Consider the following 56,925-nt stretch of genomic DNA (forward strand, 5'->3'; position numbering starts at 1 on the left):
GTTCGTAGAAGACAGGGCGCGCGATTCGCGCCCACAGGTCTCGCCGCACATGGACGCGCGGCGCCGGTTCGCCCGTCGTCGGATCGGTCTCGACCACGATGGGATCGGCCTCGCTCGCCGCCACCTCGTCCCCGACATCGGTCGTGAACACCAAGTCGTCGCCATCGCGCGCCATCGCCACGGCCCGAAACGGCAGATCCTCGACCTGGATCTTCAGCTTCTCGACCGGCGTGACCAGGTGATAGCCGTCCGGGTCTTTGCGCAACACGGTCGAGAACAGCCGCACCAGCTCCTTACGCCCGATGGGCGAGCCTTCGTGCATCCAGACGCCATCTGCCCGGATGACGATGTCGATCTCGCCGCAATGCTCGGGATGCCACAGGTGAACCGGCGGCAGCCCTTTGCCGGGCGCCTGTTTCGCCGCCTCGGCGACGGCGTTCAGTCCTGACTTGGGATCATCCATCCCTCTGACTTAAGCCCCGCGAACCGTGCGGGAAAGGTCAGCCGATGCGAACCGGACCCGAAACCTGATCCACGCCCGTCGCCAGCCACAGGACGCGGCGGCGATCCACTGGTCCCGGCAGGATCGCCTCGGGCGCATGGGCAAAGCCGAACCGCTCGAAATAGGCGGCGTCGCCGACCAGCAGCACCCCGCCGACATCCAGCGTCCGCGCCTGGTCAAGACAGGCCTGCACCAATTCGGCGCCCAGACCGTCGCTGCGTCGGCCGGCGTCCACCGCGATGGGACCGAGGAACAGGGCCGCAGTTTCGCCGACCGTGACGGGCCAAAGCCGCACCGAGCCGATCACCCGCCCGTCCAGCCGCGCGACGAAGCCGACGGCGGCGTGCGAGCCTTCACGCAGGCGCTCGGCCGTCTTGGCGAACCGGCCCGGTCCGAAGGCCGCCATGACCAGCGCCTCCACGCCTTCGGCGTCGGCCGGCGTCTCGGCTTCGATACGGCTTACGGCCGGGGAAATGGCGAGGGCGTGCGACATCGGCGCTCCAGTAGGCGCGGGCACCTAGAAGCAAAGCTGCGCCAAATCAAGGCGCGGTTCGATGACCGTCAGCCTGCCTTTGAAAAGTCCGGCGCACGCTTTTGCGTAAAGGCCATGAAGGCCTCCATGGCTTCGGGGCTTTTCATCTGCGAGCCGAAGGCCTCGCCCTCGCGCTGCATCAGGGCCCACAGACCTTCCGTGTCACGCATCAGCCGCTTGGTCTTGCGGATGGAGTTGGGCGCACGGCCCGCCACCCTTGCGGCCAGGCCTGCCGCCGTCGCCTCGACCTGATCGGCCGGGACCGCGCGATTGGCGATGCCCCAGGCCAGGGCCGTGCGCCCGTCCAGAGGCTCGCCCAGCGCGAACAGTTCAAAGGCCCGCTGATGACCGATCACGGCCGGCAGCAGCAGGCTGGACGCCGCCTCGGGCGCCAGGGCCAGGTTGACGAAGGGCACGGACAGAAGCGCGTCTTCCGCCACCACGACCAGATCGCAGTGCAAAAGCATGGTCAGGCCGATCCCGACCGCACGGCCCTTCACCGCCGCCACAGCCGGCTTGTCCAGGTCCGCCAGCGCCTTCAGGAAGCGGAACACCGGCATCTCGCCCGGTTCTGCACCCTGCGACCCCAGGGCGATGAAGTCCTGAATGTCGTTGCCGGCCGAAAAGCTGTCGCCCTCGGCGCGCAGCAGCAGCACACGAACCGCATCGTCGGTCCGCGCCCGCTCGGTCGCCTCGGCCAGGGCCGAATACATGGCCTGGGTGATGGCGTTCTTCTTGTCGGCCCGGTCCAGGGTGACGCTCAGGACGCCGTCGATCAGTTCGCTGCGGATATGTTCGCTCACGTCGTTTCCTCGTCCTGTTCGACGGCGCTCCACCAGTCGACGCCGTTCTCGTCCCGCGTCCGCTGGGCGCGGCCGCGCTTTTCCAGATAGTTCAGATGCGCCTGGGCCTCACCCGTGGCCATGCCCAGCACCCCGTCCCCGACCACCCGACCGAAGACGGCGGGGAAGCCATCGACGACCCTAGACGGTTGACGCAACGTCCGCTCAAGCCGTTTCAGCGCCACCTCGTGTCCACGCTTCAAGGCGTCGAGCCGAGCATGAACGCCGTAGAAGGGCTCGCCATGCGCCGGCAGGACGAACAGCCCCTCCGGCAATAGTCCTCGCAACTTCTCCAGCGAGTCCATCCAGTCGCCCAGCGGATCGGCCTGTGGCTCCGTCGGCCAGACCGACACATTGGACGATATGCGCGGCAGGATCTGATCCCCGGCGATGAAAACATCGTCCGACCGCCGCCACAGACAGACGTGCTCCGGGCTGTGGCCCGACCCGACCACCACGGTCCAGTCGTCGCCGTCGATGTTCCGCGCGTCGCCATCCGACAGCCGGCGATAGCTGCGCGGCATGGGACTAACCCCCTTGGCGAACCCGCCATAGTCTGCGCGCCAGCGCTCGATCTGGGCCTCGTCCCAACCCGCCGCGCGATAGAAGACCTCGCCGTCGGCCGGCGCATCACCCGCCTGCTCGGCCATCAGCATCCGGCCCGTGATGTATTCGATCTGCGACATCAGCAGGGGCGCGCCCGTCCGTTCGCACAGCCAGCCGGCCAGGCCGATATGGTCGGGATGCATGTGGGTGCAGATCAGCCGCGTCACCGGCCGCCCCTCCAAGGCGCCCGCCAGCGCCGTTTCCCACGCCATAATCGTCGCGCCCGTCTTCAAGCCGGTGTCGACCACGACCCAGCCCTCGCCGTCGCGGATCACATAGACATTCACATGATCCAGTTGAAACGGCAGGGCGAAGCGTAGCCACAACACCCCGCGCGCAACCTCGATCGCCTCGCCGGGCATCGGCACGGCGTCGAACGGATAGATCAGACCCCGCGCGTCCTTCGCCCCCGTCGTTCGCGTGCTGCCGTCGGCCAAGTCAGTCTCCAATCGAAACGCGCAGACACTAGTCCGTTCTTGCCTTTGACGTCCACCGCCGCCTTGACCCCGCCCGATTAGATCGCCACGAAAGCCTTCAGCCGTTCCAATAGTTCGAGGTGTACCCATGAAAGCCCGCTTCGGCGCCGCCCTCGCGGCGCTTCTGTTCAGTGCAATCTCAATCGTCCCCGCCGCTGCGCAGACAACGCGCGAAACGGACGACAACGGTCGCCCGGTGGCGACCGAAGGCACCTCCCGCGCAGGCGCTGGCCGTTCACGCCGTGATCGACAACCCGCCGCGCCGGCGCCCGAACAGGTGCTGGCCGCCGCCCAGGAGCAGGCGACCCTCGGCAACACCGGTTGTCAGGTCACCGAAGCCAAGCTTCTGGGAACGACCGCCGAGAAGACCTCGGTCTACGAAATGGCCTGCGCCGCCGGCCCCGGCTACATCATCGAATCCAAGACCCCTCCGGTCGTGACCGATTGCGTCGTTCTGGCGGACTCGGCCGCGAAAATGCGCGCCGCCAACCCGGAAGCCGACGTCGGTCCGCAATGCACGATCGAGGCGAACACGGACACACAGAAGTTCCTTCGCGAATACGCCCGGCAAGCCGGCGTCGCCTGCACCGTGGACGAAGCAAAGGTTTTGGGGCGCGCCTCTGACGGCGGCATTACCTACGAAGTCGGCTGTTCCGACACGGCGGGTTTCTGGATCAAGAAGCTGAACAACGCCTGGTCCAAGACCCCATGCATTCAGGTTCTAGCCGAAAACGGAACCTGCGCCTTCACCACGCCGGCCGAAAACGCCGCGTTCGTGAAGACCCTTTTCGCCGGCTCCGAGGCGGCGTCCTGCGACGTGACCGAAGCCCGTCTGATGGGCCAGAACGCTAACGGGGTCTTCTATGAAGCCAAGTGCGCCGGCGCCGACGGCGTCATCGCCCGTCTGAACGCCGAAAACGCCGTCCAGCAGGTCTATCCGTGCGCCACCGCTCAAGCCATCGGCGGCGGCTGCAAGCTGACGACGGCTCCGGCCGCTGCGGCTGCGCCGGCCGGCGGTCGCCCGTAAGCGACGCTTCAGACTGAACGAAGGGCCGTCGGAGCGATCCGGCGGCCCTTTTGTTTTGCGCGCCCTCTTTTCCGAAAGGGAGACGCAGCCTAGCGTCGCCGTCATGCGCATCGCCACTTGGAACGTGAATTCCGTCAACGCCCGCCTGCCCACCGTGCTGGCGTGGCTGGAGCAGGCCGCCCCCGACGTCGCCTGTTTCCAGGAGATCAAATGCGTGGACGAGAAGTTCCCGCGCGAAGCCTTCGAGAGCCTGGGCTACAATGTCGAGACCCACGGGCAGAAGAGCTACAACGGCGTCGCCCTACTGTCGAAGTTTCCGCTGTCCGACATCCGGCGCGGCCTGCCCGGCGACGATACGGACGAACAGGCCCGCTATATCGAGGCCTTGGTCGAGGCGCCCCGGCCCATCCGTGTTGGGGCCATCTATTTGCCCAACGGCAATCCGATCGGAACCGAGAAGTTCGACTACAAGCTCGCTTGGTTCGAGCGTCTGAACCGCCACGCCCGCGAGCTAATGGCGTTCGAGGAGCCGTTGGCCCTTTGCGGCGACTACAATGTCATCCCCGAAGCCGAGGACGCCAAGAACCCCGCCGCCTGGACCGACGACGCTCTGTTCCAGCCCCAGACCCGCCAGGCCTTCCGCGCGCTCAAGAACCTGGGCCTGGCCGACGCGCACGAGATCGGCGGCGAACCGGCCGGGACCTATAGCTTCTGGGATTATCAGGCCGGCGCCTGGCAGCGCGACCACGGCATCCGCATCGACTTCGCCCTGCTGTCGCCTCAGGCCGCCGACCGGTTCCGGGGCATCGAAACCCACCGCGACGCCCGCGACATGGAAAAGCCCAGCGACCACGTCCCCGTGGTGGTCGATATCGATCTTGCCAAGGACGAGGAGGCCTGACGCCCATGGCCGACGCCTTGCGGGTGGTTCTGCTGATCGCCTTGGCGGCAGCCCTGCTGACGACGCTGGCCTTGGCCCTGTCGTGGTGGATGGAGCCGCCGCGTCGCCTGCACCGCGCCATGCTCAAGACCCTAGGCGCCGCACCCGAGGTCGAGGCCCTTTCGCCGGGCGAAGGCCGCGCCTGCGCGCTGAACTTCGACATCGAACAGGTGGTCGTGCTGTGGGCCAACGGCGCCCACGGCCTGGTTTATGCCTTCGACGAGGTCGAGGGCGGCGAGATCATCGTCGACGGTCATGTCGTCGCCCGCATACGCCGGGGTGAGGCGCGCAAGTCTCTGGACGTTCTGGCCCCCGACGCTGAACAGGTGGTGCTGCGCCTGATGTTCGCCGACGCTCGCCATCCCGAGTTCGAACTGGCCCTGTGGGACGCCGCCCTGCCCGCCCAGACCGGCTCGCCCGGCGAGGCGCTGCGCCTTGGTCGCCGCTGGCTATCGCATCTGGAAGCTCTGCTGAAGGGCTGATACGCGACAGGGCCTTTCGGTCGCCGCGATGGGGCGGTAGAAGCCCCGCTCATTCCTGAAGACAAGCCTTTATCAAGGAGGCCGCCTTGGCCCGCCTTTTCGACGCCTATATCGTCGCCGACTGGACCGCAGCCGAAACCAAGAAGCTCGGCGACACCTCGCTGTGGATCGGCGTGGCCAAGCGCGACGTGCGGTTCCGCCTCTATACCGAGACGCACAACGTCGCGACCCGCGCCGAGGGTGAAGCCCTGCTGGCCTCGATCCTGGCGGATCACAGAAAGCGTGGCGACCGGGTGCTGGTCGGGCTGGACTTCAACTTCGGCTATCCCGCCGGCACGGCCGCGCGGCTGAAGCTTGACGGAAATCCGTGGCAAGCGATGTGGAAGTTCATAGCGTCGAACGTCGTGGATAAGGCCGACAACACCAACAACCGCTACCAGGTCGCGGCCAAGATGAACCGGCTGATGACCGACGAGGCGTGGCCCCTGTGGGGCGCTCCGGCCAAACAGGCGCAGCGCTGGCTGACCACGACCAAGCCTCCCGCAGGCTCCGGCGCCGACATCCCCGAGTTCCGCGCCACCGAGAACGCCGTCCGCAAGGGCCGGCTTCAGCCCAAGAGCGTGTGGCAGATGCACGGCGCCGGCGCCGTCGGCGGCCAGACGCTGGTCGGCATTCCGGCCGTGCGCCGTCTGTTGGAAAGCCTCGGCCCGTCCGGCGCCGTCTGGCCTTTCGGCACCGGCTGGCGTGAACTGACGCCCGACGACGTCGAGCCCCTGTCGGCCCTGGTCGTCGAGGTCTGGCCCTCGATGCACGAGACCAAGCCCAACGAAGGCGAGTTTAAGGACCAGGCCCAGGTCCGTTCGACCGCCGAGGCCCTAGCCCAGATGGACGAAGCCGGCGACCTGGCCAAGGCCTTCGGTCCGCCCAAGGACGCTTCGCCCGAGCTGATCGCCCAGGTCGAGCAGGAAGAAGGCTGGATCCTAGGCGTCTGAGCCTAGGCTTCGTCGGCTAAATCAGGCGGCGACCGGCAGGGCCTGCATCGCGTCGGAGACGGCGCGGATCAGGGCCTCGGCCGCCACCGGCTTGGACACCGCGCCGCAGAAGCCCTGAGCCAAAAGCTCCGCCTCCATTCCCTCGCCTGCGTCCGCCGTATAGGCCAGGATCGGGGTCAGACGGTTGGGGCCGGAACTCGCTCTGATCTGGTTCAGGGCCTCGACCCCGCCCATCTTGGGCATCCGCATGTCCATCAGGATCACATCATAGGCGGTGCGTTCGGCGCGTTCGACCGCGTCAGCGCCGTCCACCGCATCCTCGACCGTCGCGCCCATGCCGTTCAGGAAGGCGCGAGCCAGTTCGCGGTTGGCGGGATGGTCGTCGGCGACCAGCACGCGCAAGCCGCCGACGTCGGCGCCGCCCATCGGCGTGGCGCCGACCGCGATCTCCTGTTCTGCAGCGGGCGCCGGGATTTCGAACCAGAAGACGCTGCCCTGGCCCTCGACGCTGTCGGCCCCTATGGTTCCGTCCATGGCTTCGACCAGCCCCTTGCAGATGGCCAGGCCCAGGCCGGTGCCGCCGTGCGAGCGCGTCTGCGACCCGTCCACCTGGGAGAAGCGGCGGAACAGCTGGTCCAGCTTGTCGGCGGCGATGCCGTCGCCGGTGTCATGGACCGCGACGTGCAGCCGTTCGTCGGCGGCGCTCCAGCGCACGGCCAGCCGCACTCCGCCACGGCTGGTGAACTTCACCGCATTGCCGATCAGGTTCAGCAGTATCTGACGCAGACGGTCGGGGTCGGCGACGACGGACGACCGATCCGTGGTCAGTTCGAGCTCCAGATCCAAATCCTTGGCGCCCGCCTGGGGTGTGAACAGCTCCAGGGTCGAACGGGCCAGGGTCTCGATGTCGGTCGGCTCGGGCCGGATGGCGACCTGACCGGCCTCCAGCTTTGAAAAGTCCAGAATGTCGTTGACCGTGCACAGCAAGGCACGACCGGCATTGTCCACCCGGCCGACATAGTTGCGCGCCAGGTCCGGCAAGGTCTGTTCCAGCGTCAGGCCGGTGAAGCCGATGATGCTGGTCAGGGGCGTGCGCAGCTCGTGGCTCATATTGGCCAGGAACTCGGCCTTCACGGCGGCGGCGGCCTCGGCCTCGGCGCGGGCCTGTTCCAGCTGGACCTCCAGCGCCTTGCGGCGCGAGATGTCGCGGATGACGACCACGGTCTCGACCGGACGGCCGGTCTCGTCGCGCACCAGCCGCATCCGCGTCTCGCCCCAGACGGCGCGGCCGTCGCGGTGCAGAAGGCGATGTTCCAGCGTAGCCGCACCTCGTCCGCGCGCCATTTGGGCGAAGGTCTGGGCCAGACGAACATGATCGTCGGGATGGACGAAGGATTCGGCCGTCCGTCCCGCCATCTCGTGCGGCTTCCAGCCCAGCAGACGCTCGACGGCCGGGGAGATATAGTTGGAATGCCCATCCAGCTGGATGCGGGCGATGACGTCGGCGGCGTTGTCGGCCAACAGCTTGAACCGATTATGGCTGCGCGCCAGCACTTCCATGGCCGCGCGCTGGTCGGTCACGTCCTGAAAGACGCCGAACATGGCCAGAGGCGTGCCGTCCGGCGAGAACTCCGCCGCGCCCTTGCTTACAACCTGACGGATGACACCGTCGTGGCGATGGATACGCAGGTCCAGTTCGAAAGGCCCCGCGCCCTCCAGCGTCCTGAGCCAGTGCGCGTTCAACTGCTCGCGTTCATCCTCGGGGTAGAAGGCCGACGCCTTCTCCATGTCGGGCTTGTAGGTATCGGGAGATACGCCGTGGATGGCATAGACCTCGTCCGACCAGAAGACAGTCTGATCGACCATGTCCACCCGCCAGTGACCGACACCGGACAGGCTCTCGATCATGCCCAGCATATGCTGCTGCTCGCCACGCTGACGTTCGGCACGCGCACGTTCCAACTCCGCCACCACCAGCCGGGCGAGGTCGCGCAACCTGTCCAGCGTCGCATCGTCTGGTCGGGGGCGGACTTGAGTGTCGATGACGCACAGGGTGCCGTAGTTTGCGCCGTCCGAGCCGGTCAGCAAGGCGCCGGCGTAGAAGCGGACGTGCTGTTCGCCGGTCACGAAAGGATTTTGGGCGAAGCGCACGTCCTTCGTCGCATCCTCCACCACCATCACGTCATTGGCGGGCAGATCGAGCGCATATGTGCAGAACGACACATCGCGCGACGTGGAACAGCCGTCCATGCCGATGCTGGCCTTGAACCACTGAATGTCGTCATCCAGCAGCGTCACCAGGGCGATGGGGCAGTCCAGCAGATTGGCGGCCAGGCGTGCGGCGGCGTCCGTCGTGGCATCGGGCGCCGCGCCGACGGCATGCAACGAACGAACACTGGAAAGACGCTGGCTTTCGTTCATCGACGCGGCACCCGGACACTGACTGGGTCCGAAAATGCGCGAACTTGCCTACTTTAACGTTACCCAGCGGTAGGTAAGTTTCCGGATCTCAGCCGATCAACGCCCGCGCCGCCGCGCGCGCCTCGTCAGTGATCTCGGCGCCGGACAGCATCCGGGCGATCTCCTCCTGGCGACGCTGGTCGTCCAGAGTGACGACGGTCGTGGTCGTCAGGCCGTCGCGGTCGGCCTTCATAACCTTCCAGTGGGCATGACCGCGCGAGGCGACCTGGGGGCTGTGGGTCACGACCAGAACCTGGGCGCCGCTCGACAGACGTTTCAGGCGCGAGCCGACGGCTTCCGCCACCGCGCCCCCCACGCCCTGATCGACCTCGTCGAAGATCATGACCGGCTGGCGCATGTCCTCGCGGCTGGCCAGGGCGGCCTTCATGGCCAGCGCAAACCGGGCCAGTTCGCCTCCTGACGCAATGGCGTCCAGCGGCCCGAAGTCGGTGCCGGCGTTGGTGGCGATCTGGAACCGCACGGTCTCGACCCCGTCCGGGCCGCGCCGGCCCTCGATCGGTTCCAGCGCCACGCGGAACCGCGCCCGCTCCAGCTTCAGCGGACCCAGTTCGCCCATGACGGCGGCGGTCAGGAGGTAGGCCGCCGCCTCGCGCGCCGAGGTCAGGAACTCGGCGGCCAGATCGTAGGATTCGGCCGCTTCCGCCGCCTCGCGCCCTGCATTGGTCAGGGCCTCCTCGCCATCCTCGATCAGCCGCAGTTGCTCGCGCAGACGGATGCGCAAGGTCGGCAGGGCGTCGACCGTGGTGTTCAGCTTGCGGGCGGCGGCGCGCAGGGCGAACAGGCGTTCCTCGGCCTTGTCCAGTCGGCCCGGCTCATAGTCGAAGGCGGCGGCGGCGGCGTCCACGGCGGCGACGGCTTCGGCCGCCTCGACCATGGTGCGGTCGATGGCGTCCACGGCGGCGGACAGTTTCAGGATGACGGGGTGATCGCCCTCGGCGCCCGCCTGCCCGGCCCGCTGGCGCGCATGTTCGACGGCGCGCAGGGCCGCGCCCAGTTTCTGGCTCAGCTTGTCGCCGCCCAGCTGGATGCGGGCGTCGGCCAGATCGGCGATCGCCTTTTCCGCCGCCCCCAGCAGCGCCCGCTCACCCGCCAGCTCCGTCTCCTCGTCGGCGCGCGGATCCAGCGCGTCCAGTTCGGACAGGTTCAGGCTGATCTCTTCCAGTCGTGCAGCAGCGTCGGCGGCCTGGACCTTCAGCTCGGCCAGCCTGGCCTCGGCGGCCTTCAGCTTGATCGAGGCCGCTGCGACCGCCAGCAGTTGCGGTTGCAAGCCGCCATAGGCGTCCAGCGAACCCCGATGGGTGCGCCAGTCCAGCAGGCCGACCGTCTCGTGCTGTCCATGCACCTCGACCAGGGCCGCGCCGATCTCGCGCAACGCCGTCACCCCGGCAGGCTGATCGTTGACATAGGCCCGGCTGCGGCCGTCGGCGCCCAGTACGCGGCGCAGGATCAGATCCTCGCCAGGCCTGACCTCGAACCCCTTCTCGGCGACCAGGGCCAGAAGATCGGGATCGTCGGGCGCGGAGAAGATGGCCGTCGCGACCGCCTGTTTGGCGCCATTCCTGACCAGACCCGCATCGCCCCGTCCGCCCAGCGCCAGGCCCAGGGCGTCCAGAATGATCGACTTGCCGGCCCCAGTCTCGCCGGTCAGCACAGTCAAGCCGCTTTCGACCTCAAGATCGAGCACGTCCACCAGGACGACATCGCGAATGGAAAGGGCGGTCAGCATTGGCGCACGCGATTCGACATCGACGCCACTCTAGCGCGCCTGATCAAGGAACAAATCAGGAATTACAGCCCGGACGCGCGACGCAGGGCCGCATTGATGCCGGACTGCCACCCCGGCCCCTGCGCGCGCCAGTGCTCGACAACGTCAGCATCCAACCGCAGGGTCACCTGCTGCTTGGGCGTTTCAGCCTTCGGTCTGCCGGGCGACCGCTTGAACTGATTAATGATGTCGTCGGGCAGTACCTCCCGAGCGGGACGCAGTTTGGCCGCGCGCTCTGCGGTCAGCTCCGGCGCATCGTCGTCGTCGAGAAAGGGTTCAGTCGGTGCTTCGGCCACGCCTTTGTTCTCGGACATATCTCTGCTCCCGATCATTGGCCTTGCGCAGGCTGATCGCCCGCACGTTTCTGTCTCGAAGGGTGAACGCCAAAACGTGCAGTCGCTCGTCCAGTTCGCCATAGGCGATCCATCGCGGTTCACCGTAATCGAATCGATCATCCACCTCGATCAAGGCTTCATACATTTGCAGGTCGTCGGCCCGCGAAAGCGAGACGCCATGCTTAGCGATATTGGCGGCGTTCTTGCCCGGGTCGAAGACGATCATTTATGTAGCTACACAAACTCAGATCGTCAAGATCGGCCTCAGCCCGGAATGATCCGTTGCAGCCAGCTCTCGCGCTTGCCCTCGGGCGCCTTCTCCGGCGCCTGGCCGTTCTCGGTCAGCAGGGCGTAGGCCTCGGCGTACCAGGGGCTGCCGGGGAAGTTGTAGCCCAGAACCGCGCCGTTGCGGGTCGCCTCTTCTTTCAGGCCCAGCTGCAGGTTCACCTCGACCAGACGATACAGGGCCTCAGGGGTGTGCGAGGTGCGCTGGAAGTCGGGATTGGCGATGACGGACTTGTAGCGGTTGACGGCCGCCAGCGGCTGGTTGGCGCGCTGATAGTAGCGGCCGATGTTCATTTCCTTGCCGGCCAGCTGGTCGTTGACCATATCGATCTTGACGGCGGCGTCCGAGGCGTAGGGCGTGCCGGGATAGCGGCGCGACACATCCTTCAAGCCGGCCAGGGCGGCGGTGGCGTAACCCTGGTCGCGGCCCACGTCCGTGATCTGCTCAAAGTTGCAAACCGCCTTCATGTAGAAGGCGTAGGACGCCGACGGATTGCCGGGAAACAGCTGGATGAACCGGTCGGCCGCCGCGATGGCGTCGGTGTAGGCGTTGTTCTGATAATATGCGTAGACCTGCATCAGGATCGCGCGACGCGCCCAGTCCGAATAGGGGTGCTGACGTTCGACTTCCTGGAAATAGTCGATGGCGTCGGACCAGCGGCGCTGCTGCAGACGCTCATAGCCGGTGTTGTACAAGGCCTCGACCGGACGTTCTTCGTAGGCGAGGCGCGGGCGCTCTTTGCCTGCGCAGCCTGAAATCGTCACTGCGGCGATCGCCGCGGCCATCAGCACCATGCCGGAACGGAACTTAGAAGCGGACAAGGACGACCCCATGACGTGTGAAGGACGGCCCTCAAGCCGTTCCCCCGGAAACCAACGCGGCGACCTCTAGCACCCGCGACCGAGCCGCGCCATGCCGAGGAAATCTCAGCATACGACTTGCCCTGCCCGGCTCCACTGGTAAAGAGCGCGCCAACCGACCGCCGTTCATGGGGGGCGGATGACGGCGAAAGGATGACCGGCCGATGAAGCTGCTCTCAGGCAACTCCAACCGCGCACTGTCCCAGGCGATCGCCGACCACCTGGATGCGCCCCTCACCAAGGCCCAGGTCAAGCGTTTCGCCGATAACGAGGTCTTCGCCATCATCGAGGAAAACGTGCGCGGCGAGGATGTCTTCATCCTGCAATCGACCTCCTACCCGGCGAACGACAATCTGATGGAGCTGCTGATCATCACCGACGCTCTGGTGCGGGCCTCGGCGCGGCGGATCACGGCCGTCATCCCCTATTTCGGCTATGCGCGTCAGGATCGTAAGACCGGCGGCCGCACGCCGATCTCGGCCAAGCTGGTCGCCAATCTGATCACGCGCGCCGGAGCCGACCGCGTCCTGACGATGGATCTGCACGCGGGTCAGATTCAGGGCTTCTTCGACATTCCGACCGACAATCTGGTGGCCACGCCCGTGCTGGCGCAGGACATCAAGGAACGATACGCCCGCGGCGACGACCTGATGATCGTCTCGCCCGACGTCGGCGGCGTGGTGCGCGCCCGCTCGCTGGCCAGTCGCCTGGACGCCGACCTGGCCATCGTCGACAAGCGCCGGCCCAAGGCGGGCGAGAGCGAAGTCATGAACATCATCGGCGACGTTCAGGGCCGCCGCTGCATCCTGTTCGACGACATCGTCGATTCGGGCGGCACCCTGGTCAACGCCGCCAAGGCCCTGATCGACCAGGGCGCGACCGAGGTTTCGGCCTATATCAGCCACGGCGTCCTGTCCGGCCCGGCCGTCCAGCGGATCACCGACGGCCCGCTGAAGGAGCTGGTGATCACCAACTCCATCGAGCAACCCCACGAAGTTTTGAACTGCCCGAAAATCCGAACGGTTTCCGTGGCTCCGCTCGTTGGTGAAGCTATCCGACGGATCGCGAACGAGGAATCGGTTTCAAAACTGTTCGATTAACCTTCGGATAACCATAAGGCCCGCCTTATAAGCGCCAACAGTGTTGGCGCTTTGTGCGCGCGTGATCGCCTGAGGAAGTCTTCATGAAATCGGCCCTACTGAGCCGCGGCCTCTCCGCCGCCGCCCTCGCCGTCGCCGTCCTGCTCGCCAGCTGCGAGAGCGGACCGTCGAAGGCTGAGCTGGAAGCGCAACGTCTCGCGGCCGAGCTGGCGGCTCGCCAGCCGCCGCCCATTTCGCTGAACAAGGACGTGGCGGACGCCGCCTCGATCTACGTCGCCTTCCTGCGCGAGGCCCGCACGATCCAGCCCGGCGGCTTCCCCGACGCCGAATCGATCCAGGCCGCCCTGCGCAAGGGTGCGTCCTATGATCCCAACCAGCTGTCGCGCGGCCTGATCGCCTATGGCTCGATCATCGCCCTGCAGTCGCCCGAGTTCGTCGCCGGCGTGCGCCAGTTCGCCATTGATCCAGTCCAGCGCCAGCAGATGGTGGCCCAGATCGTCGCCGACCCGGCCTATGCCGCCACCCTGCCCGGCGCCGACGCCGCGGCCGGCCTGATCTCCAGCACCATCGGCAAGGACGCCGTGGCCATGCGCGGCATCGCCGAGGCCATCGAGCAGGACGCCTATACCATCCAGGGCCGCAGCGACCCGCGTCGCAGCTGGGCCATCGTGCCGATCCCGCATCGCGAAGTTCGCCTGGAAAGCGCCAAGACCCTGTCGGACGTGGACATGCTGCCCTCCGCCGATGAAGCCAATCTGCTGTTCGCCGCCGCCAACAGCGGCACGGGCCTGGCCATCGAACCGTCGCGCAAGGCGCCGCCCTACACCCCCGCCGTGGTCCGCTCGTTGGCCATCGCCGCCCTTGCGGCCCTTGGATCAGGCGGCGATGAGGCGCGGGCCAATACGGAGGCACTGACGCACGAGCCGAACAGCGAGTTCTGCCTTAACATGTCCAAGCTGATGCTGTTCCAGTGCCTGGCCGCCTCGCGCCCCAGCTACGAGGACGTCTTCTGCCTGGGCCGCCACGTGACCCGCGACCTGGCCACCTGCACGACCGAAGCAACCCAGATCACCACCATCATCGTCGGTGATCCCCAGGAAACCGGTGCCGCTCCGGCGCGCACGCCCATCTCGGTCTCGGTTCCCCAGACGCCCGTTCCGGCCGCCGCCAGTACGGCGACACAGTCGCTGAACACGACGCCGTCCGGCCCGCGTTAAACCGCATCCGGCACGAAACAAGGCCCGCCCCGAGCGATCGGAGCGGGCCTTTTTCTTTGAGCGGACGACCTATTCGTAGCCGTGCGCCGCCTCGTTTATCACCTGGGACGGCATGGACGAGAAGTCCACGGCGACGGGCGTCGCTGTCTTGGATTGATAGGTCCGCAGGACGTGCGTCATGCGGCGACGCACCTCTCGCTCGGCCTCCGTGCCGGTGTCGAGCGCCAGGGGCGCCAGGCAGAAGTCGATGATGGCTTCGGTTCGGGTCAGCGGTTCCATTTGCGGGTTCCTTTCCGGGTTAAGCCGCGTGGGTGAACTGGGCGGTCTCGGTCGAGTCCTTCAGCGCCGTCGTCGACGACTGACCGTTGGAGATGACCGTGGCGACCTGGTCGAAATAGCCGGTGCCGACTTCGCGCTGGTGACGCGTGGCAGTGTAGCCGATGGCCTCGTTGGCGAACTCGCGCTGCTGCAGCTCCGAATAAGCCGCCATGCCGCGATCGCGGTAACCGTCCGCCAGCTCGAACATGGAGTTGTTCAGGCTGTGGAAGCCGGCCAGGGTCACGAACTGGAACTTGTAGCCCATGGCCCCCAACTCGCGCTGGAATTTGGCGATGGTGGCGTCGTCCAGCTTGGCCTTCCAGTTGAAGGAGGGCGAGCAGTTGTAGGCCATCAGCTTGCCCGGATGCTCTTTCTGCACGGCCTCAGCGAACTTCTTGGCGTCATCCAGATCGGGGTGCGAGGTTTCCCACCACAAGAGGTCGGCGATATTGGCGTAGGACAGGCCGCGCGCGATGCAGTGGTCCAGGCCCGTGCCCTCTTTCAGGCGGAAAAAGCCCTCGGGCGTGCGGTTGTCGCGGTCGATGAAGGGCTGATCGCGCTCGTCGATGTCCGAGGTGATCAGCTGGGCGCTCTCGGCGTCCGTCCGGGCGACCGTGATGGTCGGCGTGCCCATGACGTCGGCCGCCAAGCGCGCGGCGACCAGATTGCGCTCATGCGCCTGGGTCGGGATCAGCACCTTGCCGCCCAGGTGTCCACACTTCTTCTCCGACGCCAACTGGTCCTCGAAGTGAACGCCCGCAGCGCCCGCCTCGATGAAGGCCTTCATGATCTCGAAGCTGTTCAACGGCCCGCCGAAGCCGGCCTCGGCGTCGGCGACGATTGGAACGAACCAGTCGCGCTTGGCCCCGCCCTCCGCGTGCTCGATCTGATCGGCGCGTTGCAGGGTGCGGTTGATGCGGCGGCACAGTTCCGGCGCGGCGTTGGCCGGGTACAGCGACTGGTCGGGATACATGGCCCCGGCCGTATTGGCGTCCGCCGCGACCTGCCAGCCCGACAGATAGATGGCCTTCAGCCCCGCGCGCACCATCTGCATGGCCTGGTTGCCGGTGACGGCGCCCAAGGCGTTGATGAAGGGCTCGTCGTGCAGCAACTGCCACAGACGGTTGGCGCCGCGTTCGGCCAGGGTATGGGTCACCGGCACCGAACCGCGCAGGCGCAGGACGTCCTCGGGAGTGTAGGGGCGTTCGATGCCGTCGAAACGGCCGGAAGGGGAAGGCACCAGATCGGCGAAGGTGGTCATGGTCGAACTCGTCTCTGCGAAAGGCGCGGCCGCAGCCGCCGTCTCGGAGACAAGAACACGCCGAAGTCACGAATGACACAGCATCAGCACCGACATTGAAGTCACTTTGTCACAACATGACTTTGCATATCCGGTCATGTTGTGACATTCTACGCTTATGGACGCCTCCGCTGATCGAAAGCTGTTCCTGGGCGCCCGGCTGAAGCGGCTGCGGCGCGATCTTGCCCTGACCCAAACCGCCATGGCTGCCGACCTGGGCGTTTCTCCCAGCTATCTCAATCACATAGAACGCAACCAGCGCCCTGTCTCGGCCCAGTTGCTGCTGCGTCTGGCCGACACATACGATGTCGATCTGCGCGCCCTGAACCAGGGCGGCGCTGCGGACGAGGCCCGGCTGACCGAGATCCTGGCCGATCCCCTGTTCAAGGATCTGTCCGCCCCGCGCCACGAACTGGTGCAACTGCTCGAAGAGGCGCCCGGCGTCGCCGACGCCCTGTTGCGTCTGTATCAGGCGTTCGACGACGGCCGCACCCGTTCGCGCGCCGCCGCCGAGAACGGCGAGGGCCTGGTCGAGACCAGCCCGGCGGAATGGGTGCGCGAATACATCCAGTCGCGCGGCAACCATTTCCCCGAACTGGATCAGATGGGCGAGGCCTTGTCCGAGGCCCTGTCATCCGAGGCTCCGGTCCACGCCGATGGCTTCGAACCCGCCGCCCGTCATCGGCTGGCGGCCAAACACGACCTTGGCGTCCGCACCCTGCCGGCCGAGGTCATGGTCGAATGGACCCGCCGCTACGACCTGCACCGCCGTCGCCTGCTGCTGTCCGAGACGCTCGGCCCGTCCTCGCGCGCCTTCGCCATCGCCTATCAGCTTGCCTTGGTCGAAAACGGGCCGGCCCTGCACGACATGGTCCAAACCGCGAACGCCCCCGACGACGCCACCCGTTCTCTGCTGAAGGTCGCCCTGACCAACACCCTCGCCGCCGCGACCCTTATGCCCTACGCCGCCTTCCAGCGCACGGCCGAGGAGACCGGCTACGACCTGGCCCGGCTCCAGGCCCGGTTCGGTGTCAGCTATGAACAGGCCGCCCACCGCCTGACCACCCTGTCACGCCCGACCGCGCGTGGCGTGCCCTTCTTCCTGATGCGCGTGGATCAGGCCGGCAACATCTCCAAACGTTATGCCGCCGGCGCCTTCCCCTTCTCGCGCTTCGGCGGCGCCTGCCCGCGCTGGCGACTGCATTCCGCCTTCCGCACGCCCGGCCGCATCGTCACCCAGATCATCGAGACGCCCCCCGAGAACGGAAAGCCCGGGGGCCGCTGGTTCACCTTCGCCCGCACCGTCGAGCGTCAGGGTCACGACGGCTATGGCGAGAGCCACGACCTCGCCGTGGGCCTGGGCTGCGAACTCCGCCACGCGTCCCGCCTGGCCTACGCCCACGGCATCGACCTGCAGAACCCCGAGGTCACCCCCATCGGCCCGGCCTGCCGCCTGTGCCACCGCCACCCCTGCGCCGAACGCGCCGCCGCCCCCGTCGACCGCCCCCTGGCCGTCGACGACTGGTCCAAGTCCGTCAGCCCCTACCCGTTCGGCGCGGCCTGAGGCCTATCGCCGCTGGTCGGCCGTGCGATCACGTATGGCGTTGAACTCGGCGGTCGGTTTCCACGCCGGCCAGCTCTCGCTGTCGGCCACCGTCAGCCCCAGCCGATACAGCAGGTCCAGGTTCTGCAACGCCGCTGTGAAGTCATAGTCGGCGCGCCATTCGTCGCTGAGCTCGTGATAGTCTTTCGCCATCGCCGCCTCGTAATAGGGCTTGCCCGCCTCGATCCCGCCCTCGACGAAATCGCGTCCGGTCCACGGCATCAGGGCCGGCGCCCCGCCCGCCGCGAAGTTGAAGTGGTCCGAGCGGTAGTAGAAGTCTTCCTCAGGATAGCCGTCGCCCGTCACCACCCGCCCCTGCACGGCGGCGAACCGACCCAGGATATCCTCCAGCTCGGACTTGCCCACGCCGAACACCGCCACGTCTCGCGTTGCGGGCGTGAAGGGCAGCATGTCGATGTTGATGTCCGCCGCCGTCTTCGCCAGCGGATAGACCGGATCGGCGGCATAGGCCTCGGACCCCAGCAATCCCTGCTCCTCGGCCGTGACGTGCAGGAAGACTACGGTGCGTTTCGGCGCCGGCCCCGCCTTGAACGCCCGCGCCATCTCGATCAGGCCCGCCGTCCCCGACGCATTGTCCCAGGCGCCGTTGAAGATATCGTCGCCCTCGGCGTTCGGGGTCTTCGCCTTGCCGATGTGGTCCCAGTGGGCGGAATAGAAGACGTATTCGTTCGGCCGCTCCGTGCCGGGGATCTTGGCCAGCAGATTGTTGGAATGGATGACCTCGGTCGTCTCGGCGATATCCACGCTCAGCCGTGCATTCAGATCGACGACGCCGCCCAGACCCGCCGTCTTGGCCCGCGCCAGAGCGGCGGACAGCATCTCTCCGCCGATCGCCGCTCCCGTCGCCATATTGATCGAACCGGTGAACCGGGCGTCGCGGGCGCCTTTCACCGTCATCTGCGGCCGGTTCGCCCCGGCGACGGCGCGTCGCCAGCGGCCATCGACGTCCTGAAGGCTGATGACGCCAAGGGCGCCGCGTCTCAACGCCTCCTGCGTCTTGTGCGCGCCTGAACCATAGAAGTTGGGGTCGGCCCCCATGCTGTCCGGTTGCCCGCGCAGCACGACCACCACCTTGCCGGTCAGGTCGGCCGATCCATAGTCGTCCCACTGCGGAGCCGAGATGCCGTAGCCGGCAAAGACCAGCGGCGCGCCCTCGACCTTGACCGCCGGATCGGCCGGGCCCGCACGCAGGGTGATGTCCGTCCCCGAGACCAGCGGATGCGACGCCCCGTCCGCCCCGATCCACGACGCCGTCGGCGCCCGCTGCGGCGTAAACCGCACCAGTTCGACGGGCTGCAGCCACGATCCGTCTCGGCCGCCCGGCTCCAGCCCCATCGCCTCATACTGCCGTTGCAGATAGGCCAGCGTCAGACCCTCCCCGACTAGGCCGGGGAACCGCCCCTCCAGCTCGTCCGACGCCAGATATTTGATGTGGTCCGACAGGCGCTGGGCGCTGAACTGCGGCGTCGCGGCCGAGGCGACGGCGAAGGCGTCCATCTGCGGAGCAGGCGGCGCGACCTGCGTCGTCGCACAGGCGGCCAGGGCGAGCGCCGCAAAGGCGACGAAGGAAGAACGGCGAAGGATCATGGGCTTACTCGACGAGAGAAAAGGCAAAGGGGCGGAGATTCCTCCCCGCCCCACATTCAAACTCTGGCCGACCTAGCGACGCTCGGACGCCGAGGTTGCCCGCACCGGCCCGAACTCCGACCCCGGCTTCCATTGCGGCCAATCACGACCGTTCGCCAGGACGCGACCGACATCGTAGAAGACCGTCAGATCCTCGATCATGCCGCGATAGTCCCAATCCGGCGACCATTCGTCCGCCGCCTGGTGATAGCGTTTGGCGCCGTATTCGGCCCGCGCCGCCTGACGCTCGGCGATCGGCTCGTCGCGGAAGTCGCCCCGGCTGCCGGCATAGGCCATCGGCACGCCGCGCTTGGCCAGCGGGAAGTGGTCCGACCGATAATAGGTGCCGGCCGCATTCTCGTAGTCCGGGACCAACGTCCGCCCCTGCGGCTGGATCGCCGCCGCCAGACGCTCGTCGAAGTCCGACTGACCATAGCCGGTGACGCCCAGGCCGGTGACGCGGCCATAGACGTTCATCGAATCCATGTTGAAGCCGCCGACCGTCTTGGCCAGCGGATAGACCGGATTGACGGCATAGTATTCCGAGCCCAGCAGGCCGCTCTCCTCGCCGGTGAAGCTGATGATGACGATCGAGCGTTCGGTGCGCGGCGCACCGCCGAACATGCGCGCCAGCTCCAGCAGGCCAGCCGTGCCCGAGGCGTTATCCACCGCCCCGTTGAAGATACGGTCGCCCGTCGCGTCCGGCTCGCCCATGCCGATATGGTCCCAGTGAGCGGCGTAGAGGACGGTCTCGTCCGGGTGGGTCGTGCCCGGCAGGCGGGCGATGACATTATGGCTGGTGACCTGATTGGTCGCCACGTCGAACTCGGTCGAGAAGCCGGCGCCGGGCAAGGCGATGGGCTGGAAATCGCGGCTGCGCGCCTGGACCTTCAGCGCTTCGAAATCGAGACCGGCGCGGCGGAACAGATCGACCGCCACGTCCCGCTGGATCCAGCCTTCCATCGGCACCCGCTCGGCTGCTGCATTAGGCCTCAAAATGTCGAACTGAGGCACGCCCCAAGAGTTGGCCACCGTCTGCCAGCCATAGGACGCCGGCGCCGTCTCGTGGACGATCAGAACGCCCGCCGCACCATGCTTGGCCGCCTCTTCGTATTTGTATGTCCAGCGGCCGTAATAGGTCATGGCCTTGCCGCCGAAGGTGTTCAGCGCCGGCTCCTCGAAATCGGCGTCATTGACCAGAACGACCAGGATCCTGCCGCGCAGGTCCTGACCCTTGAAGTCGTTCCACTGGCGCTCGGGCGCATTGATGCCGTAGCCGACGAAGACCAAAGGCGCGTCCTTCAGGCTGACGTGCTCGGCCGGGCGACGGGTCGAGATGGCGACCTCGCGCCCCTGCGTCATCGGCAGGGTCCAGTCGCCCAGTTTCAGGGAGGCCTGGACGTTGGACTGCACGAAGCGGTTCAGGACCACGTCCTGCGTCCACTGACCGTTCGGCCCGCCCGGCTCGAACCCGGCGTCGGCATAGCCTTCCCTCAGATAGCGCACGACCTTGTCTTCCGCCGGGGTGGCGATGCCGCGTCCCTCATAGCTGTCGTCCGACAGCGTCTTGATGTCCTGTGAAATCCGCGCGGCGTCGAACGCCGGGACGGTGTGAACAGCGCCGGCATTGGGCGCCGTGGCGCAGGCCGACAGCGCGGCGCCCGCCAACAGGACGGCGGCGAACGAAGAGACAAGACGCATGAACTGAAGGCCCCACAGCCGGAAACGATAGGCGACCCTAGGCGGCGAAACCTACCATGTCGATTCCGTGTCACGGACCATTCGTCGCAAACGAAAAACCCGCCGAAGCAAGCTTCGACGGGTTGATGTTTCGGTGGTCGGAAGACGCTTAGTGCGCCACGCCTTTCCAGATCCGGCGATAGGCGACGTAGGTGATGCCCGCGAAGATGAACAGGTAGATCAGCACGCCCAGGCCGGCCTGTTTGCGCTCGACCATCTTGGGTTCCGACGTCCATGCGATGAAGGCCGCGACGTCCTTGGCGTATTGATCCACAGTCTGGGGCGAACCGTCGTCATAGGTGACCTGGCCGTTCTGCAACGGCGGCGGCATGGCGATGAAGCCGCCGGGCGGGACGCGCTTGTGGTCGCCGGTCCAGAACGGCGTCAGGTCGCCCGCCATATAGGGGTTGTAGTGCTGACCGTCGCGGATCTGCAGTCCGGCCGGGGCCGCCTTGTAGCCCGACAGCAGCGAATAGATGTAGTCGGCGCCGCCTTCACGAGCCTTGGCCATCACCGACAGGTCGGGGGGCGCGGCGCCGCCGTTGCCCGCCGCCGCCGCCGTGGCGTTCGGATAGGGCGAACGGAACTTGTCGGCCGGCGTGGCGTCACGCTGGATCGCCTCGCCGGTCTCGCTGTCGATGTCGCCGACCTGCACTTCCTTGGCCAGAGCCTTCACGACCGGGTTGTCGTTCGGGTTCGGATATTTCGGATTCCAGAACGGCCCATGACGGTCGCCCAGGTTCCGATAGTGCATCAGGTTCATGCTGTGACAGGCGGCGCAGACCTCGTGATAGACCTTGTAGCCGCGTTGCAGCTGGCCCTGGTCATAGGTTCCGAACGGCCCCTCAAAGCTGAAACCGCCCGAGCGCGGGGTCGCGGCGACGCCCGACGCCAAGGCGGGGGCCGCGCTCATCAGGCCCAGCGCAATGGCGGCCGAGGCGAGGATCGTCTTGATCGACACGGTCTTCATTCCAATCGTCATGACCCTCAGCCCTTCTGCTCGACGGCGTCCGCGCCGGTCAGGACCGGTTCGGAGATCGTCGCCGGGATCGGCAGCGGCTGCTCCTTCAATCCGACCAGCGGCATGATGATCAGGAAGAAGATGAAGTAGTAGGCCGTCAGAACGCGCGTCAGCCACAGGTACGAGTTCAGGTCGCCGTCAACCAGGGTGAAGGTCTTGAACGACCCCAGCACCGGCGCGTCCGGCAGCTGACCGCCGCACCAGCCCAGACCAAAGCCCACCACCAGAAAGATGATGAAGAAGGTCCGCATCGTCGGGCGATAGCGCATCGAGCGCACCTTTGACGTATCCAGCCAGGGCAGGACGAACAGCACGCCGATGGCGCTGAACATCGCCAACACGCCGCCGAACTTGTCCGGGATGGCGCGCAGGATGGCGTAGAAGGGCAGCATGTACCACTCGGGCACGATGTGCGCCGGCGTCACCAGCGGGTTGGCCGGGATGTAGTTGTCGGCGTGGCCCAGGGCGTTCGGCTGATAGAAGACGAAGATCGCGAACAGGATCAGGAACAGGATGATGGCGAACCCGTCCTTGACCGTGAAATACGGGTGGAAGGGCAACATGTCCTTCTTCTCCCGATCTTTGGGGATCAGGATGCCGACCGGATTGTTCTGACCGGCCGCATGCAGCGCCCAAAGGTGCAGCACGACGCAGCCCAGGATGGCGAACGGCAGCAGATAGTGCAGCGAGAAGAAACGGTTCAGCGTCGCATTGTCGATCGCCGGTCCGCCACGCAGCCAGATCAGGATCGGCTCGCCCAGCACCGGGATCGCGCCGATCAGATTGGTGATGACCTCCGCGCCCCAGAACGACATCTGGCCCCACGGCAAGACGTAGCCCAGGAAGGCGGTGGCGATCATCAGGAAGAAGATCACGCAGCCGATGATCCAGATCATCTCGCGCGGCGCCTTGTAGGAACCATAGTAAAGCCCCCGCAGCATGTGCAGATACACGGCGATGAAGAACATCGACGCGCCGTTGGCGTGGACATAGCGGATCAGCCAGCCGCCGTTGACGTCGCGCATGATGCGCTCGACCGAGGCGAAGGCCAGGTCGACGCTCGGCGTGTAGTGCATGGCCAGAACGATGCCGGTGACGATCTGCGTCATCAGGCACAGGGCCAGGATGCCGCCGAAGGTCCACCAGTAGTTCAGGTTCCGCGGCGTCGGCAGGGACATGTAGTCCGCGCCGAAACGGATGATCGGCAGCCGGGTGTCCAGCCACTTCTCGACGCCCGTCTTGGGGACGTAGGTGGATTCGTGTTCGCTCATGCCCTCGCCCTCAACCGATCTTCACGCGGGTGTCGGACGCAAACTCGTAGTCCGGCACAACCAGGTTCAGAGGCGCAGGCCCCTTACGGATACGGCCTGACGCATCATAGTGCGAGCCGTGGCAGGGGCAGAACCAGCCGCCGTAATCGCCCGCGCCGAACGTCGGCACGCAGCCCAGGTGGGTGCAGGAACCGATGACGACCAGATATTTTTCGTGCCCCGGCTTGGTCCGCTCGGCGTCCGTCTGGGGTTGTTTCAGGTCCGGCGCCTGATCGTCGGCGATGACCTTCTGCAGCTCGGCCGGGGTGCGGTAACGCACGAACACCGGCTTGCCTTGCCATTTGATGACGACCTGCTGGCCTTCCTGAACCTTGGTCAGGTCGAACTCGATCGAAGCCAGGGCCAGGGTGTCGGCGGCCGGATTCATCTGGTTGATCAGCGGCCAGGCGATCATCGCCCCCGCCCCGACCGCCGCAGCGCCCGCTGCGATATAGATGAAGTCACGACGATTGGGATCACCGCCCTCGGGGCTGTGAGCGTCTTCCGTATGCACGACCGATTCGGCCACGTTTCACCTCTCGAACGCCGCGGAAGAAGCCCAAAGGCCTCCCCCAGCCACGGCACGAACCAACAAAAGACGCCGGAAATCCCCGACGGCCCGACACTTGCGCCTGTTTCGCGCAAGCTGCTGACGTTTCTTGCGAAACGCTCGCAAACAGACCGCGACAAACCCCCTCGCCGCGCGTATGTCAGGCCTTAGAATGCGTCTCGCCCTTTTTCAACCGGACATTCCTCAGAACGTCGGAGCTTGCATCCGATTGTCGGCCTGTTTCGGCGTCGATCTGCATGTCATCGAGCCGACGGGCTTCCGTTTCGACGACCGCGCCATGAAGCGCGCGGCCCTCGATTACGGCCCCCTGTCGCACATGACCCGCCATGCCGATTGGGACGCATTCCAGTCCAATCGCCCCGCCGGACGGCTGGTGCTGTTCACCACACGCGGCGCCACGCCCCTGCCCGACTTCGTCTTCCAGCCTGACGACGTGCTGGTGTTCGGCAAGGAGAGCGCCGGAGCCCCCGACTACGTCCACGCCGCCGCCGACGCCCGCGTCGTCGTACCGCTGCGCCCTGCGGCCCGTTCGCTGAACCTGTCCGTCACCGCCGGCATCGCGCTCTGGGAAGGCCTGCGCCAGACGGGCGGGATCGATCAGTCCTGAACAGCGGGCTCCAGCAGCGTCTCTAAAAGCCTCCATGACAACCTGTCCGGATGACGCCGCCGCCGCGACGTGGTTCAAGCGCGCCATGAGCGACGCCGTCTTCTCCGATCCGCTCGACCTCAAGAAGGTCGAGACCCGCGCCTGGTTCGAACATCTGCGCGACCGCATCCACGCCGCCTTCGAGGCCTTGGAGGACGCCGCCCCCGCCGACTTGTTTCCCGGCGAACCCGGCCGCTTCGTCCGCACGGCCTGGGACCGCGCGGAAGGCGGCGGCGGCGTCATGGGCATGATGCACGGCCGCCTGTTCGAAAAGGTCGGCGTCCACGTCTCGACCGTGCATGGTTCTTTCCCCGCCGACTACGCCAAAAACGTGCCCGGCGCCGACGTCGATCCCCGTTTCTTCGCCACCGGCGTCAGCCTGATCTGCCATCCCGTCAGCCCGCGCATTCCGGCCGTTCATATGAACACCCGCTTCATCGCCACGACCAAGAGCTGGTTTGGCGGCGGCGGCGACCTGACGCCGGTGCTGATGGCGGATCGGCGTCAGGATCACCCCGACACCGTCGCCTTCCACGCCGCCATGCAGGCCGCCTGCGACGCCCACGACCCGACCTGGCACGGCAAGTACAGGGCCTGGTGCGACGAATACTTCTACCTGCCCCACCGCCAGGAGCCGCGCGGCACCGGCGGCGTCTTCTACGACCATCACGACAGCGGCGACTACGACCGCGACTTCGCCTTCACCCGCGACATCGGCCTGGCCTTCCTGGACGTCTATCCCCGCATCGTCGCCGCCCGCATGGCCGAGCCCTGGACGGCGGACGAGCGCGAGGAACAACTGATCCGGCGCGGCCGCTACGTCGAGTTCAACCTGCTCTACGACCGCGGCACCATGTTCGGCCTGAAGACCGGCGGGAATGTGGAGTCCATCCTCAGCTCCATGCCGCCCACGGTGAAGTGGCCCTAGCCCATCGCCTCGACGAACACGTCGCCGGCCCGGCTGCGATACCGTTCCCGGTGTCGTAACAGGCGGAACGGCCGCTCGGGCAGGGTGAAGGGCGCCGTCACTAGTCGCCCGGCCGCCACGGACGTATAGGCCACGCTTTCCGACAGGGCCGTCGCCCCCGCCCCCGCCTCGGCCGCCGCCAGCACGGCCTCGTTCGACGGCAGGGTCATCGACACCGACAGGGTCGCGGGATCGACCCCCACGTCCCGCACCGCCGCCTCCAGCGTCGATCGCGTCCCTGACCCGACCTCGCGCAACACCCACGGCTGGCCCGCCAGATCCTTCGCCTCCAGCCGCCGTCGCGTCGCCCAGGGATGGTCCGGCGTCACCAGCACCGCCAGCCGATCCGACCCCACCTGGACCTGCGACAGGGCCGGCTCGTCCACCGCCCCCTCGACCAGGCCGATCTCGGCCGCGCCGCTCAGCACGGCCTGCGCCGCCTCGCGCGTATTGCCGATCTCGACCGCCAGTTCGACGCCGGGATAGGCCTTGTGGAAATCCACCAGCCGGCGCGGCAGCCAGTAGCTGGCGATGGTTTGGCTGGCGAACACCGCCAGCCGCCCGCGTCGCAGGGCGCTCATGTCCGCCAGCGCGGCTTCCGCGGCCGCCGCACGCGCCAGCACCGCCCGCGCCTCGGGCAGGAAGGCCCGGCCGGTCTCGTTCAGGACGACGCCCCGCCCGACCCGGTCGAACAGCCGCACGTCATGCTCGGCCTCAAGCGCCGCCAGAGCGTTCGACACCGCCGACTGAGTCAGGTTCAGCGCCCGTGCCGCCGCCGTCACATGGTCGCGTTCGGCCACGGCCACAAAGATGCGCAGGCGTTCCAGGGTCACAATCGATCTCCAAATCGGATTGAAACGACCATAACTATCCGTTGGACCGCCGTCGAGAGCGGGCGCATTGCCCACATATGAAGTCCGCCGCCCTGCCCGCGCCCGCCAATATGCCCAGCCTTGCGTCAGCGACCGCGTTCGGGCGCAATATCCGACCCGGCGTCATGCTGTGCCTGCTGGTGACCCTGGCCGCCATCGGCCTGACCAGCATCGAGCGCGACGTGATCGGCCATGTCTGGCTGGAGCCGCTGGTGCTGGCCATCCTGCTGGGCGCCGCCGTCCGCACCGCCTGGATGCCCGACGTGCGGTTCAAGGCCGGGATCGACTTTTCGGCCAAGACCCTGCTGGAGGTGGCGGTGGTCCTGCTGGGCGCCTCGGTCAGCACCGCGACGCTGTCGTCGCTGGGCGTCAGCTTCGTCCTGAGCATCTTCGCCCTCGTCGCGCTCGCCATCGTCGCCGGTTTCGGCATCGGTCGCGTTCTGGGCCTTAACCCGCGCATGGCCCTGCTGGTCGCCTGCGGCAACGCCATCTGCGGCAACTCCGCCATCGCGGCCGTGGCCCCGGTCATTGATGCGGATGGAGAAGAGGTCGCCGCCTCCATCGCCTTCACCGCCGTGCTGGGCGTGATCGTGGTCCTGGCCCTGCCCCTGCTGGGCGGCCTGATCCATCTGAACGGCCTGCAATACGGCGCCCTGGCGGGCCTGACCGTCTATGCGGTGCCGCAGGTGCTGGCCGCCGCCGCCCCCTTCGGCGCGGTCGCAACCCAGACCGGCACGGTGGTCAAGCTGGTGCGCGTCCTGATGCTCGGCCCCGTCATCCTGGCTCTGTCGCTGATCTTCCGCGACCGCGCGCCGACGGCGGCCAAGCCGGGGCTTTCCCGCCTGCTGCCCTGGTTCATCGTCGGCTTCCTGGTCATGATCGCCCTGCGTTCGCTGGACCTGATCCCGCAGGCCGCCCTCGCGCCGATGGCCGCCGCCTCCAGCTTGCTGACCGTTGTCGCCATGGCCGCCCTGGGCCTCCAGACCGACATCCGCGCCGTCGCCCGCGCCGGCGGCCGCGTCATCGCCGCCGTCATCCTGTCGTTGGGCGCCCTGGTACTTCTGGCGCTGCTGCTGATCCGGCTGCTGGGCCTCTAGATCCGTCTCCTTTCGTCATCCTCCGACGAGCGTAGCGAGATCGGGGGACCCAGCGGCGCGCGTGAGCGCGAACCTGTCACCAAGTCAGTCTTTCAACATCATGCGGCGTACGCATCGCCTGACGGCGCCGCTGGGTCCCCCGGTTCCGCTTCGCGGCCCGGAGGATGACGAAAAAAGAAAGCGACACGTCAAATCCCGCTGCCGTAATCCTCGACCGGCGGCGGCGTCAGCAACAGGAAGGCGCGGATCCAGGCCGTCAGCACGGCCCGGTCGTTGGGTCGCTTCAGGCTGTCGATCGCCTCGTCCGCTAACGGATGCGGAATGCGAGTCCCGCGCCGTCCCTCGATCAGGGCCGCCGCATAGTCCGGCTGAAACTCCGGGTGGCACTGGAACGAGATCGCGTCCTGCCCCCAGGCCAGCCCCGCGTAGGGCGTGAACCCGCTGGAGGCGATCACCCGCGCATCGTCCGAAATCGACGTGACCTGATCCTGGTGCGAAACGGGGATCGAGATCGTCCGCGCGCGAGGATGCATCCACGGCTCGTCGGCCTGCACATCATAGCGATGCAGCCCCACGCCCCAGCCCTTGTCCGACTTCTCGACCACGCCGCCGAAGGCATGGGCCAGCGCCTGATGCCCGAAGCAGATGCCGACCAGACGCGTCCGCCCCCGCGCCGCCCTCAGCCAGTCCACCAGTTGCGGGATCCACGGCAGGTCGTCATAGACCCCCGCCGCCGACCCGGTGACGATGGCCCCCTGAAACGCCGACGGATCCTCAGGCAGATAACCGGATTGCACATCGAACCGCGTCGTCGCCACGCCTTCGCCCAGCAACGCCCGAAACCGCGCCGGATAGTCGTCGAAGTCGTCCTTCAGATGCTCTGGCGGGTGGCCGGTTTCCAGAATTGCGATGCGCGTCATGCGACCAACCTAGTGGCTGCGGTCAGAAGGTCCAGACCTCGGCCCGCCCGCCGGCCTCGCCCAACGCCCCGGCGACCCAGCCGCAGATCTCGATCGCGGCGGCCTCCGCTCCCTCCGGCGGATTGACCACCACCAGGGCGCAGCCGTTCATCTTCATGGGATTGGTCAACGGCCTCAGCCGCGCCTCGGCGACCAGGGTCGGCCCGGCCTTGCCCTGAAGACGCCGAATGAAGCCGTCGAACGTCTCCAGATCCTTCAGCGGGGTCCAGATCGCGACTGTCGCCGTGAGGTCGCGCTTCACCACGGCGATCGCGGTCTCGGCCGAACGGACATAGTCGTCGGGCTTCTCGAACGGCGGATCGATCAGCACCAGCGGCCCGCGCACCTTCGCCGCCTCCGCGACCACCGCCCCATAGCCGTCACCCTCGCGCGCCTGAGCATTCGTTCGTCCCGCCAGCGCCTCGGCCAGCATGGCCCGAACGGGCGGGTTCAGCTCGAACCCGACATAACGACCGCCGGGCGTCAGGGCGTCCGCGATCAGCAACGGCGACCCCGGATAGTAGCGCGCGCCGCCATCGGGATTGATCGCCGCCACCTCGGCCGCCAGCGCGTCCATCAACGGTGTACGCCCCTCGGCCGTCATCAGACGCGCGACCCCGGCCTCGGCCTCCCTGGACCGCGTCCCGTCTCCCGACAGGTCATACAGCCCTGCCCCCGCATGGGTGTCGAACACCGTCAGCGGCCCCGCCGCCTGCCGCGTCTTCACCAGCCACAGCACCAGAGCGTGTTTGAGCAGGTCGGCGAAGTTTCCGGCGTGAAAGCTGTGGCGATAGTTCATGCCGCCTCGTCTCCCGCCCCGTTCGCGCGGTCAAGCGGAACTCGCCGCCCCGGCCCCGCGTTCGTCGCTCGTCTTCGGCAAGCGGCTGAAAGACCAATGAAAAGGAAACGCGGCGGATGGCCGACGGATCGCACGCCTTCGACATCGCCTTCGAGGTTCCGCAAGGGCTCAGCTACTGCAGCGACGAGTTCGCGGGCCTGACTCGCCGTCGCGCAGGCAAGGGCTGGTCCTATCGCGACGCCAAGGGCAAGGCGATCAGCGACGCCAAGGTCGTGGCCCGCATCCGCGCCCTGGCCATACCGCCCGCATGGACCGACGTCTGGATCTGCCCGAAGGCCAACGGCCACATCCAGGCGACCGGGCGCGATGTGAAGGGGCGCAAACAGTATCGCTATCACAACGACTGGAGCGCAGCCCGGTCCGAGAACAAATTCGACAAGCTGCCCGCCTTCTCGCGCGCCCTGCCCAAACTGCGCGACAAGGTCGAGCACGATCTGAGCCTACGCGGCGTCTGTCGCGACAAGGTGCTGGCCACCGCCGTGCGCCTGCTGGAGATCACCCTGATCCGGGTCGGCAACTCCATCTACGCCAAGCAGAACCGCAGTTACGGCCTGACCACCCTGCACAAGCGCCACCTGGAGGTCGATGGCTCGGCCCTGACCTTCGAGTTTCGCGGCAAGAGCGGCAAGGACCACAGCGTCAGCGTCAAGGACCGCCGCTTGGCCCGCGTGGTGCGCGAGTTGGAGGGTTTGCCCGGCCAGCAACTGTTCAAATACCGCTCGGCCGACGGCGCCCTGTGCCCGGTCGATTCGGACGACGTGAACGCCTACATCCGCGAGGCGATGGGCGAGCAGTTCTCGGCCAAGGACTTCCGCACCTGGGCCGGAACCGTCTCGGCGGCGCGGGCGCTGCGCGACACAGAGGCCGCAACCTCCCCCACCGACGCCAAGCGAAAGATCACCGTCTGCGTCAAGGCCGTCGCGGGCCTGCTGGGCAATACCCCCACCGTCTGCCGCGCCTCCTATGTCCACCCCAAGGTGTTTGCCCTGTTCGAAAGCGGCGCCATCGCCGATGTCCTGCCGGGTTCGGAGACTAAGGGTTTCGAAAAGGCGTTGATCAAACAGTTGCTTGCCGTCTGATCTCAGTGGTTCTCAACGCTGGCGTTAGAAATCCCCATTTGATCGGTAGGATTTAAAGCCCTCCTCTTCCTTTTGGGCGCATCACGTCGCCAGAGGGGGAGCACGATGACATCCACAACCGCCAGACGCCTGCTGTCCGCCACGGCCATCCTCGCCTGCCTGGGCGCGCCCGCCGTTGCCTTCGCCGCGCCCGATGACGCCATCGAACCTCAGGTCCATACGCCCAGCGTGGCCAGTGTCAGCGACATCGTCGTCACCGCCCGGCGGCGGGACGAGCGGGCGCAGGACGTGCCCATCGCCCTGACCGTGGTAAACGAGGAACTGCTGGATCGCACCGGCGCCTACAACATCGGCCAGATCACCCAGCTGGCTCCCAGCGTCCAATTGCTTAGCCCTAACGCCCGAAACACCGCCATCACCATCCGGGGCCTGGGCGCCAGCTATGGCCTGGCCAACGACGGGTTGGAACAGGGCGTCGGCATCTATATCGATCAGGTCTATTACAGCCGTCCGGCGACGGCGACGCTGGACTTCGTAGATATCGAACGCATCGAGATTCTGCGCGGGCCGCAGGGGACGCTGTTCGGCAAGAACACCACCGCAGGGGCCCTGAACATCATCACTCGCGCCCCCAGCTTCACGCCCGAGGCGCAAGGCGAGGTCAGCATCGGCGACTACGGCTTCCTGCAGGCCAAGGCGTCGGTGTCGGGTCCGCTGATCACCGACAAGCTGGCCGCACGCCTGTCCTTCGTCTCGACCCGCCGCGACGGCCTCGTGGACAATGTCACGGTCGGCCGCAAGCAGAACGCCCAGGACTCTATCAGCCTGCGCGGCCAACTGTTGTTCCAGCCGACGGACAAGCTGACCGTCCGCCTGTTCGGCGACTATTCGGACCAGACGCCCGACTGCTGCACCCAACTGTATGTCCGCGTCGGCGATACGGCCAAGCCGGTCAATCTGCGGTTCCCCGCCCTTGCCGCCGGTCTGGGCTATACGCCCGGCAGCACCAATCCCTACGACAGGATCGCCGATGTCGACGGTGCGATCGCCGCCGACCAGATCCAGCGCGGCTTCTCGGCCATCGTCGATTATGATTTCGGCTGGGCCACCCTGACCTCGGTCTCGGCCTGGCGGGCCTGGGACTGGCGTCCCGCCAACGACCGCGACTACACAGCCTTGGACATCACGCGGCAGTCCGCCAACCCGTCGGACCAGGACCAGTGGAGCCAGGAGTTCCGCCTGTCCTCCAACGGCGCCAACCGCATCGACTGGACCGTCGGCGCCTACGCCTTCCACCAGGCGGTCGAAACCCACGGCGTCACGGAATATGGTCGCAACGCCTCCTACTGGCTGACGACAGTGCGCGATCCGGTCACCAACGCCCTTACTCCGGGGACAAACCCGGGTTTGCTGGACGGATATACGGTGTTCAACGACTCCCGGATCGAGACCGACTCGCTGGCGGTTTTTGGTCAGTTGACCTGGAACATCACCGACCGGCTGCATCTGACACCTGGCCTGCGCTACACCCATGAGGAAAAGGACGGCGCCTATGTCTCGACCGTCACCGGCGGCGGCCCAGGCAGCGCCGCCGATCTGACCCGCCGCCTCGGCGTCGCCCGGCCCCAGGCCTATGCCGCCGACATCTCCGACGGCGATCTCTCGGGCCAGGTCGCCCTGTCCTACGACATCTCCGACACGGTCCTCGTCTATGGCTCCCTGGCGCGGGGCTACAAGTCGGGCGGCATCAACATGGCAGGCATCCCGAACCTGCCCGACGGCACGCCTGCCCTGACCAACGCCGTGGTCGAGCCCGAGGTCGTCACAACCTATGAGCTGGGCCTCAAGACCCAGCTGTTCGACAAGCGGGTGACCGCCAACCTGGCCGCCTATCGCACCGACGTCGAAGACTATCAGGCGAATGTCGTCGACACCGGCCCCGGCGCCCTGCGCGGCTACCTCGCCAATGCGGACAAGGTGGAAATCCAAGGCATCGAGCTCGACGCCTTCGCACGGCCGACGCCGTGGCTGGACGCCTATGCCAACATCGCCTGGACGGACGCCAAATACGCCAGCTTCACCAACGGCCCCTGCCCGCTGGAGTCGATCGGCACATCCACCCTGGCCTGCGACCTGTCGGGCAAGGATCTGCCGGGCGTTTCGCCTTGGGCCGGATCGATCGGCGGCGAACTGCATCGTGACGTGCAAGGCCTGGGTCAAGCCGGAGAGGCCTATTTCGGCGCCGACGCCAGTTATCGCTCGACCTACAACGCCGATGCAGCGGTGTCGCGTCATACCGAGATCGAGGGCTACAGCATCGTCAACCTGCGCGCCGGCTTCCGATCCGAAAACGGCTGGGAAGCCTTCGTCTTCGTCAAGAACGCCTTCGACGAAGACTATCTCCAGCTGCTGACGGTCCAGGCCGGCAACTCGGGCCTGGTGCTCGGCACGCCCGGCGATCCACGCACTGTGGGCATCACCCTGCGGGCCAGATACTGACCATGAAAAAAGGGGCGGCCGACCGGCCGCCCCTTCGATCTTATCCGCCCTGACCTCAGGCCGCCTTGTCCCAGTCCAGCACGACCTTGCCCGACTGTCCCGACTTCATCGCCTCGAATCCTTCGCGGTAGTCGGCATAGCCCAGGCGGTGGGTGATCAGCGGGCTCAGGTCCAGACCGGCCTTCAGCAGGCCCAGCATCTTGCGCCAGGTCGTGAACATCTCGCGGCCGTAGACGCCCTTGATGGTAAGCGCCTTCAGGATGATCGCGCCCCAGTCGGTCTCCATGGGTTTGCTGGGAATGCCCAGCATCGCCATGCCGCCGCCCATGATCAGGGTGTCGACGCACTGTTTGAAGGCGATGGGCGAGCCCGACATTTCCAGCGCCACGTCGAAGCCGACCTTGAGGCCCAGCTCCTTCATGACGTCGTGGATGTCTTCCTTGGTCGTGTTCACGGTGCGAACGCCCGGCGCCACCTTCTGCGCCAGCTCCAGCCGGAAGTCGTTGATGTCGGTCAGGACAACGGTGCGTGCGCCCGCATGACGGGCCACGGCGGCGGCCATCATGCCGATGGGGCCGGCCCCGGTGACCAGCACGTCCTCGCCCAGCAGGTCGAACTGCTGGGCGGTGTGAACCGCATTGCCGAACGGATCTAGGATCGAGCCGATCTCATAGGGGACGTCGTCGGGCAGTTCGATGACGTTGAAGGCCGGGGCCACGACGAACTCTGCGAAGGCGCCCTGGCGGTTCACGCCGATGCCGCGCGTCTTGGGGTCCAGGTGGAAATGACCCGCGCGGGCCGCTTCGGAGTTGAGGTCAATGACGTGGCCCTCGGCCGAGACGCGCTGACCGATCTTCAGCGGGCGATCCACGTCCTTGCCGATGGCGACGATCTCGCCGGCGAACTCGTGGCCGGTGATCATCGGGGTCGGGACGTTCTTCTGGGACCACTCGTCCCAGTTCCAGATATGGATGTCGGTGCCGCAGACGGCGGTGCGGTGCACCCGGATCAGCACATCCTCCGGTCCCGCCTCGGGGACCGGCGCGTCGATCAGTTCAAGGCCGATGCCGGGCGCGGTCTTGGCCAGGGCCTTCATCGTGTCGGTCATAGTCTCAACTCCCTGAAATCGTCACCCTCGGGCTTGTCCCGAGGGCCTACGGCTGAGGCCCCACGCCTCCTCGCCGACTGTTCTTGTGTCACTGAGCCGAGCCATCGCGTGACTGAACGATGAGCCCTCGGCACAAGCCCGAGGGTGACGGAAGAAAGGGGCTAGATGACGCCCAACTCCCGGCCAGCCTGCGTAAAGGCCGCGACCGTGCGGTCGATCTGCTCGAAGCTGTGCGCCGCCGACATCTGGGTCCGGATGCGGGCCTGGCCACGCGGCACTACGGGGAAGCTAAACCCGATCACATAGACGCCCAGCTCCAGCGCCCGCGCCGCGAAATCCTGAGCCAGCTTGGCGTCGCCCAGCATCACCGGGATGATCGGATGCTCGCCGTCCAGCAGGGTGAAGCCCGCATCCGCCATCGCGCCGCGATACCGATGGGCGTTGGCCGACAGGCGGGTGCGCAAAGCATCGCCCTCGGCCCCCTGGGCGATGCGGATGGCCTCAAGGCTCGATCCGCACACGGCCGGCGCCAGGGCATTGGAGAACAGATAGGGCCGCGCCCGCTGCTTCAGCAGTTCGACCACCGACTTCTTCGCACAGATGAAGCCGCCCATGGCGCCGCCCAGCGCCTTGCCGAAGGTGCCGGTGACGAAGTCCACCTCGACCCCGTGATGCGCGAACGACCCCTTGCCCTGCGACCCCAGGAAGCCCGTGGCGTGGCAGTCATCGACCATGATCAGGGCTTCGTATTTGTCGGCTAGGGCGCGGATCTCGTCCAGCTTGGCAATATAGCCGTCCATCGAGAAGGCGCCGTCGGTGGCGATGATGATGTCGCGAGCGCCGGCGGCGCGGGCCTCCTTCAGCCGGGTTTCCAGCTCGTCCATGTCGGAGTTGGCGAACCGGTAGCGCTTGGCCTTGCACAGACGCACGCCGTCGATGATCGAGGCATGGTTCAGGCTGTCTGACACGATGGCGTCGTTCTCGCCCAGCAGGGGTTCGAACAGGCCGCCGTTGGCGTCGAAGGCGGCGGCGAACAGGATGGCGTCCTCGAACCCCAGATAGCCGGCGATGGCCGCTTCCAGCGCCTTGTGGATTTCCAACGTGCCGCAGATGAAGCGGACCGAGGCCGTGCCCGCGCCCCACTTCTGCTGCGCGGCGATCCCGGCCTGGGTGACGCGCTCGTCGCCGGCCAGGCCCAGATAGTTGTTGGCGCAGAAGTTCAGCACGTCGCGGCCAGCGACCTTGATCACCGGCCCTTGCCGCGAAGCGATGATGCGTTCTGGCTTGGTCAGGCCCTGGGCGTCAATGTCAGTCAGCTCGGCGGAGACGCGGTCATAGAATGTCTGAGTCATGGTCGCGACCTACGCCGATTTCCGATCCGTTTCCACCCGCATTAGGTCGCCGGTTGGGGGTCCGCCTCGGCGCGGATCGGGCTAACGCGGATCTTGCCGCCGCACGGCTGGAACTCGAACGGCAGGCTGACGGCGGAAGTATCGTCCGGCGCGGTCACACGCAGGGTCGCCACGCTGGGGCAGGACTTCTGCATCGTCTCATCCGGGACCACGTTCCAGGCCGTTTCAAAATAGGCCTTGGCCTGCGGCGCGATCTCGACCGGCGTCGGCGCCTGGCCCTGACGGAAATAGCTGCCGGGGCTCTGGTCGGCGCGGATCGAGGTCACGGCGCGACCCCGCGCGTCCTGCAAGGTCACGCCGGGATAGCCGGTCAGGCTGCAGGCCTGTGTCCCGACGTTCTGGAGGCTGAAGTTGCGAACCCGATTGCCCGCGCCCGCATCGCCGCCCTCGGCCGCCAGCTTCAACTGCGGCCCCTTGCAGGGCATGGAGGCCGGCAGAACCCTGCCCGGCGCGGGCGTCGGAGTCTGACCAGGGATCGGGAGCGGTCCCGGCGTTACGTCAGCACCGGGGATCGGACGCGAGCAACGCTCCAGCACCGCGACGCCCGTCGTGCCGTCCGGGCCCAGGCGGCTCAGCGTGCCGCTCTCTTGCCCGTCGCGCGTCGCCGTCCACCATTCCACGCCCGCCCCGACATAGCGCGCGCCGCTGGCCGCCTGGACCGAGCGCAGGGCGTAGGTCTGGGTCTTGTACGTCAGCTGCCCGGCGTCGCTGTCGGCATATTGCACCTGGAGCGTCGCACCGCTTTCGCAGGCGTAGCCGACCGATGGCGCGCTGGACGCCGGCGCCGGTTGCGGCTCGACCGGCGCAGTGGGCTGCTCCGGTTCGCCCTGCGAACAGGCGGACATGCCGGTCAGGGCGGCGATGGCGACGAAAGCGGTCAGGCGACGTGGCATCATCAGGCTTCTCCCGTTTCGTCCTCAACGGCCGACACCGTCGAAAGGCTCCGCTTGGCGTCAGTGATCGCCTTTCGGCGTTTCCATCAGTTCGATCAGCACGCCGCCCATGTCGCGCGGATGCAGGAAGACGACCGGCGTCCCATGCGCCCCGATGCGCGGCTCGCCCGTGCCCAGGATGGTCACGCCCTTGGCCCGCATTTCGGCGACGGCGACGTGAATGTCGGCGACCTCGAAACAGACGTGATGCTGGCCGCCCTTGGGGTTCTTGGCCAGGAAGCCGACGATGGGGCTGGTCTCGTCATAGGGTTCGATCAGTTCGATCTGGGCCGTCGGCGTATCGACGAAACAGACCTTCACCCCCTGGGCGGGCAGGTCGAAGGGTTCGCCGATCTTCGTGGCCCCGAGGATATCGCGATAGAGTTTGATCGAATCCGCGATGGAGGGCGTGGCGACGCCGACGTGGTTCAAGGCGCCGATCATGGCTTGTCCTCTATCTTCGTTAGGGCGGGCGCGGGCTGGGCGTAACCCAGCCGCTGGTTCAGCTTCTCGATCAGGTCCACCGCCGTGTCGGCGATGGCCGAACCGGGCAGATAGACGGCGGCGGCCCCCATATCGAGCAGGGGCTGGACATCGGATGGCGGGATGACGCCGCCGACCACGATCATGATGTCGGGGCGGCCCAGCTTCTCCAGTTCGGCCTTCAGTTCGGGCACCAGCGTCAGATGGCCGGCGGCCAGCGACGATGCGCCGACTGCATGGACACCCTTATCTACCGCGTCGCGCGCGGCTTCGGACGGGGTCTGGAACAGGCTGCCCGCCGTCACGTCGAAGCCCAGGTCGCCATAACCTGTGGCGACGACCTTCTGGCCCCGATCGTGCCCGTCCTGACCCAGTTTGGCGATCAGGATGCGCGGCGGGCCGCCGTCGTTCTCGACGAAGGTCGCCACCATTTCGCGGGCGCGGGCAAAGCGGGGATCGGCGCCCGCCTCCTTGGCGTAGACGCCGGATACGGTCTGGACCGTCGCCACGTGACGGCCGAACGCGGCCTCCAGCGCGTCCGAAATCTCGCCCACCGTCGCCTTGGCGCGCGCCGCCTGCACGGCCAGCTCCAGCAGGTTCGCAGTCCCCCGCGCCCCATCTGTCAGGGCCTGTAGCGCCGCATCGGTCGCCGCCTGATCCCGCTCGGCGCGCAGACGTTTCAGCTTGTCGATCTGGGCCGCCAGCACCGCCGCATTGTCGACCTTCAGCATCGGAATGTCGTCGACGACGGGGTTCAGATATTTGTTCACCCCCACCACCGTCTGCTGGCCGGTGTCGATCCGGGCCTGTGTCTTGGCGGCGGATTCCTCGATCCGCAGCTTGGGAATGCCGGCCTCGATGGCCTTGGCCATGCCGCCCAGGGCCTCGACCTCCGCCATGTGGGCGCGGGCGCGTTCGGCCAGTTCGTGCGTCAGCCGCTCGACATAGAAGCTGCCGCCCCAGGGGTCGATGACCTTGGTCAGGCCGGTTTCTTGCTGCAACAAGATCTGGGTATTGCGTGCGATCCGGGCCGAGAAATCGGTCGGCAAGGCCAGCGCCTCGTCCAGCGCATTGGTGTGCAGGCTCTGCGTCTGACCGCCCGCCGCCGCCATGGCCTCGACCATGGTGCGCGGCACATTGTTGAACACGTCCTGCGCCGCCAGCGACCAACCCGACGTCTGACAGTGCGCCCGAAGGCTCAGCGACTTGGGATCGACCCCGCCCTCTTTCCTCACCGCCTCGGCCCACAGAAGGCGGCCGGCCCGCATCTTGGCCACCTCCATGAAATAGTTCATGCCGATGGCCCAGAAGAAGCTCAGGCGCGGCGCGAAGCGGTCGATGGGCATTCCGGCCGCTATGCCCGCCCGCAGATATTCGATCCCGTCGGCCAGGGTGTAGGCCAGTTCGATGTCCGCCGAGGCCCCGGCCTCCTGCATGTGATAGCCGCTAATCGAGATCGAGTTGAACTTCGGCGCCTCGGTCGCCGTCCAGGCGAAGATGTCCGCGATGATCCGCATCGAGGGTTCGGGCGGATAGATGTAGGTGTTCCTGACCATGAACTCCTTCAGAATGTCGTTCTGAATGGTCCCGGTCAGCTTGGCGTGCGGCACGCCCTGTTCCTCGGCCGCGACGACATAGAGGGCCAGGATCGGCAGCACCGCCCCGTTCATCGTCATCGACACCGACATCTGGTCCAGCGGAATGCCGTCGAACAGGGTCCGCATGTCATAGATGCTGTCGATGGCGACGCCCGCCATGCCGACGTCGCCCTTCACCCGCGGGTGATCGCTGTCATAGCCCCGGTGCGTCGCCAGATCGAAGGCGATGGACAGGCCCTTCTGCCCCGCCGCAAGGTTGCGGCGATAGAAGGCGTTGGATTCCTCGGCGGTCGAGAAGCCGGCGTATTGCCGAATGGTCCAGGGATTGCCCGCATACATGGTCGGATAGGGACCACGAACGAACGGCGCGAAACCCGGCAGGCCATGCGGGTGATCCAGCGCGTCCGTGCTGTCGGGGCCATAGGCGGTCTCGACCGTCAGCCCCTCGGGGGTCAACCAAGGATCGCGCATCGGCCCCCGCCCCGTCGCATCGAGGTTCAGGGCGATCTTGCTGAAGTCTGGAAAGCTCACTGGGCCGCCTCCTCGAAGGCTGCGGCAAACCGGATCGGGATCAGGGGTTCGCACACTCGTTCGACCGCCACGGCCGCCTGATCAGCCGCCTCGACCGGCGCCGGCCGCACGTCGGCATCGACATATTTGGTCACGCCGATGATCTGCGCTGCGCCGTTCGTCAGCGCGGCCTCGCGGACCGCGCGGGCGCGGGCGATGCGGGGCTGGATGACCGAGCCCTTCAGGGCCTCGACCAAGCCACCCTCGGCCTCGATCATCTGGAACTCGGCCCAGCCGGCCTCGGCCAGATCGCGAGTTCGGGCGTCCAGATACCAGGAGCCGGCGGCCGGATCGTCCACTCGACCCAGATTGGCCTCTTCCATCAGCACCAGCTGGGTGTTCCTCGCCTGACGCCGGGCGAAGGCGTCGGACCGGCCCGAGGCGCGGGTGAAGCCGTCCAGCACCACAACGTCCGCGCCGCCGACCGCACCGGCGAACCCCGCCGCCGTCAGCCGTAGCAGATTGGGCCAGGGATCGCGCGCCGACAGCATCCGCCGTGACGACCGCGCCTCGATCACGGCCGGATCCTCGACGCCTAACGCCTTCGTCAAACTGGTCCAGATCAGGCGCATGGCCCGGACCTTGGCCAGGCTGTCGAAATATTCCGCATCGACCGACAGGCCGACGACCGTGCCGCGCAGCGCCGCCTTGACCGACATTCCCGCCTCGACCGCCGCCTTCACGTGGGCGACCGCGCTGGACGCGGCGAAGGCCAACTCCTGGGCCGCCGACCCGCCCGCCTCGTGCGCGACCCGCCCGCTGGCCAGGAAGAAGGTCGCATCGGGATAGGCGCCGGCATGGCGCGCCGCCGTATTGGCCGCCAGGCTCAGATGCTCTTCGACCGAACGCGGCGCCCCGCCCGCCTCGGCGAAGGCCGAGATGGGGTCCATGTGGAACCGCAACTGCGCGCGCGGCGATCCTTTGGCGACGACGGCCAGAGCATTGGCGGCATCCGGCCCGTCGATCCCGGCGTCCAGGGCGACAGGCGCCAGTTCCAGCGCCACGCCTTCCAGCGCTCGGCCCAATGGCGCGGAATCCTCCAGCACCCGCCCCTTCAGCACCACCGACGCCGCGCCGTTTTCCAGATCGGTCAGGACTGCGGCGTTGACCGCCTCGGGATCGTCGCCCTCGACCAAGGTGCGCAAATCCCAAGCCCGGCCCTCAGAGTCGGATGGACGCGGCGCGAAGATCGGCTGGACCCCGGTCGCCCCGGCATACAGAGGCCGCGTCACCAGCTGGTCCGCATCCAGATGCATCAGCGACTCGACCGGCCGGTCCTTCAGCGCCTTCTGGGCGGACTCGCGCCATTCGAGGGGCGTGGGGGTGGGGAAGCTCATGCGAGCCCCTCCCCGCCCGTGCGGCGTAAAGAGCCCCTCCACCGCTTCGCGGCCCCCCTCCCCACTACGTGGGGAGGAGACGCATCACCCGCCTGTCTCCTCCCCATGAAATGGGGAGGTGGATCGACGCGCAGCGGCGAGACGGAGGGGCTCTTCCGCATCACCCGAACTCCACCAACACATCATCCGCCGCCACCGGATCCCCGTCCTTCGCCCCCACCGCCTTCACCACGCCGTCGCGTTCGGCCTTCAGAATGTTCTGCATCTTCATGGCCTCGATGATGGCCACCGTCTCCCCGGTCTTGACCTCCTGGCCCACCACCACCGGGATCGAGACCACCAGCCCCGGCATCGGCGACAGCACCAGTTTCGACGTATCCGCCACCGCCTTCTCGGGCAGGCGCGCATACAGTTCCGCGACGTGGGGCCGCAGCACCCGCACCCGCGCCTTGGCCGCGCGGTGACGGATGTCGAAGCCGTCGGCGACGCGCTTGACCTCGGCGGTGAAGGGCTCGCCGTCCAGCTCGGCCTTGAACTGCGCCAGGCCCGGCCGCCAATCGATGTCCGACAGGCGGATGTCGCCCCCGCCCGTCAGGGTCAGGATCATCTCCTCGTCCTCGTCATAGGACAGGCCGACGCCGTGTGGCGTCTTGTCGATCATCACGATCCAGTCGGTGCGGTCCGACGGGTCGCCGTCCTGTTCGGCGATCACCTCATGCATCGCCAGGGCGGCGGCGATCAGGATGCGCTCCTGCGCCTTCGTCGGCCGCAGGCCGTTGAAGCCGTCCGGGAATTCATCCTTGATATAGCTGGTCGACAGATTGCCCGACTTGAACCGGTCCTGATCCATCACCGCCGCCAGGAAGGGCACATTGTGCCCCAGGCCCGACAGGTGGGTGTCCTCCAGCGCCCGGGCCATGCCCGTCACCGCGTCCTCGCGCGTCTCGCCCCATGCGCACAGTTTGGCGATCATGGGGTCGTAGAACATGCTGATCTCGTCGCCCTCGCGGACGCCGGAATCGTTTCGAACGGTGTAATCGCCCTGATCGCCTTCTTCGGGCTGCTCGTATCGGACCAGACGGCCGATGGACGGAAGGAAGCCGCGATAGGGGTCCTCGGCGTAGATCCGGCTCTCGATGGCCCAGCCGTCGATCTTCAGGTCCTTCTGTTCGAAGGCCAGCGTCTCGCCCCAGGCCGAACGGATCATCTGTTCGACCAGATCGACCCCGGTGATCAGCTCCGTCACCGGATGCTCGACCTGCAGCCGGGTGTTCATCTCCAGGAAGAAGAAGCTCTTGTCCTGACCTGCCACGAACTCGACCGTGCCGGCGCTGTCATAGTTGACCGCCTGGGCCAGGGCCACGGCCTGCGCCCCCATGGCGGCGCGGGTGGCCTCGTCCAGCAGGGGCGACGGCGCCTCCTCGATGACCTTCTGGTTGCGGCGCTGGATCGAGCATTCGCGCTCGAACAGGTGGACCACATGGCCGTGCTTGTCGCCCAGCACCTGGATCTCGATATGGCGCGGGTCGATGATGAACTTCTCCAGGAAGACCCGGTCGTCGCCGAAGGCGTTCAGCGCCTCGGCCTTCACCGCCGCGAACCCCTCGGCCATGTCGGCGTCCGAATGGGCCACGCGGATCCCCTTGCCGCCGCCGCCGGCCGAGGCCTTGATCATGATCGGATAGCCGATCTCGTTGGCGATCTTCACCGCCTCCTCCGGCGTCTCGATCAGCCCCATATGGCCCGGCACGGTCGAGACCCCCGCCTCGGCCGCCAGCTTTTTGGAGCTGATCTTGTCGCCCATGGCCTCGATGGCCTCGGGGTTCGGGCCGATGAAGGCGATCCCCTCGTTCCTCAGCCGCCGCGCGAACCCGGCGTTCTCGCTCAGGAACCCAAAGCCCGGATGCACGGCCTGCGCCCCGGTCTGGCGCACCGCCTCGACGATCTTGTCCGCCAGCAGATACGACTGCGCCGCCGGCGCCGGCCCGATCAGCACCGCCTCGTCGGCCATCTCGACCGCCAACGACCCGGCGTCAGCCTCCGAATAGACCTGCACGGTTTTGATGCCCATGCGGCGGCAGGTCTTGATGATCCGAACCGCGATCTCGCCCCGGTTGGCGATGAGGATTTTGGAGAACATCGGATCAAGCTCCGCTATAGGGGTGAACCAAACGTGCAATCTTGGCGCGAGCTATCTGTCTCGCCAGATGAGGGGGAAGAGGCACATGAACGGAATGCATATCCAAGGAATTCCATGGCCAGCCGCAGAGAACTGGACCGAACTTGGTCAACTTGGTGATTATGTCGGTGGCTTTTGGGGAACGGTTATTTCCGCTTTCGCCTTTGTCGCGCTGCTTCTGACATGGAGAAGTAGTAGCCGCACGGACAAACGTAATAGCACCATCGCGGTACTTTCTGAGATGCTCAAAACGCACGATCAAATAGTCTCCCAAAGCGCCAAAAGTTACCTTTCCAAAGAAGGCCCACCAGCTAGACTTCTTAGTGAGTTTTACGAGATATATGGAATAACTCACTCAGTAAATCCTGACATGAAATCATGGTCGATTGATGATCGAGTAGATATTGCATACACAATTGCTTATTACGGACCCACCTCACAAGCACGAGATGCGCTAGATCGGTTCGACAAAAATAGCGTTAAACTCGTTCATGACGCAGTATCAACACAACGAAACCTTCCGAACCGATCGGATCAGTTTAAGGGCTATCAGCTTTCCATATCTCACTACATGCGAAATTTGTTCGCCATGTACTCGACAATAGACAGATCTGGATTGCCAAAAAATCAGAAAAAACAACTCGGCAAGATAGTTCGGGCTAAACTTTCTAACTACGAACAGGCAGTTTTAGCGTTAAACATTATCTCTCATTTAGGGCGAACATGGGAAGTCGATGGTTTGGTCACTAGATACAAGCCATTCACAAATATCCCCAAGCTATTCTTCTCTTTTGATTCTAATTTCTCCTTGAAAGAGAGATTTCCTCAGATTCGATTCGAGTGGGAATCCAAAAACGGAAAAAGGCCTTGGTATAGACGGGTAAGAATTTTCAGCTTCTTTGTAACTGTCAGCCGATAACCTATAGCGGAATATTGTCGTGCTTCTTCCAGGGGTTCTCCTGGACCTTGTTCTTCAGCGTCCGCAGCGCCTTCACCAGCCGGCGCCTTGTCCCATGCGGCATGATGACGTCGTCGATGTATCCCAGCCCCGCCGCCACGAACGGATTGGCGAACCGATCCTTGTACTCCGCCTCCCGCGCCGCCAGGGCCGCCGGGTCGCCGGCCTCCTTGCGGAAGATGATCTCCACCGCCCCCTTGGCGCCCATGACCGCGATCTCGGCGGTGGGCCAGGCGTAGTTGACGTCGCCGCGCAGGTGTTTGGAGCTCATCACGTCATAGGCGCCGCCATAGGCCTTGCGCGTGATCAGGGTCAGTTTCGGCACGGTCGCCTCGGCATAGGCGAACAGCAGCTTCGCCCCGTGTTTGATCAGGGCGCCGTATTCCTGTTTCGTCCCCGGCATGAAGCCCGGAACGTCCACCAGGGTCACCAGCGCAATATCGAAGGCGTCGCAGAAGCGCACGAACCGCGCGGCCTTGCGGCTTGAATCGATGTCCAGCACGCCCGCCAGCACCTGGGGCTGGTTGGCGACGATGCCGACCGTCTGGCCGTCCAGCCGGCCGAAGCCGCAGATGATGTTCCTGGCGAAGTCGGCGCCAATCTCGAAGAAGTCGGCCTCGTCGACCACCTTCAGGATCAGCTCCTTCATGTCATAGGGCTGGTTCGGGTTGGCCGGGATCAATGTGTCCAGCGACGGCTCGTCCCGCTCCGGCTCGTCATAACTCTCGCGCACCGGCGGCTTTTCGCGGTTCGACAGAGGCAGGAAGCCGATCAGGCGGCGCACCTCCGACAGGGCCTCCAGGTCGTTCTCGAACGCCCCGTCCGCCACCCCCGACTTGCCGGCATGGACGCGGGCGCCGCCCAAATCCTCGTGGCTCACCACCTCGTTGGTGACCGTCTTCACCACGTCGGGGCCGGTCACGTACATATAGCTCGTGTCCTTCACCATGAAGATGAAGTCTGTGATGGCCGGCGAATAGACGTCGCCCCCCGCGCACGGCCCCATGATCACGCTGATCTGAGGGATGACGCCGCTGGCCAGGGTGTTCTGCAGGAAGATGTCGGCGTATCCGGCCAGGCTCTCCACCCCCTCCTGGATGCGCGCGCCACCGGCGTCGAACAGGCCGATGATCGGCGCGCCGGTCGTCAGGGCCATCTTCTGCAGCTTGACGATCTTGGCCGCATGGGCGCCCGACAGCGACCCGCCGAACACAGTGAAATCCTTGGAGAAGACATAGACCAGCCGCCCGCCGATGGTGCCGCGCCCCGTCACCACGCCGTCGCCGGGAATGCGCTGGTCCTGCATCCCGAAGTCATGACTGCGGTGTTCGACGAACATGTCGGTCTCCTCGAAGGAGCCCTCATCCAGCAGCACGTCGATGCGTTCGCGCGCCGTCAGCTTGCCCTTGGCGTGCTGGGCGGCGATACGCTTTTCCCCACCGCCCAGTTTGGCGGCGGCGCGACGGCGCTCCAGTTCTTCAAGGATGGCTTGAGTCATGATGGATCTTCGCCTCTCGTTCGCGCAAGGCGTGGCGCCTTCATCGCAAATAGGCAAACGCAACTTTGCAAAAAGTGTGGAACTGCGCGGGCTTGCAAAGGATGGCGATATGATCTGCAAAGTTGCGAATGGCTGAGAAGCTTTTCTTGGGCGCCAAATTGCGCAAGCTGCGCGAGGCGCGTGGCTGGACGCTGGAGGCCTGCGCCGAGCGGCTTGGCCTGTCGCCGTCCTATCTGTCGCAGATCGAGACCAACCAGAGGCCGGCGACAGCCCGCGTCCTGATCGCCCTGACCCGCGCCTTTCACGTGGACGCCAGCCTGTTCGACCTGGAGGGCGACGCCCGCCTGATCGCCGACCTGCGCGAGGCCACCACCGACATCGCAGGGCAAGCCGAGCCGCCGACCGCCGCCGAGCTGAAACAGGCGGTCGCCAACACGCCTCGCCTGGCCCGCCAGTTCCTGGCCCTGCACCAGACCTTCCGCCGCCTGGACGAGCGGGTGAAGGCACTGGACGATACCCTGGGTCGCGACGAACGGGGCGCCAGCGTCGCCCTGCTGCCCTATGAAGAGGTGCGCGACTTCTTCCACTATCGCGACAACTATATCGACGCCCTGGACACGGCGGCCGAGGCGCTGGCTGCGACCCTGGCTAAGGACGGTCAGATCGAGCGGGCGCTGGAGACGGTGCTGGCCGATCTGCACGGCGTACGCGTGGTCAATGTCGCGGGACAGGAGGCGCTGCGCCGCTACGACACCGCCAGTCGGGTGCTGACCCTGGACGCCTGGCAGCCCGGCGCGACCCGCTCGTTCCAGTTGGCGCACCAGTTGGCCCTGCTGTCCTTCCGCGACCTGATCGAGGCCGAACTGGATCAGGCCGCCTTCCGCACCCAGGCGGCGCGCGACGTGGCCCGTGTCGGTCTGGCCAACTATGCGGCGGGCGCGCTGATGTTGCCTTACCGCGCCTTCCTGGAGGCGGCGCGGGAGGAAAAGCACGACATCGACCGGCTGCGCACCCGGTTCCAGGTCAGCTTCGAACAGGTCTGCCACCGGCTCTCGACCCTGCAACGGCCCGGCTGGCGCGGCGTACCCTTCTATTTCGCCCGCGTGGACATGGCCGGCAACATAACCAAACGCCACAGCGCCACCCGCTTCCAGTTCGCCCGGTTCGGCGGCGCCTGCCCCCTGTGGAACGTCCACGAGGCCTTCGCCGCGCCCGATCGGATCGGGGTGCAGCTGGCCGAGATGCCGGACGGCTCGCGCTACATCTCCATTGCACGTTCAGTGTCCAAGCCCAGCGGTTCCTATCTGGCCAACGACCGCCGCTATGCCCTGTCTCTGGGATGCGAGGTCGAACACGCCGGCGCCCTGGTCTATGCCGCCGGCCTGGATCTGAACGGCCCGGCGACGCGGATCGGCGTCAGTTGCCGCATCTGCGAGCGCACCGACTGCACCCAGCGCGCCTTCCCGCCCATCGACCGCGCCCTGCATGTGCCCGAGAACGAGCGCGGCGTGGTGCCCTATGTGCTGGATGGCCCGCGCCCGGACAGCTATTGATCGGGGCATGACCTTACAAGATCCCATCGTCGTCGCCGTCGTCGGCTATGGCCTGGCCGGCCAGACCTTCCACGCGCCGCTCATCGCCGCTACGCCCGGCCTGACCCTGACCGCCGTCGTCTCGTCGCGGCCCGAGGCGGTGCATGCCGACCTGCCCGACGTGGAAATCCTGCCCGATCTGGACGCGGCCCTGGTGCGCGAGGACATCCGCCTGATCGTCGTCGCCACGCCGGACGCCCTGCACGCCGAACAGTCGATCACCGCGCTGAAGGCCGGCAAATCGGTGGTGGTGGACAAGCCCTTTGCCGCCACTCTGGCCGACGCTGAAGCCGTCGCCGCTGTCGCGGCCCAGGCGCCGGGCGTGTTCAGCGTCTTCCAGAACCGCCGCTGGGACGCCGACTTCCTGACCCTGCGCCGTCTGATCGCAGAAGGCGAGCTGGGCGAGATCGCGGTGTTCGAAAGCCACTACGACCGCTTCCGCCCAACCGTCACCGACCGCTGGAAAGACAAGCGCGACGGCGGCGTCTGGGCCGACCTGGGGCCGCACCTGATCGACCAGGCGGTGCAACTGTTCGGCATGCCATTGGGCGTCTACGCCGACCTCCAGGCCCAGCGTCAGGGCGCGACGGCCATCGACTACGCCCACGTCCTGCTGCGCTACGACCGGCTGCGGGTCATCCTGAACATGAGCCACCTCGCCGCCGAATCCAGCTTGCGCTACGTCGTCCACGGCACGGGCGGCAGTTTCATCAAGCACGGCCTGGACGCCCAGGAGGGCCAGTCTAAGGCCGGCCTGCGCCCCGGCGACGCCGACTGGGGCGTGGATCCGTCGCCCGGCGTCCTGACCAAACAGGTCGGTGACGAAACGACCCGCACGACGCCGAAACCCGAACGCGGCGACTACCCCGCCTTCTACGCCGCCATGCGCGATGCGATCCTGGGCAAGGGTTCGCCGCCGGTGACGGCGGATCAGGCCCTGACGGTCATGCGGATCATCGACGCCGGCCGACGCAGCGCGGCCGAGCGTCGCGAGATCGCCCTCTAGCTTTTCTTGCGAGCCTTGGGCGCCGCCGCCGGCGCATGGGCCAGTCGCAGCAGGTTGGCCGCGCCCGGTGCGCCGAACGGCGTGCCGGCCAGGATCAGGATGCGCTGGCCCGGCTCGGCCAGGCCGTATTTGACCGCGCTGTTCACGGCATCGTCGGTGACGGCCTCCAGCGAGTCCGGCTGATCGCCCAGACGCGGCTCCAGCCCCCAGACCAGGGCCAGGCGACGTGCGGTGTTGGGATTGGGCGTCAGCGCCAGGATGGGTTTCAGCGGCCGCTCGCGCGCCATGCGCCGCGCCGTCCCGCCCAGGGTCGTGAACACCACCATACAGCCGGTCGACGGCGCGTTCGCCGCCATGGCTGCGGCTCCGACTAGGGCGTCCACGTCATGCTCGTCCATGCCGGCGTGCTCGGCCCGCATCAGGCTGGGCCACATCGGATCGCGTTCGACCCGCTCGATGATCCGGCTCATCATGCTGACGGATTCCAGCGGATAGTCGCCCGACGCCGTCTCGGCCGACAGCATCAGCGCGTCGGCGCCTTCATACACGGCGTTGGCCACATCGGTCGCCTCAGCGCGCGTGGGGGCCGGCGCGCTGGTCATGGATTCCAGCATCTGTGTCGCCACGATCACCGGCACGCCGCGATTGCGGGCCGCGCGCACGATCTGCTTTTGCGCCACCGGCACGTCCTCGGGGTCCAGTTCGACGCCCAGGTCGCCGCGCGCCACCATGACGCCGTCGCAGTAGTCCAGAATGGCCTCCAGATCGGCCAGGGCCGCCGGCTTCTCGATCTTGGCCAGACAGGCCGCCTGACCGTTCACGATCCGCTTCAGCTCGGCCATGTCCTCGGGCTTCTGCACGAAGCTGAGCGCGACCCAATCCACGCCCATCCGCAGGGCGAAGGCCAAGTCCTCGCGGTCTTTGGGCGTCAGGGCCGAGACGGGGATGACCGCTTCCGGCACCGCGACGCCCTTGCGGTCCGACAGTTTCGAGCCGCTCTCGACGGTTACATCCGCCCACTCGTCGGCGCGTTCGCCGACACGTAGCCGCACCCGACCGTCGTCCAGCAGCAGCAGCATGCCCTTGCGCAGGGCCTTGAAGATTTCCGGGTGCGGCATCTGCACCCGCGTCTCGTCGCCGGGCGTCGGGTCCAGGTCGAAACGCATGGTGTGGCCCGGCTTGACCGAGATCTCGACGTCCTTGAACCGACCGAGCCGCAGCTTGGGCCCCTGCAGGTCGGCCAGCACGCCCAGCGGGCGCTGCAAGGCCGCCTCGGCGCCACGCACGGCCTTCAGGGCGGCGGCGTGATCCTCATGCGAACCGTGGCTGAAGTTCAGGCGGAACACGTCCACCCCGGCCTGGGCCAGGGCCTTGACCATGCCGGGCGCACGGCTTGCGGGCCCCAGGGTCGCGACGATGCGGGCGCGGCGGGCTCTGTTCATGGACGTTTCCTGTTGGCTCTGATCGCCATCCGTATGGACGGCTTGGGCGCTTTGCACCCTTCTGCCAACGAAACCTTTTCCACGTAAGGCCGCAGCCCCGCCGGGAAACACGAGTTTACGACCCCGAAACAGGAGTTTATCGGGCCAAGGCCTCGACCGTTGTCGAACAGGCCGCCACCGCGAACCCGTTCAGGTCCATGCAACGGCCCTCGACCTGGGGGGCCGGCACGCCGATGACATGGGCCAGGGTCGGAGCGATATCGACCGTGCGGATGGACAGGAATCGCTCTTCGCCATGGGCGCCGGGCCACCAGAAGATGATCGGCACGCGACGGTCGTATTCCCACGGCGTGCCGTGACCGGCCAGGGTCGAGCCGACGCGACCGCCGGCCGTGGTGTTCTGGGCCCAGGCGAACTGGATATCGGGCGAACGCTCGGCCACGGTCGACAGGCGCATGCGTTCGCGCACCGTCATCATCTCCGGGTGGCGACTGTCGGGCAGAGGCTCGGTCAGCAGCCGGTCGCGCGTCTCGGCGAAGGCCACGTCCGGCAGGATACGCAGCATCTCGACCGCCGCCTCCGCGACCTGTGTGCGCAACGGATCGGGCAGCGACCTGTGCTCGGCGTCGGCGACCATCAGGCCGCTGCCGCCGGACTGAAGCGGATCGGCGTCCAGATTGAAGCGCGTCTTCAGCGCGGCATTGACGCCCTTGATCGCATCCATGTCGGCGCGGTGCGCCTGGGGATAGCCCTGCTCATGCAGCCGCTCGACGAAGTCCGACCCACCGTGATCGGCCGTCAGCACCACCAGCGCCCCGCCCGGAACCTGGGCCAGCTTGTCCAGAAAGGCGCCCATCGCCGCGTCCAGCCGGTGCATCTGCTCGCACATCTCCGGCCCTTGGGTGCCATACATATGGCCGATCCGGTCCGTCGCCGACAGGCTGACGCCCAACATGTCGGTGGTCGCGCCCTGCCCCAGCTTCTGGCTGTCCAGCAGATATTCCGCCGCCTTCAGCGTCTGCTCGTCCAGCAGCGGCGAGGTGTCGAACTTCAGCCCCGCCGGCGGCAGCACCGAATGGAAGATCTGTCCGCGAATGGTCCAGTCGCCGGCCAGCGCCCGGCACTCTTCGTTCTGATAGTCCCAGGCTGTCGGCGTCGCCGCCGCCCAGGCGTTGAAGTCGGCGTTGAAGGCCGCGACGGGCGTCAGCCTGGTCTGCGCCGTCTGGCCCGGCTCGACATAGGTCGTCAGGCCGAATCCGTCGGTGAACCAGAAGGCCTGGCCCTGATGGCCCGCCAGGTTGATGGCGCCGCGATCCTTGCCCGACACGGCCATGACCTTGCTGTCGGGACTGACGGCCTTCAGCCAGTCGCCCAGGGTCGTGACCCGCAGTTGATCCGGCCCCACCGGCCCGTTGTCGGTGTCGTCGCGACCGTGCGCCAGATGGTTCTGCGGCGCGGCCAGGCAATAGACCTCCTTGCCAGTCTTGGCGTCGATCCAGTCGTTGGCGGGAACGCCCGTCTCGACCGGATGCATGCCTGTCAGAACGGTCGAGTGGCCGGGGCAGGTCTCGGTCAGGCCGTGTGTCTGATAGCCGTTGATCGACACCAGCCCCTGATCGGCCATCCGACGCAGGCCGCTGCTGTATCGACCGCGATACTGGTTGAAGAGGTTGGCGCTGAACTGATCCACCACGATGGTCACGATCAGCTTGGGCGGCGCCAAGGCCGCCGTCGATGCCTGGGCGACCGGAACAGCTGCAGCCTGCTGCGCCACAGACGGTGTGACGACGCCTGCGGTCGAAAGAGCAGCGACGGTCGCGAGAGCAGCGATGCGCGACAGGGACATGCGAAAACTCCGACGACGGGGGCGAACGGCCCTTAGCTGTCGCGGATTGCATCCGCATGACAGCCCGAACCACTCCCTCCTAGTGCGATTCCGTCGGCCGCAGCCTTGCGACCTGATGCAGGACCAGCACGACCAAGCCGCCGACGATCAATCCCACCAAGGCCGAGGCCACGGCGGTCGTCAGCCAACTCATCACCCCGCCCAGAGGCCCGAAAACCGCGCCAACCGCATTGGCCAGGTGTTCCAGCGGCACGGCCGGCCATTGTAGCCCCAGCTTAAGCGAGCCATGCACCAGAATGCCCCCGCCGACCCACAGCATGGCGGCGGTGCCGATGGCGGACAGGGCGCTCATCACCACCGGCATGCCCTTGACCAGCCCCCGTCCCAGAGCCCGCACGCCGCCGTTCGGGCGTTTCGCCAGCACCAGGCCGATGTCGTCCATCTTCACGATCAGGCCGACCGCGCCATAGACGACGATGGTCATGGCGATCCCGACCACGGCCAGCACGGCCGCCTGGGTCAGGATCGGCTGGGCCGCCACATCGGCCAAGGCGATGGTCATGATCTCGGCCGACAAGATCAAGTCTGTCCGCACCGCCCCCGCTACCGTCTTTTTCTCCAGCGCCGTCGCATCACCTGTGACCGAAGCCACGTCCTCTTGCGCGTTGCGCCCAAAGGCCTCAAGCAGCTTCTCCGCCCCCTCGAAGCATAGGTAGACGCCGCCGCACATCAGTATGGGCGTGATCGCCCACGGCGCGAAGGCGCTCAGCAACAGGGCCGCGGGCAGGATCAGGATCAGCTTGTTGCGGAACGACCCCAGGGCGATCTTGCCGATGATCGGCAGTTCGCGGCTGGGCGACAGGTCCATAACATAGCGGGGCGTAACCGCCGTATCGTCCACCACGACCCCGACCGCCTTGGTCGACGCCTTGCCCGCCGCCGCGCCCACGTCGTCCAGCGAGGCGGCGGCCAGCTTTGCGATGCCCGCGACATCGTCGAGCAGCGCGATCAATCCGGACGGCATGGCTTAGTCTTCCCGGCTGGGCGGCACATTGACGCCCTGCGATTTCAGGTAGGATTTGATGTTGCGGGCAGCCTGGCGGATGCGCTGCTCGTTCTCGACCATGGCGATGCGGACGAAGCCCTCGCCGTTCTCGCCATAACCGACGCCGGCCGCCACCGCGACCTTGGCGTGGGTCAGCAACTGTTTGGAGAACTCAAGGCTGCCCAGATGCGCCAAGGCGGGCGGCAACGGCGCCCAGGCGAACATGGAGGCGGCGGGTTTGGGAATGTCCCATCCCGCGCGGCCGAAGCTCTCGACCAGCACGTCGCGGCGGCGATGATAGAGCTTGCGGTTCTGCTCGACGATGTCCTGCGGCCCGTTCAGCGCCGCGCACGCCGCCGCCTGGATCGGCGTGAAGGCGCCGTAGTCGAGGTAGGATTTCACCCGCGTCATCGCCGCGATCAGCTTCTTGTTGCCGACCGCAAAACCCATGCGCCAGCCCGCCATGCTGTAAGTCTTGGACAGCGAGGTGAACTCGATCGCCACGTCCTTGGCCCCCGGCACCTGCAGGATCGAGACCGTCGGCTTGCCGTCGTAATACAGCTCCGAATAGGCCAGGTCGCTGATGATCCACAGGTCGTTCGACTTGGCGAAGTCCACGACGCGTTCGTAGAAGGCTAGGTCCACCGTCTCCGCCGTCGGGTTCGACGGATAGTTCATCACCAGGATCTTGGGCCGGGGCACGGTGAAGGCCATGGCCCGCTCCAACGCCTCGAAATACTTCTCGTCCGGCGTGGTCGGCACGCTGCGGATCGCGGCGCCGGCGATGATGAAGCCGAAGGTGTGGATCGGATAGGACGGATTGGGCGCCAGGATCACGTCGCCCGGCTCGGTGATGGCCGTGGCCAGGCTGGCCAGCCCCTCCTTGGAGCCCATGGTGACGATCACCTCGGTCTCGGGGTCCAGATCGACGCCGAAGCGGCGACCATAGTAGTTGGCCTGGGCGCGACGCAGGCCGGGAATGCCCCGTGAGGCCGAATAGCCGTGAGCGTCGGGCTTGCGCGCCACCTCGATCAGCTTGTCGATCACATGCTGGGGCGGCGGCAGATCGGGGTTGCCCATCCCCAGGTCGATCACATCCTCGCCCGCCGCACGGGCCGCCGCGCGCATCGCATTGGTCTCGGCGATGACATAGGGCGGCAACCGCTTCATGCGGTAGAATTCTTCGGACATGACAGGCTCGTCGTTCGGGGTCTTGGGCCGGGGGTCGGCCGTCTCTAGCGATTAGCGCGCCTGCGGCCCCGCGCAACAGCGTTGAAGGTAATTTTCACCCGCTGAACGGACGAAATCTGTGCTTCACGCAAAAACGCGGTCGGAAAAGGCATATCCCGTTGCGATCAATAGCTCAGACGAAACCCCGCACTAACGGTTCGCGGCGGACCATAACCGGCGACGCCCGTCCCCGTTTTCGACACCTCGACATCGGTGTCGAACAGATTGTCCGCCGCCACCCACAGGGTCGTGCGCGGGTTCAGAGCCCACTCTCCCCGTGCGTCCAGCGTAACGGCGGCGTCCAGAACGCGGCTGTTCAGGTCGTCGTCGAAGCGGCTGGATTCGTAACGCGCCGCCATGGCCAGGGTCAGTCGATCCGTCGCACGCCAATCCAGACCGGCGGTCGCGCTCCATTCCGGCGCCTGGGCGGGACGCAGGCCCGTCAGTTGCGCGGCGGCCGATCCGCCGTCGATCTCGGCGTCGGTCCAGGACACGACGGCGTTCAGCGACAGGGCGGACGACAGGTCCACGGCCCCGGTCAGTTCCACGCCCCAGGCGTCGATGGTCCCCGCGTTCTGGCGCTGGCGCAGCACCCCGCCCGCCGGCACGAACCCGGCGCGCGGGAACGTGGCAGGCCCGGTCCCGATCGTCACATTGACGATGGCGTCCTCGATCTGGTTCCAGAACACCGTCGCGCCCCAGCGCACGCCGTCGCGGTCGAACGCCAGCCCGGTCTCGATCCCCTTCAGCGTCTCGGGCGTCAGGGCGGCGTTGGCCTCGGTGATGTCGTTGCCGACGCGGAAAGGCCGGTGCAGTTCGTTCAGCGTCGCCGGCCGGAAGCCGGAATAGGCCGCCGCCCGTGCCGCATAGCCGCCGCCCAGATCACGCCGCACGGCCAGGCGCGCACTGACCACCTCGCCCGACCGATCCGGGTCGTTCTCGTTCAGCAGAACGGCCCCGGTCGCCAGCGTGTATTCGTTGCGGAAGCCGCCCGTATTCTCCCACCGATCCACCCGCAGACCGCCCGCCACCAGCCATTCGGCCGCCGTCCAGGACGCGTCGATATAGGCGCCCGCCACCGCCGTCTCGCCGCCCGCGCGACGGCCTCTGGCGAAGCCGGCGCCCGTGGGATTGCTGAACAGTTCGTTGGTCTCGCCATCGTTGAAACGCGCGTCGGCGCCCACTTCCCACTCCAGCCGGCCACCCGCGAACTCCGCCATGCGACGGCGTAGGGCGGCGTTCAGCCCCCATCCCGTTGCGGGCGTCTTGTACTGGTCGTTGGCCGGCGTGGTCGTCGCCCGGTCGGCCGACACCGAGGCCGAACTGTTGGCCAGGTTGCTGTCGATGCGCCACGCCTGCAGCCGCCAGCCATAGCCATTCGCCGTCGGCGCCTGGGCGGCCGTGGCGCTGAGGCTGTGGCCGCTGGCGTTGGCGCGGGTTCCGGCCAGGCCCGATCCGCGATCCTCCTCCCAGGTCGCCGCCCGCACCGACAGGTCCGCCTGTCCAAGCGCCGTATCGACCCGCAGAGCCGCGCTGCGACTGTCGAGGTCCAGGGGCGTATCCGCCGCCCCCGCCGCCGATCCTCGCACGGGCACATAGCCGTCACTGACCTCACGCAGTCCGCTCAGCGTCACCGCCACCGGCCCTAACCGCGTGGAGGCCGACCCCGCCGCGCGCAGGCCGCCGCGTTCGGCCGCCGAGACATCCAGAACTCCGCCCACACCCTCGCTGTCTGGCCCACGTTCGCGCAGCGTGATCGTGCCGGTCAGGGCGCCCGCCCCATACGGTCCCGACCCCGCCCCCCGGATCACGTCCAGGCTTTCCAGCGATTCCGGCGTGGCCTGGGACCAGATCACCCAGCCCCCGAACGGATCGTTCAGCGGCACGCCGTCCAGCAGGACCAGCGTCCGCCCCGCCCCCGACGGCGCGATCGCCCTCAACGATATGCCTTGCGTCGTCGGATTGGCCGCCGCGCTGGTCGTGCGTCGAAACAGCGAGACGGCCGGCACAGACCGCAGCGCCTCGTCCAGTCGCGCGGATCGCGACAGGATTTTCTGATCGATCCTCACCACCGAAAACGCCGCATCCGCCGCCGCCGGCGGCAGGCGGGCGGCGGTCACGACGATCTCGGGCAAGGCGACAGAGGCGACGATGGGGGCGACGACGGGGGGAGGAGCGTCCTGGATCATGCGCCGTCACTAGGGGCTGGCGCGGCTCCGTCAAAGCTTGGCGTTCAACATATCAGCCGATCGGACATGATCCGCCCAAGTTTCAACTGACGAACTGAACCTCAGGGCCGGCTCGGCTGTAGACGTGCAGGCGGCGCCGCGTCCGCTTCGTTGACCTGTCCCAGTTCGCCCCGCTCGCGGGCCTTCTTGCCATAGACCCATTCGAACAGGGGTGACGCCATCAGGGTGGTGATGATGGCCATCAGCACCAGGATCGAGAACAGGGCCGGACCGATGATGCCGCGCTGCAGACCGATGTTGATGATGATCAGCTCCATCAGGCCACGGGCGTTCATCAGGGCGCCGATGCCCAGGGCCGTGGCGTTGTCCTGGCCCGTCAGGCGCGCGGCGGCCCAGCAGGCCCCGCCCTTGGCCAGGATCGACCCCAGCAGGATGACGGCGGTCACCGCCAGCAGGCCCAGGCTGTTGACCATGGTCAGTTGGGTGTTCAGACCCGAGAAGGTGAAGAACATCGGCAGCAGCACCAGCACGGCGAACGGCTCAAGCTGACGCTTGACCTCCTGGCTCAGAAGGCCGCGCGGCATGGCGACGCCCAGGATGAAGCCGCCGAAGACGGCGTGGATGCCGACCGCGTCCATGGCCCAGGCGCTGAGCATGAACAGGATCAGCACGATCCCCAGCACCGTGGGGCTAAGTCGTCTCTCCCGCTCGACGATGCGGCCCAGCGGCGCCAGCAGTTTCGGTCCGACCGTCAGCATCAGGATGGCGAAGGCGCCGCCCCCGGCGATGGCCTTGATCGCGACTGGCGGCCCGTCGCCGAAGCTGGCCAGGACGATGGCCAGGACGCACCAGGCGCCGGCGTCGTCGATGGCCCCGGCCGCCAGCGACAGCGAGCCCAGCCGCGTGCCGCTCAGGCCCCGCTCATGGATGATGCGCGCCAGCATGGGGAAGGCGGTGATCGAGATGGCCGCGCCCATGAACAGCATGGCCTGCCAGGTCTGGATGCCCGCGCCGAACAGCCCTTGGCTGACCAGCCAGGGCGCGATGGCCACCGCGACCAGGAAGGGCGCCGCCATCCCCGCCAGCGACACGGCCGCCGCGCTCTTCGCGTTTGTCTTGAAGTGATCACGCTGGAAGCCCAGCCCGACCAGGAACATGTAGAGGCCCACGCCCAGCTGGGCGCCCACGAACAGGATCGGCTTCGAATCCTTGGGGAACAGGGCCGCCTGAAGATCGGGCGCCAGCAGGCCGAACAGCGACGGGCCCAGGATCACACCGGCGATCATCTCGCCCACCACCTGCGGCTGGCCCAGGTAGCGTTTGGCCAGCCAGCCGACGATGCGGCAGACGGCGATGATCATCGCCATCTGCAGGAAGAAGGCCACGCTCAGTTCCGCGTTCGTCATCCGTCTTTCCCCCCGCTCAACCTATGCCTAGCGCGTCGGACAGACCGCGTCGCCCTCGTTGGAGGCCAGGCGGATGTCCTCGACGGTGACGGTGAAGTCGGCGGCGGTGCGTAGGCCCCAGGGCTGATCGACAGCGGCGAGGTTTGCGCCGGCGTCGCGCAGA

General features: G+C 66.8%; 50 protein-coding genes (2 of these 50 only partly in view). 16 read left to right on the forward strand and 34 right to left on the reverse strand.

All coding sequences use genetic code 11. The annotated features are described in order from the left end of the window. The 4 genes from AC3ISA_RS01130 to AC3ISA_RS01145 form a co-directional block, all read right to left on the reverse strand. Nucleotides 1–463 carry the 5' portion of a DUF1285 domain-containing protein gene (locus AC3ISA_RS01130; RefSeq protein WP_372692821.1) on the reverse strand. The gene continues 83 nt to the left of window position 1, outside the view, so 463 of the gene's 546 nt are visible here — the first part of the coding sequence; its start codon is at nucleotides 461–463; its stop codon lies beyond the left edge, outside the window. 37 nt (nucleotides 464–500) lie between these two features. After that, on the reverse strand, nucleotides 501–995 hold the full coding sequence (locus AC3ISA_RS01135) for a GNAT family N-acetyltransferase (protein WP_372692820.1): 495 nt from the start codon (nucleotides 993–995) through the stop codon (nucleotides 501–503). A 68-nt stretch (nucleotides 996–1,063) separates the two neighbouring features. Further along, nucleotides 1,064–1,837 (reverse strand): enoyl-CoA hydratase, encoded by a 774-nt coding sequence (locus AC3ISA_RS01140; RefSeq protein ID WP_489178965.1) that lies wholly within the window; start codon nucleotides 1,835–1,837, stop codon nucleotides 1,064–1,066. After that, nucleotides 1,834–2,919 carry an MBL fold metallo-hydrolase gene (locus AC3ISA_RS01145; protein ID WP_489178966.1) on the reverse strand — a complete coding sequence of 362 codons (1,086 nt, stop codon included), beginning with the start codon at nucleotides 2,917–2,919 and terminating at the stop codon, nucleotides 1,834–1,836. The genes AC3ISA_RS01140 and AC3ISA_RS01145 overlap by 4 nt, the downstream gene beginning before the upstream one ends. Nucleotides 2,920–3,046: 127 nt before the next feature. Between AC3ISA_RS01145 and AC3ISA_RS01150 the strand changes: the two genes are divergently transcribed. The 4 genes from AC3ISA_RS01150 to AC3ISA_RS01165 all read left to right on the forward strand — a co-directional run bounded on the left by AC3ISA_RS01150 (nucleotide 3,047) and on the right by AC3ISA_RS01165 (nucleotide 6,399). Beyond that, nucleotides 3,047–3,985, forward strand: coding sequence for a hypothetical protein (locus tag AC3ISA_RS01150; protein ID WP_372692817.1), 939 nt, complete (start codon nucleotides 3,047–3,049; stop codon nucleotides 3,983–3,985). Between the two features lie 103 nt (nucleotides 3,986–4,088). After that, nucleotides 4,089–4,886: an exodeoxyribonuclease III gene (gene xth / locus AC3ISA_RS01155; protein WP_489178967.1), complete on the forward strand. Its 798-nt coding sequence runs from the start codon at nucleotides 4,089–4,091 to the stop codon at nucleotides 4,884–4,886. A gap of 5 nt (nucleotides 4,887–4,891) precedes the next feature. Next, a complete protein-coding gene (locus AC3ISA_RS01160; protein WP_372692815.1) occupies nucleotides 4,892–5,407 on the forward strand; it encodes a hypothetical protein in 516 nt (171 codons plus the stop codon). Nucleotides 5,408–5,493: 86 nt separating this feature from the next. After that, nucleotides 5,494–6,399 (forward strand): cobalamin biosynthesis protein CbiG, encoded by a 906-nt coding sequence (locus tag AC3ISA_RS01165; RefSeq protein ID WP_489178968.1) that lies wholly within the window; start codon nucleotides 5,494–5,496, stop codon nucleotides 6,397–6,399. A gap of 21 nt (nucleotides 6,400–6,420) precedes the next feature. On the opposite strand, the gene AC3ISA_RS01170 is transcribed toward AC3ISA_RS01165, so the two are convergent. The 5 genes from AC3ISA_RS01170 to AC3ISA_RS01190 form a co-directional block, all read right to left on the reverse strand. Continuing rightward, nucleotides 6,421–8,820, reverse strand: a complete 2,400-nt coding sequence (locus tag AC3ISA_RS01170) for an ATP-binding protein (protein WP_489178969.1) — start codon at nucleotides 8,818–8,820, stop codon at nucleotides 6,421–6,423. 88 nt (nucleotides 8,821–8,908) lie between these two features. Further along, on the reverse strand, nucleotides 8,909–10,606 hold the full coding sequence (recN, locus tag AC3ISA_RS01175) for a DNA repair protein RecN (protein WP_489178970.1): 1,698 nt from the start codon (nucleotides 10,604–10,606) through the stop codon (nucleotides 8,909–8,911). Nucleotides 10,607–10,668: 62 nt separating this feature from the next. Further along, on the reverse strand, nucleotides 10,669–10,959 hold the full coding sequence (locus AC3ISA_RS01180; protein WP_372692811.1) for a BrnA antitoxin family protein: 291 nt from the start codon (nucleotides 10,957–10,959) through the stop codon (nucleotides 10,669–10,671). Beyond that, a complete protein-coding gene (locus AC3ISA_RS01185) occupies nucleotides 10,922–11,206 on the reverse strand; it encodes a BrnT family toxin (protein ID WP_489178971.1) in 285 nt (94 codons plus the stop codon). The genes AC3ISA_RS01180 and AC3ISA_RS01185 overlap by 38 nt, the downstream gene beginning before the upstream one ends. 38 nt (nucleotides 11,207–11,244) lie before the next feature. Next, on the reverse strand, nucleotides 11,245–12,099 hold the full coding sequence (locus AC3ISA_RS01190; RefSeq protein ID WP_489178972.1) for an outer membrane protein assembly factor BamD: 855 nt from the start codon (nucleotides 12,097–12,099) through the stop codon (nucleotides 11,245–11,247). A 191-nt stretch (nucleotides 12,100–12,290) separates the two neighbouring features. Here AC3ISA_RS01190 and AC3ISA_RS01195 point away from each other — a divergent pair, with 191 nt between their 5' ends. Together AC3ISA_RS01195 and AC3ISA_RS01200 are read left to right on the forward strand one after the other, a co-directional pair. Next, a complete protein-coding gene (locus AC3ISA_RS01195) occupies nucleotides 12,291–13,226 on the forward strand; it encodes a ribose-phosphate pyrophosphokinase (protein ID WP_135193234.1) in 936 nt (311 codons plus the stop codon). Between the two features lie 83 nt (nucleotides 13,227–13,309). Next, entirely contained in the window at nucleotides 13,310–14,443 is a 1,134-nt protein-coding gene (locus tag AC3ISA_RS01200; protein ID WP_372692809.1) for a hypothetical protein, read from the forward strand. A 69-nt stretch (nucleotides 14,444–14,512) separates the two neighbouring features. Here AC3ISA_RS01200 and AC3ISA_RS01205 read toward each other — a convergent pair whose 3' ends face one another. After that, the gene (locus AC3ISA_RS01205) at nucleotides 14,513–14,722 is read right to left on the reverse strand and encodes a hypothetical protein (protein ID WP_039245593.1); all 210 of its coding nucleotides are present in this window, start codon (nucleotides 14,720–14,722) and stop codon (nucleotides 14,513–14,515) included. A gap of 19 nt (nucleotides 14,723–14,741) precedes the next feature. After that, a complete protein-coding gene (aceA, locus tag AC3ISA_RS01210) occupies nucleotides 14,742–16,022 on the reverse strand; it encodes an isocitrate lyase (RefSeq protein ID WP_489178973.1) in 1,281 nt (426 codons plus the stop codon). Between the two features lie 157 nt (nucleotides 16,023–16,179). Here aceA and AC3ISA_RS01215 point away from each other — a divergent pair, with 157 nt between their 5' ends. After that, nucleotides 16,180–17,625 (forward strand): helix-turn-helix domain-containing protein, encoded by a 1,446-nt coding sequence (locus AC3ISA_RS01215; protein WP_489178974.1) that lies wholly within the window; start codon nucleotides 16,180–16,182, stop codon nucleotides 17,623–17,625. Between the two features lie 3 nt (nucleotides 17,626–17,628). Here the strand turns inward: AC3ISA_RS01215 and AC3ISA_RS01220 are convergent, their stop codons facing one another. The 5 genes from AC3ISA_RS01220 to petA form a co-directional block, all read right to left on the reverse strand. Further along, a complete protein-coding gene (locus AC3ISA_RS01220) occupies nucleotides 17,629–19,272 on the reverse strand; it encodes a M28 family peptidase (RefSeq protein ID WP_489178975.1) in 1,644 nt (547 codons plus the stop codon). A gap of 72 nt (nucleotides 19,273–19,344) precedes the next feature. Beyond that, a complete protein-coding gene (locus tag AC3ISA_RS01225) occupies nucleotides 19,345–21,012 on the reverse strand; it encodes a M28 family metallopeptidase (protein ID WP_489178976.1) in 1,668 nt (555 codons plus the stop codon). A 148-nt stretch (nucleotides 21,013–21,160) separates the two neighbouring features. Then, nucleotides 21,161–22,033, reverse strand: a complete 873-nt coding sequence (locus tag AC3ISA_RS01230) for a cytochrome c1 (protein ID WP_372692802.1) — start codon at nucleotides 22,031–22,033, stop codon at nucleotides 21,161–21,163. A 5-nt stretch (nucleotides 22,034–22,038) separates the two neighbouring features. Further along, nucleotides 22,039–23,343, reverse strand: a complete 1,305-nt coding sequence (locus AC3ISA_RS01235; RefSeq protein WP_489178977.1) for a cytochrome b — start codon at nucleotides 23,341–23,343, stop codon at nucleotides 22,039–22,041. Between the two features lie 10 nt (nucleotides 23,344–23,353). Then, nucleotides 23,354–23,911, reverse strand: a complete 558-nt coding sequence (petA, locus tag AC3ISA_RS01240; RefSeq protein ID WP_489178978.1) for a ubiquinol-cytochrome c reductase iron-sulfur subunit — start codon at nucleotides 23,909–23,911, stop codon at nucleotides 23,354–23,356. Between the two features lie 193 nt (nucleotides 23,912–24,104). Here petA and AC3ISA_RS01245 point away from each other — a divergent pair, with 193 nt between their 5' ends. Next, complete coding sequence (locus AC3ISA_RS01245) at nucleotides 24,105–24,560, forward strand: tRNA (cytidine(34)-2'-O)-methyltransferase (RefSeq protein WP_489178979.1); 456 nt, start codon at nucleotides 24,105–24,107, stop codon at nucleotides 24,558–24,560. Between the two features lie 85 nt (nucleotides 24,561–24,645). Then, nucleotides 24,646–25,527, forward strand: a complete 882-nt coding sequence (gene hemF, locus AC3ISA_RS01250) for an oxygen-dependent coproporphyrinogen oxidase (protein ID WP_489180135.1) — start codon at nucleotides 24,646–24,648, stop codon at nucleotides 25,525–25,527. Here hemF and AC3ISA_RS01255 read toward each other — a convergent pair. Further along, nucleotides 25,524–26,399, reverse strand: coding sequence for a LysR family transcriptional regulator (locus AC3ISA_RS01255; RefSeq protein WP_489178980.1), 876 nt, complete (start codon nucleotides 26,397–26,399; stop codon nucleotides 25,524–25,526). The genes hemF and AC3ISA_RS01255 overlap by 4 nt on opposite strands. A gap of 77 nt (nucleotides 26,400–26,476) precedes the next feature. Between AC3ISA_RS01255 and AC3ISA_RS01260 the strand changes: the two genes are divergently transcribed. Next, nucleotides 26,477–27,535 (forward strand): YeiH family protein, encoded by a 1,059-nt coding sequence (locus AC3ISA_RS01260; protein WP_489178981.1) that lies wholly within the window; start codon nucleotides 26,477–26,479, stop codon nucleotides 27,533–27,535. A gap of 188 nt (nucleotides 27,536–27,723) precedes the next feature. Here AC3ISA_RS01260 and AC3ISA_RS01265 read toward each other — a convergent pair whose 3' ends face one another. Together AC3ISA_RS01265 and rlmJ are read right to left on the reverse strand one after the other, a co-directional pair. Continuing rightward, nucleotides 27,724–28,455 (reverse strand): type 1 glutamine amidotransferase, encoded by a 732-nt coding sequence (locus AC3ISA_RS01265; RefSeq protein ID WP_489178982.1) that lies wholly within the window; start codon nucleotides 28,453–28,455, stop codon nucleotides 27,724–27,726. Between the two features lie 22 nt (nucleotides 28,456–28,477). Then, nucleotides 28,478–29,293, reverse strand: coding sequence for a 23S rRNA (adenine(2030)-N(6))-methyltransferase RlmJ (gene rlmJ / locus AC3ISA_RS01270; RefSeq protein ID WP_489178983.1), 816 nt, complete (start codon nucleotides 29,291–29,293; stop codon nucleotides 28,478–28,480). Between the two features lie 116 nt (nucleotides 29,294–29,409). Here rlmJ and AC3ISA_RS01275 point away from each other — a divergent pair, with 116 nt between their 5' ends. Together AC3ISA_RS01275 and AC3ISA_RS01280 are read left to right on the forward strand one after the other, a co-directional pair. Next, nucleotides 29,410–30,432 (forward strand): DNA topoisomerase IB, encoded by a 1,023-nt coding sequence (locus AC3ISA_RS01275; RefSeq protein ID WP_489178984.1) that lies wholly within the window; start codon nucleotides 29,410–29,412, stop codon nucleotides 30,430–30,432. A 105-nt stretch (nucleotides 30,433–30,537) separates the two neighbouring features. Next, a complete protein-coding gene (locus AC3ISA_RS01280; protein ID WP_489178985.1) occupies nucleotides 30,538–32,931 on the forward strand; it encodes a TonB-dependent receptor in 2,394 nt (797 codons plus the stop codon). Between the two features lie 55 nt (nucleotides 32,932–32,986). Here AC3ISA_RS01280 and tdh read toward each other — a convergent pair whose 3' ends face one another. The 7 genes from tdh to AC3ISA_RS01315 form a co-directional block, all read right to left on the reverse strand. Further along, nucleotides 32,987–34,039: an L-threonine 3-dehydrogenase gene (gene tdh / locus AC3ISA_RS01285; RefSeq protein WP_489178986.1), complete on the reverse strand. Its 1,053-nt coding sequence runs from the start codon at nucleotides 34,037–34,039 to the stop codon at nucleotides 32,987–32,989. 161 nt (nucleotides 34,040–34,200) lie between these two features. Continuing rightward, entirely contained in the window at nucleotides 34,201–35,391 is a 1,191-nt protein-coding gene (locus tag AC3ISA_RS01290; RefSeq protein WP_489178987.1) for a glycine C-acetyltransferase, read from the reverse strand. Between the two features lie 41 nt (nucleotides 35,392–35,432). Further along, nucleotides 35,433–36,347, reverse strand: a complete 915-nt coding sequence (locus AC3ISA_RS01295) for a DUF4232 domain-containing protein (protein ID WP_489178988.1) — start codon at nucleotides 36,345–36,347, stop codon at nucleotides 35,433–35,435. 57 nt (nucleotides 36,348–36,404) lie between these two features. Then, nucleotides 36,405–36,827 carry a methylmalonyl-CoA epimerase gene (gene mce, locus AC3ISA_RS01300; protein ID WP_372692782.1) on the reverse strand — a complete coding sequence of 141 codons (423 nt, stop codon included), beginning with the start codon at nucleotides 36,825–36,827 and terminating at the stop codon, nucleotides 36,405–36,407. Beyond that, nucleotides 36,824–38,995, reverse strand: a complete 2,172-nt coding sequence (gene scpA / locus AC3ISA_RS01305; protein WP_489178989.1) for a methylmalonyl-CoA mutase — start codon at nucleotides 38,993–38,995, stop codon at nucleotides 36,824–36,826. The genes mce and scpA overlap by 4 nt, the downstream gene beginning before the upstream one ends. Beyond that, entirely contained in the window at nucleotides 38,992–40,371 is a 1,380-nt protein-coding gene (locus AC3ISA_RS01310; RefSeq protein ID WP_489178990.1) for a methylmalonyl-CoA mutase family protein, read from the reverse strand. The genes scpA and AC3ISA_RS01310 overlap by 4 nt, the downstream gene beginning before the upstream one ends. 160 nt (nucleotides 40,372–40,531) lie before the next feature. Continuing rightward, nucleotides 40,532–42,511, reverse strand: a complete 1,980-nt coding sequence (locus AC3ISA_RS01315) for an acetyl-CoA carboxylase biotin carboxylase subunit (protein ID WP_489178991.1) — start codon at nucleotides 42,509–42,511, stop codon at nucleotides 40,532–40,534. A gap of 85 nt (nucleotides 42,512–42,596) precedes the next feature. Between AC3ISA_RS01315 and AC3ISA_RS01320 the strand changes: the two genes are divergently transcribed. Then, complete coding sequence (locus AC3ISA_RS01320) at nucleotides 42,597–43,469, forward strand: putative phage abortive infection protein (RefSeq protein WP_489178992.1); 873 nt, start codon at nucleotides 42,597–42,599, stop codon at nucleotides 43,467–43,469. A 1-nt stretch (nucleotide 43,470) separates the two neighbouring features. Here AC3ISA_RS01320 and AC3ISA_RS01325 read toward each other — a convergent pair whose 3' ends face one another. Further along, entirely contained in the window at nucleotides 43,471–45,006 is a 1,536-nt protein-coding gene (locus AC3ISA_RS01325; protein ID WP_463433480.1) for an acyl-CoA carboxylase subunit beta, read from the reverse strand. Here AC3ISA_RS01325 and AC3ISA_RS01330 point away from each other — a divergent pair. From AC3ISA_RS01330 to AC3ISA_RS01340, 3 genes are read left to right on the forward strand one after another with little or no spacing between them, the layout of a single operon-like run. Continuing rightward, nucleotides 45,005–45,142, forward strand: a complete 138-nt coding sequence (locus AC3ISA_RS01330; RefSeq protein WP_159850192.1) for a hypothetical protein — start codon at nucleotides 45,005–45,007, stop codon at nucleotides 45,140–45,142. The two genes, AC3ISA_RS01325 and AC3ISA_RS01330, sit on opposite strands and share 2 nt — an antisense overlap. Continuing rightward, nucleotides 45,135–46,559, forward strand: coding sequence for a helix-turn-helix domain-containing protein (locus AC3ISA_RS01335; RefSeq protein ID WP_489178993.1), 1,425 nt, complete (start codon nucleotides 45,135–45,137; stop codon nucleotides 46,557–46,559). The genes AC3ISA_RS01330 and AC3ISA_RS01335 overlap by 8 nt, the downstream gene beginning before the upstream one ends. 7 nt (nucleotides 46,560–46,566) lie before the next feature. After that, nucleotides 46,567–47,604 (forward strand): oxidoreductase, encoded by a 1,038-nt coding sequence (locus AC3ISA_RS01340; RefSeq protein ID WP_489178994.1) that lies wholly within the window; start codon nucleotides 46,567–46,569, stop codon nucleotides 47,602–47,604. Here AC3ISA_RS01340 and pyk read toward each other — a convergent pair. The 7 genes from pyk to AC3ISA_RS01375 all read right to left on the reverse strand — a co-directional run. Further along, on the reverse strand, nucleotides 47,601–49,046 hold the full coding sequence (gene pyk / locus AC3ISA_RS01345) for a pyruvate kinase (RefSeq protein WP_489178995.1): 1,446 nt from the start codon (nucleotides 49,044–49,046) through the stop codon (nucleotides 47,601–47,603). The two genes, AC3ISA_RS01340 and pyk, sit on opposite strands and share 4 nt — an antisense overlap. A gap of 136 nt (nucleotides 49,047–49,182) precedes the next feature. Further along, entirely contained in the window at nucleotides 49,183–50,892 is a 1,710-nt protein-coding gene (locus AC3ISA_RS01350) for an alkaline phosphatase family protein (RefSeq protein ID WP_489178996.1), read from the reverse strand. Between the two features lie 79 nt (nucleotides 50,893–50,971). Further along, nucleotides 50,972–51,916, reverse strand: a complete 945-nt coding sequence (locus AC3ISA_RS01355) for a DUF808 domain-containing protein (RefSeq protein WP_489178997.1) — start codon at nucleotides 51,914–51,916, stop codon at nucleotides 50,972–50,974. Nucleotides 51,917–51,919: 3 nt separating this feature from the next. After that, nucleotides 51,920–53,128 carry an LL-diaminopimelate aminotransferase gene (locus AC3ISA_RS01360; protein ID WP_489178998.1) on the reverse strand — a complete coding sequence of 403 codons (1,209 nt, stop codon included), beginning with the start codon at nucleotides 53,126–53,128 and terminating at the stop codon, nucleotides 51,920–51,922. Nucleotides 53,129–53,292: 164 nt separating this feature from the next. Next, a complete protein-coding gene (locus AC3ISA_RS01365) occupies nucleotides 53,293–55,356 on the reverse strand; it encodes a TonB-dependent receptor (RefSeq protein WP_489178999.1) in 2,064 nt (687 codons plus the stop codon). A gap of 101 nt (nucleotides 55,357–55,457) precedes the next feature. Beyond that, nucleotides 55,458–56,762: a cation:proton antiporter gene (locus AC3ISA_RS01370; RefSeq protein WP_489179000.1), complete on the reverse strand. Its 1,305-nt coding sequence runs from the start codon at nucleotides 56,760–56,762 to the stop codon at nucleotides 55,458–55,460. Nucleotides 56,763–56,789: 27 nt separating this feature from the next. Then, nucleotides 56,790–56,925: the 3' end of a glycoside hydrolase family 3 protein gene (locus tag AC3ISA_RS01375; RefSeq protein ID WP_489179001.1), read on the reverse strand. It continues 2,417 nt past the right edge of the window; 136 of the gene's 2,553 nt are visible here — the last part of the coding sequence; its start codon lies off the right edge, out of view — the gene reads right to left on this strand; it ends in the stop codon at nucleotides 56,790–56,792.

The organism is Brevundimonas sp. KH_058, assembly GCF_057838505.1.

Excerpts from the sequence above, each read along its gene's own strand:
- AC3ISA_RS01295 (WP_489178988.1), bottom strand. The coding sequence starts at position 36,347 with ATGATGCCACGTCGCCTGACCGCTTTCGTCGCCATCGCCGCCCTGACC.
- AC3ISA_RS01260 (WP_489178981.1), top strand. The coding sequence starts at position 26,477 with ATGAAGTCCGCCGCCCTGCCCGCGCCCGCCAATATGCCCAGCCTTGCG.
- AC3ISA_RS01170 (WP_489178969.1), bottom strand. The coding sequence starts at position 8,820 with ATGAACGAAAGCCAGCGTCTTTCCAGTGTTCGTTCGTTGCATGCCGTC.
- mce (WP_372692782.1), bottom strand. The coding sequence starts at position 36,827 with ATGATCGGCGCCTTGAACCACGTCGGCGTCGCCACGCCCTCCATCGCG.
- AC3ISA_RS01335 (WP_489178993.1), top strand. The coding sequence starts at position 45,135 with ATGGCTGAGAAGCTTTTCTTGGGCGCCAAATTGCGCAAGCTGCGCGAG.
- tdh (WP_489178986.1), bottom strand. The coding sequence starts at position 34,039 with ATGACCGACACGATGAAGGCCCTGGCCAAGACCGCGCCCGGCATCGGC.
- AC3ISA_RS01215 (WP_489178974.1), top strand. The coding sequence starts at position 16,180 with ATGGACGCCTCCGCTGATCGAAAGCTGTTCCTGGGCGCCCGGCTGAAG.
- AC3ISA_RS01185 (WP_489178971.1), bottom strand. The coding sequence starts at position 11,206 with ATGATCGTCTTCGACCCGGGCAAGAACGCCGCCAATATCGCTAAGCAT.
- AC3ISA_RS01355 (WP_489178997.1), bottom strand. The coding sequence starts at position 51,916 with ATGCCGTCCGGATTGATCGCGCTGCTCGACGATGTCGCGGGCATCGCA.
- AC3ISA_RS01340 (WP_489178994.1), top strand. The coding sequence starts at position 46,567 with ATGACCTTACAAGATCCCATCGTCGTCGCCGTCGTCGGCTATGGCCTG.
- AC3ISA_RS01370 (WP_489179000.1), bottom strand. The coding sequence starts at position 56,762 with ATGACGAACGCGGAACTGAGCGTGGCCTTCTTCCTGCAGATGGCGATG.
- AC3ISA_RS01135 (WP_372692820.1), bottom strand. The coding sequence starts at position 995 with ATGTCGCACGCCCTCGCCATTTCCCCGGCCGTAAGCCGTATCGAAGCC.
- AC3ISA_RS01190 (WP_489178972.1), bottom strand. The coding sequence starts at position 12,099 with ATGGGGTCGTCCTTGTCCGCTTCTAAGTTCCGTTCCGGCATGGTGCTG.
- AC3ISA_RS01160 (WP_372692815.1), top strand. The coding sequence starts at position 4,892 with ATGGCCGACGCCTTGCGGGTGGTTCTGCTGATCGCCTTGGCGGCAGCC.
- aceA (WP_489178973.1), bottom strand. The coding sequence starts at position 16,022 with ATGACCACCTTCGCCGATCTGGTGCCTTCCCCTTCCGGCCGTTTCGAC.
- recN (WP_489178970.1), bottom strand. The coding sequence starts at position 10,606 with ATGCTGACCGCCCTTTCCATTCGCGATGTCGTCCTGGTGGACGTGCTC.
- AC3ISA_RS01310 (WP_489178990.1), bottom strand. The coding sequence starts at position 40,371 with ATGAGCTTCCCCACCCCCACGCCCCTCGAATGGCGCGAGTCCGCCCAG.
- AC3ISA_RS01195 (WP_135193234.1), top strand. The coding sequence starts at position 12,291 with ATGAAGCTGCTCTCAGGCAACTCCAACCGCGCACTGTCCCAGGCGATC.
- AC3ISA_RS01360 (WP_489178998.1), bottom strand. The coding sequence starts at position 53,128 with ATGTCCGAAGAATTCTACCGCATGAAGCGGTTGCCGCCCTATGTCATC.
- AC3ISA_RS01350 (WP_489178996.1), bottom strand. The coding sequence starts at position 50,892 with ATGTCCCTGTCGCGCATCGCTGCTCTCGCGACCGTCGCTGCTCTTTCG.
- rlmJ (WP_489178983.1), bottom strand. The coding sequence starts at position 29,293 with ATGAACTATCGCCACAGCTTTCACGCCGGAAACTTCGCCGACCTGCTC.
- AC3ISA_RS01150 (WP_372692817.1), top strand. The coding sequence starts at position 3,047 with ATGAAAGCCCGCTTCGGCGCCGCCCTCGCGGCGCTTCTGTTCAGTGCA.
- AC3ISA_RS01265 (WP_489178982.1), bottom strand. The coding sequence starts at position 28,455 with ATGACGCGCATCGCAATTCTGGAAACCGGCCACCCGCCAGAGCATCTG.
- AC3ISA_RS01330 (WP_159850192.1), top strand. The coding sequence starts at position 45,005 with ATGATGGATCTTCGCCTCTCGTTCGCGCAAGGCGTGGCGCCTTCATCG.
- AC3ISA_RS01280 (WP_489178985.1), top strand. The coding sequence starts at position 30,538 with ATGACATCCACAACCGCCAGACGCCTGCTGTCCGCCACGGCCATCCTC.
- AC3ISA_RS01200 (WP_372692809.1), top strand. The coding sequence starts at position 13,310 with ATGAAATCGGCCCTACTGAGCCGCGGCCTCTCCGCCGCCGCCCTCGCC.
- AC3ISA_RS01325 (WP_463433480.1), bottom strand. The coding sequence starts at position 45,006 with ATGACTCAAGCCATCCTTGAAGAACTGGAGCGCCGTCGCGCCGCCGCC.
- AC3ISA_RS01275 (WP_489178984.1), top strand. The coding sequence starts at position 29,410 with ATGGCCGACGGATCGCACGCCTTCGACATCGCCTTCGAGGTTCCGCAA.
- AC3ISA_RS01315 (WP_489178991.1), bottom strand. The coding sequence starts at position 42,511 with ATGTTCTCCAAAATCCTCATCGCCAACCGGGGCGAGATCGCGGTTCGG.
- AC3ISA_RS01230 (WP_372692802.1), bottom strand. The coding sequence starts at position 22,033 with ATGACGATTGGAATGAAGACCGTGTCGATCAAGACGATCCTCGCCTCG.
- AC3ISA_RS01245 (WP_489178979.1), top strand. The coding sequence starts at position 24,105 with ATGCGTCTCGCCCTTTTTCAACCGGACATTCCTCAGAACGTCGGAGCT.
- hemF (WP_489180135.1), top strand. The coding sequence starts at position 24,646 with ATGAGCGACGCCGTCTTCTCCGATCCGCTCGACCTCAAGAAGGTCGAG.
- AC3ISA_RS01205 (WP_039245593.1), bottom strand. The coding sequence starts at position 14,722 with ATGGAACCGCTGACCCGAACCGAAGCCATCATCGACTTCTGCCTGGCG.
- xth (WP_489178967.1), top strand. The coding sequence starts at position 4,089 with ATGCGCATCGCCACTTGGAACGTGAATTCCGTCAACGCCCGCCTGCCC.
- AC3ISA_RS01290 (WP_489178987.1), bottom strand. The coding sequence starts at position 35,391 with ATGACTCAGACATTCTATGACCGCGTCTCCGCCGAGCTGACTGACATT.
- AC3ISA_RS01365 (WP_489178999.1), bottom strand. The coding sequence starts at position 55,356 with ATGATCCAGGACGCTCCTCCCCCCGTCGTCGCCCCCATCGTCGCCTCT.
- AC3ISA_RS01180 (WP_372692811.1), bottom strand. The coding sequence starts at position 10,959 with ATGTCCGAGAACAAAGGCGTGGCCGAAGCACCGACTGAACCCTTTCTC.
- AC3ISA_RS01220 (WP_489178975.1), bottom strand. The coding sequence starts at position 19,272 with ATGATCCTTCGCCGTTCTTCCTTCGTCGCCTTTGCGGCGCTCGCCCTG.
- pyk (WP_489178995.1), bottom strand. The coding sequence starts at position 49,046 with ATGAACAGAGCCCGCCGCGCCCGCATCGTCGCGACCCTGGGGCCCGCA.
- AC3ISA_RS01320 (WP_489178992.1), top strand. The coding sequence starts at position 42,597 with ATGAACGGAATGCATATCCAAGGAATTCCATGGCCAGCCGCAGAGAAC.
- AC3ISA_RS01235 (WP_489178977.1), bottom strand. The coding sequence starts at position 23,343 with ATGAGCGAACACGAATCCACCTACGTCCCCAAGACGGGCGTCGAGAAG.
- AC3ISA_RS01225 (WP_489178976.1), bottom strand. The coding sequence starts at position 21,012 with ATGCGTCTTGTCTCTTCGTTCGCCGCCGTCCTGTTGGCGGGCGCCGCG.